We start from the raw sequence: 57,671 nt of genomic DNA, 5'->3' as shown, positions 1-57,671 counted from the left end.
AAAATGGTAACCGACTCTGTCTTGTTTGACAAAGGATTACTTCAAATTAAAAAGAATCAAGAAACCGAGGAAATTGCTCGGCTTGATGACCAGAGAGATTTGAGTCTTACCGTATTCAACAGACAGTTGAAGGTATATGAATTGTCTATAAATCCGTTATTTGTAGCGGCATACAAAGCCGTGACAATTGTTGTAAAAAAATACAAAAACTTAGCTACATTAAATTATGAAGCCGAAAGTAACGGAATAGACAATTTGGTTGCCGATTTGACCAGTACTGATTATGCACCGCATATTGCAACTCTCAATATGGGTGCTTTTGTAGACAGTATTAAGGCTACCAATGATGATTTTAAAGTACTTTTCTCCAAACGCAGCACCGATATTTCCTTTACAGAAGTCTTTAATATGAAACTGATTCGTAAGGCTGCCTTCGCAAATTATACTAATTATACCCAATATGTGTTGTCGTTAGCAAGAGTCAATACGGGAGATGCTTATTACAATAACATACTCAACATCGTCAACCAAAGCCGTAAGTATTATTCCGATTTGTTGGCGAAACGGGAAGGCGGAACCACGCCACCACTCGCTGGCGGAGGAACACCAAGTTAAAGCAAAAAAGAAGCCGTCTCAAAACATACTTTGAGGCGGCTTTTTAATTTATGGTGATTGGGTTTGATTTTATAATTCTAAAGTTTGGATTTGCGCACGAGCGTAGTCGAGACTCTATTCTATCGTTCAATCAAATACTATTTATCCCATCCATAACTTCTTTAAGCAGGCGTACATTTTTTAATTTAGCCTGATGCTCATCGATAGGAGAGCTAATCATCAATTCATCCACTGAGAAAGACTGATGATTTTTTTAATTCGGCAGTCATCGCTTTTGTGCATCCCCTAAATAACAAAAAGTGAAGTTAAAGAACTTTAATTTCAAAAAATAATTTTAGTATATTTGTTAAATGAGAAAACCACGATTATACTTCGACACTTCTGTTTTTGGTGGAATATATGACATTGAATTCCAACGAGAAACCGAACTGCTATTTGAAATGATTAAAAATGGAGAAATAATCTGTGTTTACTCTGACCTATGCGAATATGAACTTGAAAATGCACCTGACAAAGTGAAAAACCATTTTTTAAGTCTTGACAAAAACCAAACAGAATTTTTAGAAATTACAGAAGAAATAAACCAACTTGCCGAAGAATATATCCATGAAAAAGTGGTTGGTGAAACGAGTATTGACGATTGCAGGCATATTGCTTGTGCAACAATTAATAAATTTGACTATTTAATTAGTTGGAATTTTAAACATATAGTGAACGTTTTCAGAATAAGAGAATACAATGCAATTAACATTAAAAACGGACACATTCAATTAGACATTCGTTCACCTAAAGACATTATAACAAATGAATAAACCAAACACCACAGAAAAAGAATTTGACACAGTTCAATTTTTCAGAGAAGTGAAAGAAAAAATTGCAAAAGAAACTAAAGGAATGACTTTTGCCGAATTTAAAGAGCATTTAAATCGCCGAAAATTAAAATTGGAGAGATAAATGTCCCTAATGTACAACCTCTTGAGTTTCGATGCACCAAAAATAAAACTCCACCACGCTAAGCAAAGTCTCCGTCTTTGCGCATGCATTTGTCAGTATGCAACTCACACCGCTCATTTGAACGCAATGGTTTTCGGAATATTCTAGACATTGCTAATTATCACACCAAATGTGAATTGAAGAATCATTACTATCTTATAAAAAATATATAATCAATATTTAAGATAAATAACAACTCCTCATGAAAAAAAGAATTGTCCTTATATTGTTTCTGCTCTTCTTTGCAAGCAAACTCACAGCGCAAATTCCAACAAATATCCTCAAGTTATTTCCTCAAGGAACCGTAATTAATGCCAACATTCCTTATGCAGCTGATACGCTCGTAAAGCATACGCTCGACATTTACGCCCCTTCGAACAACGGAAAAAAAGTACCACTTGTTATCTGGATTCACGGTGGCGGTTGGAGGCAAGGCGACAAATATGGCGATATGGAAAATATGAAAAAAACCATTAATGCTATTGTAGCCAATGGTTTTGCAGTAGCGTCCATCAATTATCGGTTTAGCACTACCAAAATTTTCCCTGCCCAAATTCAAGATTGCAACCAAGCCATCGATTTTCTATACAAAAACGCTGATAAATATCTTTTAGACAAAGACAATATAGCGGTTATTGGTTTTTCGGCAGGTGGTTATTTAGCTTCGTTGATTGGAACATCCAATAACAATAAAATTAATGCTTTTTATTTCAATAATAAACAACCAGGTTTCAAAATAAAAGGGGTAATTGATTGCTACGGTCCAACTGATTTTATTGCAAGAATAGGCAGCATGGCTTTAGATGAAGGGGAACAAAAATCAACATCGACCGCACTTCTTGGAGCGCAACCACTACTGCGCCCAGATTTGGCAAAAATAGCCAGCTCAACTACTTATGTCGATAAAAATGACCCTCCGTTTCTGATTTTTCACGGCGATAAAGACCAAACGGTTCCTATCACTTTATCCAAATTATTAGACTCGTACTTAAAACTAGCCAATGTTCCCAGTGAGTTTGTAATCGTTCGTGATGCACCACATGGCGGCCCATTATTCAATTCTGAGGATGTAAAAAACAAAATTATTCTGTTTTTAAAAACAAATCTAAAATAATTGTAATCGAACCGCTAGTCGATTAAAAATAAGAACCAACCTAGTAAAAATATTGTTGAAATCAGCTACCCAAGTATTGCTGGAAAACCTGCGATAGCTTTACGTAGTGTCATATTTTTGTAAACATTCCGATATTCAAGCAATAGCTAGTTTAAACCTTCCATTTATTGTTTATCAAAAAAACATTTATCTTTTATTAACTTATTTTTATTGTTATTCAATAAATATTTATTATATTTGCCAAGTAATTTTAAAAGCAAATATAGTTATGAAAGCAAAAAACAACTTCGTATTTATCGTCCTACACATTGTAGCGTGGATTATTTTTGTAGGCTTGTGCATTGAAGCCGGCGCTTTAATCGTCAATTTTGTATTCAGTATTATAAGACCTGAAATGGTCCATAATTTATATCAAAAAATGGATTTAAGCGAATTGTACAATCGAAGTCAATGGGTTTTTTATGGTATGTATAGTTTTGTTTTATTCCTTTCGATCTTGAAAGCCTACCTATTTTATATTTTAATCAACCTTTTGTTAAAACTCGATTTGGAAAAACCTTTCAGCGCTTTTGTTTCAAAACAAATTTCACAAATTAGTTATTTCACTTTTACTATTGGACTTTTGAGTTATATCGCGAGAGAAATTGCTAAAAATATGCAACATCATGGCTACGAAACGGAGCAATTAGATAAATTTTGGGTCGATAGTCAGGCGTTTATTTTGATGGCGGCTATTGTATATGTCATTGCGGTTATTTTCAAAAAAGGGATTGAAATTCAATCGGAAAACGAATTAACAATTTAATTATGGCGATAATTGTAAACCTAGATGTTATGATGGCGAAACGGAAAATTTCGCTCAACGATCTTTCGGCAAAGGTAGATTTAACACTCTCTAATCTTTCTATTTTAAAAACAGGAAAAGCAAAAGCAATTCGGTTCAGCACTTTAGAAGCGATTTGCAAGGCGCTAAATTGCCAACCTGGAGATATTTTAGAATACACTAACGAAGAAGAAGAATAAAAACCACTTCTGCATCTTGATTACCAAAACTCCAATGAGTAAATGACGTGAATAATGCAACTATTTTCATAAATTATATAAGGTTTTAATCTCGAAATGGCACAACCTTTATACAATTCTAAAGTAACAACATAAAGCAATAAAAATGAAAATACTAATTGTACTAACTTCCCACAGTGAATTGGGAAACACGGGTAAAAAAACGGGTTTTTGGGTAGAAGAATTTGCAACACCTTATTATGTTTTGGCCGATGCAGGTGCCGAAATTACCATTGCCTCTCCAAAAGGCGGTCAACCACCAGTGGATCCTCAAAGTGAATTGGCCGATGCACAAACGCCTTCGACCGAACGATTTTACAAAGACAATGTCCTTATTGATAAAGTAGCACATTCTTTGGAATTGAGTGCTGTACAACAAGAGGATTTCGATGCGGTTTTTTATCCCGGAGGTCACGGACCATTATGGGATTTAGCAATAGATGAAAACTCTATTCAGCTAATTGAAGCATTTTACAACAATCAAAAACCAATTGCATTTGTGTGTCATTCACCTGCGGCTTTGGTCAATGTGAAAGCAAAAAATGGAGAACCACTCATTAAAGGAAAAGAACTAACCGGTTTTTCAAACACCGAAGAAGAAGCCGTGCAACTAACAAAAGTAGTTCCGTTTTTATTGGAAGACGAACTCAAAAAAAATGGCGCTGTTTATTCGAGAGGAGAAGATTGGGCATCGTATGTAAAACAAGATGGGTTACTAATCACCGGACAAAATCCAGGCTCTTCAGAGGCTGTGGCCAAATTACTTTTAAAAACATTAAAGGCTAAACACTAAGGTATTTCTAAATAATAAAGTGATTTTTCAGACTTGAAAAGATGTAAACAGACTTGTAACCCGCAAGTCTGTTTGAGTTTTACTATAAATGATTAAATTTACTGAAACCAAACTATTCACGATTAAAACCGACTTCATGAAAATATTTATTGTTATAATTAGTATAGTAGTTGGACTATTCCTTCTATTTCAAATTTACACTGTTATGTCCATCAATAAAACGGAAACCCAAGCGTACAAACTGATTCAGAAAGAGAAAAATTTTGAAATTCGCTATTATCCCGCGGCGACGATGGCAATGATAACATCTTCCTCAAAATCGTATCGTGATTTGGGGTCTTCTGGTTTTGGGAAATTGGCAAAATATATTTTTGGTGGAAACAACGAAAAGAAACAAATAGCAATGACATCGCCAGTTCATATGGATATTGGGGAAACCAATTCTACAATGGCATTTGTGCTTCCAGCCGTTTACAATCAAAATACCTTACCAAAACCCAACGATTCAAGTATAGACATTATAACGTCAGAACCTGAATATGTTGCCGTCATACAATTCGGAGGATTTGCTAACAATGAACGAATTGATGAACATAAAACGAGGCTTGAAAATAATTTAATCGATAAAGGAATTTCATTTTATGGCAATTTTCGCTACTTGGGTTACAATCCACCCTATCAACTTTTAGGAAGAAGAAATGAAGTGATTGTAGCATTGCACGAAAATAACTTTAGTGAAAAATAAGTATATCAAAATTATTTAAAGTGAGCCAAATGACTTTTATGATTTGTTACTGCTGCAGTTGATGCTAATTGAATACATTTAAAATTTTGAATTCTGGATTGCCACTACTCAAATTCTAGAATATGCTTTGCATATGCATTGCATATTTTTCCGATGAACAACTTATATGAAGGCTTTATAAAACTATAAGTAGAAGGAATCAATTAATGTCGCATTGAAACAATTATACATTAAATCTTACTACATAAGCCATATAAGTTCACATAAGTGATACAATCAAAAACTTAAATGTTCTTATATGTCTTATATGATAAAAAAAACGACACTATTTTGTTCTCACTACTTATACCTAAAATACCAGCTTGAAACCAACATAAAAAAGCATAATTGCGATGGCATTTCTAAGCCATAAATCGGGTAATTTCCCGCTCAACATACTGCCAAAATAAATACCCGGTAACGAACCCAACAATAAATACCCTAATATACTTAAATCTAAATTTCCCATTGTAGCGTGACCCAATCCTGCAACCAATGTCAAAGGAACCGCATGAGCAATTTCAGTTCCCACTAATTTTGGCGTAGGCAAAAGAGGATAAAGAAAAAACAAAGTAACCGTTCCTAACGCACCTGCACCGATCGAAGTAAGCGTTACAGTTGCTCCCAACATAACTCCAATCACAACTGTTAATAAATTTTGTGTTTTACTTTCATTATGAAATTTATCGCCCGCATGTCTATGAGAAATAACCAATAGTTTCTTTTTGAAAATAATAGCAACTGACGTAAACAATAAAGCCCAACCCAAACTGTATTTGATGGTTTTATTCAATACTTCTAAATCTGTTTTCAAATTATGAAGTATCCACAAAGTCAATAGCGCAGCGGGAACACTACCCAGTGTGAGCCAACCTGTAATAGTCCAATTAATGTTTTTCTTCTTGTTATGAACGTAAACACCTCCAGATTTAGTAATGGCTGCATACAACAAATCAGTACCCACTGCAGTAGATGGTGGAATACCAAACCATAGCAATATCGGTGTCATTAAAGAACCTCCTCCTACTCCAGTCATACCAACAATAAAACCCACAACTAAGCCCGCAATGATTAATCCTACTAAATCCATAGATATTATATTATTTTTTGCAAATCTAATCAAAAAGCACTATAATCCAATACTATTTTAGATTTGAATTTAACTTTTAACAGAAAACCGAGCTGAACTACTCCCAATAATTCATAACTTTTAAAAAAGTGGTACATTTGATATGGTCTAAGCACAAAAAATTGTACTCAAAATTCTATATTTGTTTACTAAATTAATGCTCATGGAAGAATGTATTTCGGTATTTGATATGCTAAAAATTGGTGTCGGCCCATCAAGTTCGCATACTCTTGGACCTTGGCGCGCTGCCGAACGTTTTTTGGGAGAACTTCGAGCCGATACAAAATTTACAAGCGTGCGTTCCATCAAAGTAGATTTATACGGTTCACTGTCCTTAACAGGCAAAGGACATGCCACTGATTTTGCGATAATGTTGGGGTTAAGTGGTCAAAATCCTGAATATATTCCAATTCATAATATCGCCATAATTATTGCTGAAATAAAGGCAAAAAAAATACTTCATTTGGGTAATGAAATTGAAATTCCCTTTTGCTTTGAAGAAGATATCATTTTCAACAAAAACTTCCTTCCTTTTCACGCCAATGGATTAACTTTTACAGCGACTTTACTTGATACCACTGAATATTCATCGACTTACTACTCCATTGGTGGTGGATTTGTTGTGGTGGAAGAACGTGTCAATGCCAAAAAGAAATTGCAAATAAAATGTGCTTTTCCGTTTCAAATTCAAAACGCGGATGAATTGTTGAATTATACTATTCAAGAAAACAAAAGCATTTCGGAGATTGTATATGAAAACGAAAAATCGATGCGTTCTGAAACTGAAATTCATCACGAATTAATGCGAATTTGGAATACGATGCTCGAATGTATGTACATCGGTTGCCATTCCAAAGGGATTCTTCCAGGTGGTTTGAACGTTCGCCGTCGAGCATTTGATATGCACCAGAATCTTATTGGCTTAGCCAATTATGACTCACCTCAAACTTGGTTGGAACAAATCCGGTTGACGGAAGTAAAATTTCGCCAAATCCTGAAATGGGTTTCCTGTTTTGCCTTAGCTGTCAATGAAGTCAACGCAGCTTTGGGTCGGGTCGTTACAGCTCCAACGAATGGAAGTGCGGGCGTAATCCCAGCCGTTTTGATGTATTATTTGGTTATCGAGAATCACAATGCTGGCGATGCGGCAATCAAACAATTCTTAATGGTAGCAGGAGAAATTGGGAGTATTTTCAAAAAAGGTTCCACTATTTCCGCAGCAATGGGCGGTTGTCAGGCTGAAATTGGGGTTTCTTCAGCTATGGCAGCAGCCGCTTTATGCGAATTGATGGGCGGAACTCCAGCTCAGGTTTTAATGGCGGCCGAAATCGCAATGGAACATCATCTGGGATTAACTTGTGATCCTGTGGGAGGTTTGGTTCAAATTCCATGCATCGAAAGAAATACAATGGGAGCAATTAAAGCCATAAATGCAGCCGAATTAGCCTTAGAAACCGACCCGAAAAACGCCAAAGTGCCTTTGGATAAAGTGATAGACACGATGTGGCAAACCGCCAAAGATATGAACAACAAATACAAAGAAACTTCCGAAGGTGGATTGGCAGTAGCCGTAAATATGGCGGATTGCTGAGGAAGGAATCATTTCATTTTAAACTCATAAGGTTTAACTCATTGAAGCTTTGCTTCGGTTTTTTTGCCACAGATTCACAGATTAAAAAAAGATTTAAAAGAAATCTGTGAATCTGTGGCTATTATTTGCTAATATCTATCGAGGTAGTTTATTTTTTAAGATACAATTTCTTTTCTACCATTTTAATGCAGTCATTTGCAATCTTAAAATAAACCAAAATGAAAACGACGGCTCCGGATGAAAATCCTCCCAAAAAAAGCATCTTAGATAAAACCATCACCACTCGAGAGGTAATCTTTATGTTTTTCGTAGTTTTATGCTTGTCTCCCTTAATTTCTCCTCCCATCGCTTTACTAATGGGATTGATAATTGCGCAATTTATTGGTCATCCGTATTTGAATTTAAACCACAAAGCAACGCATATTTTATTGCAAGTTTCGGTCGTTGGACTGGGTTTTGGAATGAATGTAAACAATGCTATAAAAGCCGGGGCAGCAGGTTTTATACTTACTATCTATTCTATTATTGGAACAATTGTAATTGGTCTTTTCTTAGGCAAAATATTGAAAATTGAAGAAAAAATATCCTTCTTAATTGCCACAGGAACCGCAATTTGTGGCGGAAGTGCGATTGCTGCTATTTCGCCTGTTATCAAAGCCAATGAAAAACAAATTTCAGTGGCCTTAGGAACTATTTTCATTTTGAATTCAGTTGCTTTGGTTATTTTTCCGTTTATTGGACATTACCTCAATTTATCCGAAACGCAATTTGGTTTGTGGTGCGCTATCGCAATTCACGACACGAGTTCTGTTGTTGGAGCAGCCGGAAAATATGGCGTTCACGCTCTAGAAGTAGCCACAACCGTAAAATTAGCCAGAGCTTTATGGATCATTCCTATTGCCATTTTATCGACCTTTATTTTCAAAAACAAAGAAACCAAAATCAAAATCCCCTATTTCATCGGACTGTTTATTTTGGCCATGATTGCCAATACTTATTTCCCATTAGTTCAAAATTACAGTCAGTATATAACGAGTTTTGCGAAGGCCACTTTAACCTTGACGCTCTTCCTAATTGGATGTGGTTTATCTCGAAAAGTATTGGTTTCAGTGGGTTACAAACCTTTAGTACAAGGCATTGTAATTTGGATTATCATTTCCGTTTCGACATTATGGGCAATTATTTCAATGATTTAATTTGAAATTTATTATGCTAAAAAACAGCCGAATACAATACTTTATTTTAGTACTAATTGTAATTGCTCTTGGCATCGCTTCAAGAAAAATTGATGGTATTCCAACGTTTTTTGGCGACACACTTTATGCTGTGATGATTTATTTTGGTCTGAGAATGCTATTGGTCAATTTTAATATCAAAAAAACAGCAATTTTGGCTTTGCATATTTGCTTTGCCATCGAATTTCTTCAACTTTATGACGCCGAATGGATGTTGGAAATCCGAAGAACCACATTCGGACATTATGCTTTAGGACAAGGTTTTCTTTGGAGTGATTTGGGGTTTTATACGCTTGGAATTGTAATAGCGTTTTGGATGGATTCTAATTGGATTAGAAAAAAATAATGATAGTAAACATCTGCTAAATTGGTAACAATTTAAAACTCTATTTTTCAGGATTTAGCATTTAAAAACCGGAATTTCCATAAATTTTAGATTATTTGACTAATTTTACACTCTAATTTAATTCATAAAGCAAAATGTCCGTAGCTAAAAAAGATTACAAAAGAATCACCACAAAGTCATTAATAGAAATGAAAGCCGATGGTCAGAAAATTTCTATGCTTACAGCTTATGATTATACCATGGCAAAAATTGTTGATGCGGCTGGTGTTGATGTAATTTTAGTGGGAGATTCTGCTTCGAATGTGATGGCGGGTCACGAAACTACTTTGCCTATCACTTTAGACCAAATGATTTATCATGCTTCCGGCGTAGTTCGCGCTATTCATAGAGCGTTAGTTGTAGTTGATTTGCCTTTTGGAAGCTATCAATCCGATCCAAAAGAGGCTTTACGTTCTTCAATCCGAATCATGAAAGAAAGCGGTGGACACGCAGTAAAACTAGAAGGTGGAAGTGAAATCAAAGAATCAATTAAAAGAATTTTAAATGCTGGAATTCCAGTCATGGGACATTTGGGTTTGACGCCACAATCCATTTATAAATTTGGTACTTACACTGTTCGTGCCAAAGAAGAACAGGAAGCTGCGAAATTAATTGAAGACGCTAAACTTCTAGAGAATTTAGGATGTTTTGCTTTAGTAATAGAAAAAGTTCCAGCCCATTTAGCAGAACAAGTTGCCAAAAGTATTTCGATTCCCGTTATCGGAATTGGTGCTGGTGGAGGTGTTGACGGACAAGTTTTAGTAATTCACGATATGTTGGGAATGAATAATGAATTTAGCCCAAGATTTTTGCGCCGTTATATGAATTTATACGAAGAAATGACAACTGCGATTGGTCAATATGTGACGGATGTAAAGTCTAGCGATTTTCCGAATGAAAAAGAACAATATTAAGTCCACTTTATATGTCAAAAATTTTCAATACCAGTATTGTTATTCCATGTTATAATGAGGAAAAAGGAATTTCGAATAGTGAATATTCCAACTTTTTGAATAACAATCCACAAGTATTGATTTGTTTTGTAAACGATGGTTCTACAGACAATACTCTAAGTGTTTTGCATGTTTTGAAAGCAAAACACGAAACTCAAATTCACATTCTTTCTCTCGAAAAAAATTCAGGCAAAGCCGAGGCCGTTCGAGCGGGAATTACCTATTGCAATGCGCATTTCCAACATCAATACATTGGGTATCTCGATGCTGATTTGGCCACCACATTAGAAGAATTTATAGATCTTAGAAATTATTTGCAAGGCGACATCGTCTTTAGTTTTGGTTCTCGAATTCGGAAAATTGGTTCTACCATTGAGCGTGAAAACAGCCGGTTTTTGATCGGAAGAGTTATAGCAACCTTCATTTCTAATATTTTAGACATCAAGGTTTATGACACCCAATGCGGATCAAAACTTTTTATAAAAGAAATTTCGGAACAATTGTTCGAAAAGGAATTTATCTCCAGATGGTTATTCGATGTGGAACTATTTTACAGAATGATTTTATTATTTGGAAGAGAAAAAGCCATCCAAAAAATGCTTGAAATCCCATTGAAATTATGGGTCGAAAAAGGCGATTCTAAAGTAAAACTGAGTTACGGATTTAAACTTTGGTTTGATTTGTACAAAATCAGATGTGAATACAAAAAAATGGAACAGCAATCCTCTAATCCAAATCTACACTAAATGATTTCAGAAAAGCTAAAAAACAACTCCAAAATCCTATCAATATCGGTATTTATATTATTGATTTTTAGGCTATTATTGACCGTTACAATTCCTTTATTAGACAAAACGGAATCGCGTTATGCCGAAATTGCCCGAATTATGCAGGAAACAAAACAATGGGTTGTTTTACAAATTGATTATGGTGTTCCCTTTTGGGCAAAACCGCCTTTATCTACTTGGCTGTCGGCGGGAAGTTTTGAATTGTTTGGTGTGAACGAATTTGCCTCCAGATTTCCTTCTTTTTTATTGAGTGTCATCCTAATTATCATCGCGGGAAAAATGGTCAAAAAAGATGGACATTCCTTTTATTTACCAAGTTTTATTTTACTTACAATGCCTGAATTCTTGATACATACTGGCGTTGTCTCAACCGATACTTCACTTGAATTTTGTATTGCTATAATGATGATTTCTTTTTGGAAAACCATGCAAAGCGAAACAAAAACCTATTGGAATTACTTGTTTTTTATCGCTCTAGGTTTTGGATTTCTTGCCAAAGGCCCATTGATTACGGTTCTTACATTTCCTCCATTGTTTATATATTGCTGTCTCGATTTGCAACGATTCAAAGCCGTTTTTTCTAAATTTTCTATTATTCCTGGCCTACTTATTACTGCTGTAATTGCTATTCCGTGGTATTATTTTTGCGAACAACAATCGCCCGGTTTTCTGGATTATTTTATTGTTGGAGAACACTACAAACGTTTTCTTGAACCGGGTTGGAAAGGCGATTTGTATGGCAGCGGTCACTCACAACCAAAAGGGATGATTTGGCTACTGATGATTGCTTTTATGTTTCCGTGGATACTTATCGTTTTGTATAAATTATGGAAAAACAAATCCACCATTTTCAAAAACAGTTGGGTTTCCTTTTTGATCGTTTGGGCTTTTTGGACGCCGCTTTTTTTTACCATTTCTAGCAATATTTTACATACCTATTTACTTCCTTCCGCAATGCCAATTATGTTTTTAGTGGTGTATTATTGGGAAGAATTGAAACGAAAAAAACTGCTGATAAACGTGGCTTTATTTTTTCCAGCGGTAGTCTTCATTGCGTATTTTGGTCTTTTTGCTACAGGCAAATTAGACTATAAATTGAATTCTGATAAATATCTTTTGGAAAATTTGAAAGTGACGACCGAGAATAAAGAAACACCTATTTACTATTGGAAATCCAAAAATTATTCGGGGCAATTTTACAGCAATGGTAAGGCTCAGGTCGTAAAAACAGAAAAGCAATTAGATTCTGTTCTAACTCTGAACAAAAAGTTATTTTTTGTAATTCAAACAAAAGAACAAAAAGAAATTTCAAAAAAACAGCTAAATAAAATGACCTTGACCCAAAGCAATTACAAAACTTCTATTTTTGTAACTAAATAAAGAAGTCTGTAATTAATGAAAATACTCTCTGATAAAAATAACCTGCAAATCCTGCACGAAGACAATCATTTAATTATTGTCAACAAACGTGTGGGTGATATTGTGCAAGGGGACAAAACAGGCGACAAACCATTATCGGATGTAGTCAAAGAATACATCAAAGACAAATACAACAAACCTGGAGAAGTATTTCTGGGAGTCATTCATAGATTGGACAGACCCACAACTGGAATCGTCGTTTTTGCCAGAACCAGCAAGGCTTTGACTCGAATGAATGAATTATTTAGCAATCGTGAAACCCAGAAAACCTATTGGGCTATCGTCAAAAATAAACCTCAAAATAATGAAGATAAGCTCGTTCATTTTTTAAAGCGAAACGAAAAAAACAACACTTCAAAGGCACATATAAAAGAAGTTCCCGAGAGCAAATTAGCTAGTTTGGATTACAAAATCATTAAAGAACTGAACAATTATTTTGCGCTAGAAATTAATCTTCATACGGGAAGACACCATCAAATTCGGGCACAACTATCGGCTATTGGTTCACCTATAAAAGGCGATTTGAAATACGGATTCGACCGTTCTAATCCTGATGGAGGAATCCATCTTCACGCTCGAAAACTGGTTTTTGTTCATCCCGTTTCTAAAGAAAATGTTATCATTGTGGCACCAGTTCCAAATGATGTAATTTGGAATGCCATTTAATTTTAAAAAAATGTATCTTTAGAAATTCATTTAAGTTTTAAATAATGGAATACAAAACCAACATTACTTTCAGAAAAGAAGTCTTGACTAAGTTACTGAATGAAGTCATTCTGAACGAAAGTGAAATTATCGATGCCTTATATTTCGATTTCAAAAAGCCAGCATTTGAAGCGGTTATCACAGAAACTAGCTATGTTATTTCCGAATTAAAAGCTACCATCAAGAATTTAAAAAGTTGGTCGAAACCCAAAAGAGTATTTCCTTCCCTACTAAATTTTCCTTCCACAGATTATATTTATAAAGAGCCGTACGGCAAAGTTTTGATTATTTCGCCTTGGAATTATCCTTTTCAATTAGCACTTTGCCCTTTAATATCGGCTTTTGCCGCAGGAAATCAAGTGGTTTTAAAACCATCTGAACTCACTCCCAAAACTTCCGAAGTTATTGCAAAAATAATAGCGAAAGTATTTCATAAAACTGAAGTTTCGGTTATCGAAGGCGGTGTTGAAGTCTCGCAAAAATTACTATCAGAACGTTGGGATTACATCTTTTTTACAGGAAGTGTAGCAGTTGGTAAAATTGTAGCAAAAGCCGCTGCCATAAACTTGACTCCAACAACATTAGAACTAGGGGGAAAAAGTCCTTGCATTATTGACGAAACTGCCAATTTGAAACTCGCCGCCAAAAGAATCGTTTGGGGGAAATTTATCAATGCAGGACAAACTTGCATTGCACCCGATTATATATTGATTCAAAAAAACATGAAAAGTCATTTTGTTGACTATCTAAAGGAAGAAATTACCAAAGCTTACGGCGAAAACCCTGCTGATTCTCCAGATTTTGCCAGAATCGTAAATAGTAAAAATTGCGAACGATTAATAAGTTTGATTGATCCTAAAAAAGTGATTTTTGGAGGGCAAACCGATCTCGAAAATTGTTACATCGCTCCTACTCTCATTGAAGAAACTTCTTTAGAAACCGAGCTAATGAAAGATGAAATTTTTGGCCCAATCTTACCTGTCCTTACCTATGAAAAAGAAACCGATATTGAGGCCGTGATATCTAGATACGAAAAACCTTTAGCATTTTATATTTTTACTGAAAATAAAGTTTTTTCAAAAAATATGATTCAAAAATATTCGTTTGGTGGTGGCTGCGTCAATGATACGATAATTCATATTTTGAATAATAGATTGCCTTTTGGTGGTGTGGGTCATAGTGGAATTGGAGCTTATCACGGAATTTTAAGTTTTGACACTTTTTCGCATAAGAAAAGCATTGTAAAAAAGTCAAATTTATTAGATTTGCCTATTCGCTATGCTCCTTATAAAAACAAATTAGCGACAATCAAAAAATTATTAAATTGGCTGTAAACCCAAAATTAATTAACCTTTAAACCAAAAAAATGGAACATAAAAAAACAATGAAAGTCCAAATTGAAGAAATTAGCGCTACTGGATACCAGCTCGATTTTGGAACTGTTTTCGAAAGTGCTTTCGAAAATTATAAAAAAATAGCTTTGTATGCCGGTTTAATGCTTCTGGTTTTTTCAATTTTGATTTCAATTATAATGCTTGCAGGCCTAATTTCCTATCTTGGAATAGAAAATATAGAAGAATTTGGCAACAAAATGAAACAAATGTCAACCTTAAAGGTAATGCCGTTAGAAATTGCTGTACCCCTTAATGCTGGATTAATATTAATTTCAGCGATAATAAGTCCGTTTACGGCAGGATTTCTAAAAATGGCCGATTGTGGTGAACAAGGAGAAGAATTTCATGTATCAACTATGTTTTCCTATTATAAATTTCCTTATTTTTCAACTATTTTTATATCCGTATTTTTAATTGGAATAATCAGTAGTGGACTTACCATGCTTTTGGAAAATGTAGGATTAAGTTTTGTTGGCACTTTAACCACTTTATTAATTTCATTTATAACCTTTTTGACAATACCACTAATTGTTTTTGGAAATTTGAATGCTACCGATGCTATAAAAAACAGTATTATTCTAGTTTCAAAACAACCTTTAATCCTTATAGGATTGTCAATTGTGGCAGGAATTGGAGCTGCACTTGGGATTTTCGGACTTTGTGTTGGAGTATTTTTCACTTGGCCATTTATGTATTCTATGAATTATATAATCTATAAAAGCATCATTGGGTTTGAAGATACTAGTGAAATTGATGAAATATCAGGAATTGAAGATTGATAGTCGTACCTAAAGAACACCCTAATAAAATCTACAAATATGAAATGGATAGGAAGACGCCAAAGTGACAATGTGGACGACCGAAGAGGAATGTCAGGTGGTGGAAAAACCTTAATTGGTGGTGGAGTGTTAGGAATTATCATCTTATTATTAAATGCTTTTGGTGGTGAAAACGGTCAAATGATTGGCAATATTCTTCAGCAAACCCGAGGGGAAACAGAACCAACTGAGGAAAGAGCATTAACTCCTGAAGAAATAACAGAAGGCGAATTTATAAAAACCCTTTTGGCTGACAATGAAGACATTTGGACCAAAATATTCGAAGAAAATAACCTTGCGTTTGAAGCTCCAAAATTGGTTTTATTCAGTGGCCAAGTGCAAACGGCTTGTGGTGGAGCGAGTTCTGCTTCTGGTCCTTTTTATTGTCCTGAAGACAAAATTATCTACATGGATATGAGTTTCTTTGAAGAACTGAGAACAAAATTTGGTGCTGAAGGCGGCGATTTTTCGGTGGCCTATGTTTTGGCACACGAATTTGGACATCATATTCAGACTATTTTGGGAACTTCTGCCAAAATGCGCCAAGATCAAGAAGGAAAGAGCGACGTCGAAGCCAATAAATTATCAGTAGCCCTAGAATTACAAGCCGATTTTTATGCTGGACTTTGGACGCATTACAACGAAAATAAAAATGCAATGCTCGAACCTGGAGATATCGAAGAAGCCTTGAGTGCAGCAAATGCTGTTGGTGACGATACCATTCAGAAAAAAATGCAAGGGCAAGTGGTTCCAGATTCTTTTACCCACGGAACATCTGAGCAAAGAATGTATTGGTTCAATCGTGGTTTTAAATCAGGTGATATTCGAAAAGGAGATACTTTTGCAAAGGTGAAATAAAGACCCTAATAAAGTATCCAATTAAAATTGCTCCTTTCAAATAAAAAGACCAGCTCAATTATCAAAGTATTTTGCATTGTTGAGATGGTTTTTTTATTTTATCATTCATTAATCAGCAATGGTGTTTTTCCGTCGGTAATAATGACTTTACTATTGGCTGATTGCGAAAGCTTGCTAAAGGCTTCAATTGTTCTAAGTTTTATAATCTCGGGAGTCAATCCTTCAGCAAGGATTTTTTGAGAGTCTCGTTCGCCCTTTGCATCAATAATTTTTCTTTCAGCTTCTAATGTTGCCTGTTTAATAATAAATTCCATTCGCATTGCATCTTGTTCCGCTTGCAATTTTTGTTCAATAGAATTGGCTAAACCACCTGGCAATTGTATACTTTTCATAAGAACCGCAATGAGGTCAATACCATCGGCCTGTTTTTCTAAGTTTACCATCATTTTAGATTTTATTTCTTCTTCTATTTTTGCTCGCATTCCAGAGTGCATATCCTTAGCGTAAAATTGTGCACAAACATCAGAGGAAGCAGATCTAAATATACTAGTTATCACAGACTCATAATCTTGTCCTAAGTTTTCTAAAATTACTGGAATTTTTTGTTGTTCTAATCGATATAAAATTGAAATTTCAGAATTAACACTTAGTCCTTCTTTAGTAGGTAAACTTAAAACGAGTTTGATATTGTTTGTTTGAGTTGATTCTTTAATAACTTTGCTAATGAATGGATTATAAAATATAACTCCTTGTGTAGAAATGTTGTCAGAAAACTTTCCTAGAGTTTGTTTGACACCAGCTTCACCGGGCCTTACTACGGCACAACTAGATACGATTAGCAATATACCGATTAAATAAATTAAATTTGTTTTCATTATTGTGATTTTAGGAGTTAAATTGTTTTGTGTTCAAAAATTATCAATTTAAAAACGAACTTACTGAAATTAACTTATTACTTTTCATTAATATTTATAATGAAATACATAAATATATTTTATGAACTGTAGTTGTCGCTTATGTATTGGCACACGAATTTGGACATCATATTTAAACTATACGGGGAACATCGTCAAAAGTGCGACAACTACAAGAAAATCGAAGCGAAACCGAAGCCAATAAATTATCCGTAGCCTTAGAATTACAAGCCGATTTCTACGCTGGACTTTGGACACATTACAACGAAAAACAAAATGCCATACTCGAATCTGGCGACATCGAAGAAGAGTTAAGTTTTGCAAATGCTGTTGGTGACGATGCCATTCAGAAAAAAATGCAAGGGCAAGTAGTTCCAGATTCTTTTACCCACGGAAGTTCAGATCAAAGAATATATTGGTTCAATCGCGGTTTTAAATCGGGTGATATTCGAAAAGGAGATACTTTTGCCGAAATGAGGTAAACTGATAATTCAATTAAAAAAAAATCATCTTTTTATAAATTCTTTTACTATTCTAAAGTTTTTCCTAAGTTTGCATTGATTAGTAAAATTAAAATATGAAAATATGAAAAACTACCTGTTATTACTTTTATTCATAATACCATTATCCATTCTGGCTCAAGTAGATAGTTTACAAATAAAAAAAGAAAAAAGATTTCACGTAGCAGGATCCGTCATAAAAAATAGTATCCTAAGTGTTCCTGGCGACTTTTCCGAAATGGGTCACACCATTTCAAGTGATTGGAAAAGAACAGCAATTTACGCAGGAAGTATCGTTGGATTAATTGCCACGGATAAAATTACTACTGGACATTTACACGATAAGATTGAGCCCGCAATAGATTATAAATTACCCAAAATTGATATAATTAAAACAAATGTAAATTGGATCGATGGAGATAATGCCTATATTCTATACCCAATAGCGGGTTTATACGCAGGCTCTTTATTAGCAAACTATGAAAAAGGACAAGTTGTAGCTGTAAATGCTGTAAAATCAATAACTTATTCTTATGTAATTTCACATTTATTTTTAAAAACACTAACGTCAAGAAATAGACCACAAAGACCAATTAACGATGACAGACCCGTTGTAGAACCTTGGACAAAAAACCCTTGGGATTTTGGGAACTATCAAAAAGTTGAATTTCGGGCAGGCCCAAGAGGAGGGACATCATTTCCTTCATTTCATACCACATTTTATTTTTCGGTAGCAAAAGTGTTCCAGATGGAATACAATAACTATTGGATTCCGTATACTATAGTTACTGGTGTCTGGCTTTCCAATATAAAAGGACATGATCATTGGGTATCAGATATTCTAGTAGGAGGATTAGTAGGTACAATTATTGGAAAATCGATAGTAAATAGCAGTCGAAAACAAATAGCCAAAAACAATAGTTCTGCTTATAGTTACAATCCTAAAAAATTCAAAATGACAAAGCAATTAGTTCCACAAATTTCATCTTCTATGGTTGGATTTCATTTTTCAGGCACCTTTTAAACTCTAAATAAAAAGTATAAATTTTTAGTATTTGAGACTTGATTACTAAAAATACAAAATTTCAGAATTGATTTACTAGGTGTAAAAAAATTAAATAGTATTAATTCTTACAACGTATCGTTTAACAAATTCTCTAATGAATTATCAGTTACGAAAAGCTGAAATGGCTGAAACTTTAGAAATTTGGGCTATTTTACAACAAGCCATTATCCGAAGAAAAAAGGATGGAAGTACACAATGGCAGGACGGTTATCCCAATCCTGAAGTGGTGAAAAATGATATCGAAAAAGAGATTGCATTCGTTCTAACTTATGGAAAAATTATCATTGGCTATTGTGCTGTTATTGTCAATTATGAACCTGAATATCTTAAAATTGAAGGAAAGTGGTTGACCAATTCAGATTTTGTGGTGATTCACCGACTGGCCATAGCTGAAAATTATTTAGGTAAAAATTTATCGAAATCAATTATTGAATTTGTTGAGGATTTTGCAAAAAGCAATCAAATATATAGTTTAAAAGCAGATACCAATCACGACAATATTGCCATGATGAAAATCTTTGAAAAAACAGATTTTATATTCTGCGGTATAGTGCATTTTCGAGGAAGTCCAAGAAGGGCTTATGAAAAAGTACTTTAATAAATTGCTGTTTTTGCGACCGAGCATTCAATACTTATGAAATTCTCAACCGAAAGCGGCAAAAATCTTTCTAAAAAAACGAAAAGTGACTGCTTTTATCGCTTTAATGTAAAATGACCTTTAGTTGTGCTACCGTCTTTATAGGCAATTAGATACCAATAATCATCTGTCAGCATTGGGCTTCCAAGATAATTACCATCCCATCCACCTGAATTTCCCTCTAATTGTTTTAATAACTTGGCGTAACGGTTGAAAATACTAATGGTTAGTATTGTATTTAATGGGTTTGGAACTTGCCAAAAATCATTAATACCATCATTATTTGGAGTAAAAAACGTTGGAGGCAAATCTTCATTTACTGCTGTTGTAACCGTTAAGAAATGTTCCGGTGAACAAGTAATTGCATCTCCATTTAAATTGTAAGGCGTTATTTGAACGTAGATCGTTGTCCCTCTAGGCAAATTTGAAGGCAAGTTATGAATTAAATTATTTCCCACATCAAAGGCATTGAGAATATCCGTGGCAGATGAACTAGTGCCAACAGTAAGTTTATAACCACTAGCATTTGGAACTGCATTCCATATTAAACTTGTTCCAACTGCCACATTTAGTGCGCCAGAAGCTGGTGAAGACAAAGTGGTACAAGAAGGCAATAACGTAATTGTTAATTTAAAATCTTGTTGAGAATTACAGCCCATACTAGTACCTCCATAGATATAGAGTGTAATTGGATAACTTGAAAAATCAGAATAATTGATTATTTGACCCGCATAAAATTTTGTGCCTGTACCCGATGTACCTGTATAATAAGCTTCATTTCCTAAAAGATTCACGCCACTAATAGTTGGTAAAGTAAAACTGCCATAGTCAATTGTATCAAGAAGATCATTTATTGTTGGTCCGGCTGAACCTCCGTCAGTGATTAACCAACCATCTTTAGCAATCATATTGGCTCTGGCCGCAGCACCCGCACAATACTTGCTTTTTCCCCCATCAAATGTCGCATTTAACTTCAAATTTTGTGCATCCCACCCAATAAGCAACGCATCATAATTAGCTACAGACAAGGTAACATCATAAAACAGATTTCCAAAAAAACTTATTTTCCGAACATCCCAATTACCCAAATTTTGATCAAATGAAATGGCACTGTCAAACATTCCACCGATGTTATTAACGCTGCTCACATTCCATTTGCCAATATCCTGATTAAATGAAATTGCAGCATTAAACATTCCATTCATCTCCTTGACATTACTTACATTCCAATCGCCTATGTCCTGATTAAATGCTGCTGCGGATTGAAACATTCCAGTCATAGAGGTTACTTTTCCAACATTCCAATTGCCTATATCTTGATTGAATGACCTTGCAAAACCAAACATATCTTGCATATTATCAACCCTACTAACGTTCCAATTGCCTATGTCTTGATTAAATAAACTGGCACCATAAAACATTCCTCTCATAGTAATAACGTTACTCAAATCCCAATTACCAATGTTGTAATTAAAGGAAGTTGCAAAATTAAACATAAAATCTGTAGAGGTAGCGTTTGACAAATCTGGAACATCTGTAAAACTGCCTTGTAAATTACTACAACCGCTAAATGCCTCAAACATTGATCTCCACGGATTGTCTCCCCATTGATTTATGCTAATTATCTTCTTTTTATCATCTTTATCATTAAAATAAATTTGAGGAAAAGTTCCTGAAATACTCACGGTGTAAGTACCAGGAGTTGCGTAAGTATGCAGGGCATCACCTGTATGAATTGAAGTGTTTCCATCGCCCCAATCTACGGTGTAATTATAGCCAATTCCCGTTGTAGGAATAATTATTTGATTGTTATTTGAAGTTCCTGGATTATCCGTTTTCCAAGTAGTAATAAACGGAATAGTACCCAAAAACGAAGCTCCATAGCAATTGGTTTCTAAAAAGAATATTAAAATAATAAAACTAAAAAATCGTTTGGTCATATTAAATAGGACAGAATTACTTCAAGTAAAAAATTATCAGGTTTTTAAAAAGACTAATATACTCCTTTCTTTAAAAAGTAATTATTTTTTTGACAAGCTTTTACAAATTACCCTAGCCAACCATCATAATCCGAAAACTTGTTTCTACCCAGAAATTACTTTTCCCCTGCAGGGGAAAACTTGTTTCTACCTAGAAATGACTTTTCCTTTGCAGGGGAAAGCTTGCTTCTACTTAGAAAAGCCCTTTCCGCTACAGAGGAAAGCTTGTTTCTACCTAGCAATGCCTTTTCGGACAAAAAATACAATTTACGACCAGATAGCGGATTTGCGCACGAGCAAAGCGAACTGACAAAGTAATCAACACTTATTCCAACAACACTCTAAACTACCCCAACCACCCATCTCTATCCAAACTTCTATACTGAATCGCTTCGGCAATATGAGATGAAATAACTTTTGGCGAAGCTTCTAAATCGGCTATTGTTCTCGCGACTTTTAGGATTCTGTCGTAAGCACGAGCTGAAAGATTCAATCGTTCCATGGCGGTTTTTAATAATTGTTTTGAAACATCATCAAGCGCGCAATATTCCCGAATGTGTTTGGTATTCATCTGGGCATTGTAATGAATGTTTTCCATTTGCACAAAACGTTCCGTTTGAATTTCTCTCGCAGCCGTAACTCTTTTCCGAATTTCGACGCTACTTTCTGCTTTTTGTTCTTCAGATAATTTTTCGAAAGGAACGGGTGTTACTTCAATATGAATGTCTATTCTATCTAACAATGGGCCCGAAATCTTGCTCAGATAGCGTTGCATTTCGTGTGGAGAAGAAGTTTGTGGAGAATCAGGATCGTTAAAAAAACCACTCGGACTTGGATTCATACTCGCCACTAACATAAAAGACGAAGGATAAGTCACCGTAAACTTGGCTCTCGAAATGGTCACTTCCCTATCTTCCAAAGGTTGCCGCATCACTTCAAGAACTTCACGTTTGAATTCTGGCAATTCGTCCAAAAACAAAACACCATTGTGCGCCATCGAAATTTCGCCTGGCTGAGGATAACTTCCACCTCCCACTAGAGCAACGTTTGAAATAGTATGATGTGGACTTCGGAAAGGTCTTTGATTCATTAAACCAACTTCTTTCAACTTTCCAGCAACGCTATGAATTTTAGTAGTTTCCAAAGCTTCACGCAAAGTCATTGGCGGCAAAATACTAGGCAAACGTTTAGCTAGCATCGTTTTTCCTGCTCCTGGAGGACCAATCAAAATAATATTATGTCCACCCGCTGCGGCAATTTCCATACATCTTTTTATAGACTCCTGCCCTTTCACATCGCTAAAATCAAACTCCGGAAAATCTAATGTTTTATAAAATTCGGCTCTGGTATCTATAGTTGTTGGTTCAAGAGTACCTTTCCCTTCCAGAAAATCGATAACTTCCTGAATGTTTTCAACACCATAAACATCTAATCCAGTAACAATGGCTGCTTCTTTTACGTTTTGCTTTGGAAGAAAAAAACCTTTAAAACCTTCTTCTTTTGCTTTTATGGCAATAGGCAAAGCGCCCCGAATGGGTTGCAAACTTCCATCCAGCGAAAGTTCGCCCATAATTATATATTGATCTAATTCATCAGCATTAATCTGCGAAGAAGCTACGAGTATTCCAATGGCAAGAGTCAAATCATAGGCCGAGCCTTCTTTTCTCAAATCGGCTGGCGCCATATTGATAGTGATTTTTTTGCCTGGCATTGCATACTCATTATTCTTGAGAGCAGCAGCAATGCGATAACTGCTTTCCTTTATGGCATTGTCAGGCAAACCCACTAAATGATACCCAATTCCTTTGTCTATATTGACTTCTACAGTAATGGTGGTGGCTTCAACGCCAAAAACGGCACTTCCAAAAACTTTTACTAACATAGTTGAAAATTAAAAATCTAAATTTAATCTAAATTTCCTTTCAAAATAAAAATTATTTTTAGAAAGTTATACTTTAGCTTTCAATTGAATTTAGGAAGGATATTCTAATCCGATTTGATTTCTGACTTGATCAACTATTTTAATAAGATCTAAACTATTTTGGTGCGACCAAATTGAGCTTTCAATTCTGTTCTCATAAAGACATTGATGACACTCCTCGATCTCATACGTAAAACCTTTGCCTTTGGTTGGCAATAAAATTTCCTCTTCCTGATTATCTACCGTCAAAGTGCAAGATTGTGCTTGATGCCAAGGCGTGTTTAAATTAATTTTTCCTTTAGTTCCGCTAATTGTGGCTTTAACATTGTAAGTGGAAACAAAGCTAGAATGCAAAATAGCTTGCGCATTTTCGTATTGCAAAATCATTGACGTTTGCAAATCGGCACCAGTTTTATGGAAATTAGATTTTGCCAAAATTTCAGTAGGAATTCCTAATACAACATAACACAAAAATAAGGGATAAACACCAATGTCTAAAAGCGAACCGCCACCAAGATTCATGTCGGTTTTTCGGTTGCCTTCACCTTCAAGATTTTCTGTATAAAAAGCAAAATCGGCATTGATGTATGTCACGTGGCCTATTTCACCATTTTTAATTTTAGAATAAGCTTCCCTAAAAGAAGGATTAAATCGTGTCCAAAAAGCTTCCATAAAAAATTTATTATTGGCTTTCGACGCCTCAATCATTTGCAATGCATCATTGTAATTCAATGCAATGGGCTTTTCACAAAGTACATGTTTGTTGTTCTGCAAGGCATTTATCGTTAAAGTGGCATGGGAAGAATGGGGTGTCGCAATATATAAAATATCAATTTCTGGATCATTTATAATCGCTTCATAAGATGAATAGGATTTTTGGCAATTATGCTGTGTGGCAAATTCTTGCGATTTTTCAGCATTTCTTGAAGCCACAGCTGCCAATTCGGCATCTTCGACTAGGGATAAATCTTTAGCAAATTGATGAGCAATATTACCCAAACCTATAATTCCCCATCTTATCTTTCCCTTTCCATTCATTTTGATATTGAGATAAATTAAAATCTAAATTTAATATAAATTCGCTTTCAAGGTGAAATTTACTTGCCGTTTTCATTTGCAAAATGATATTCTTTTCTGAAAATTGATACTTGCATAATCATCGATAATATAATGGTCAGCATTGCACCAATGAAGTTGAGCCATAAATAACCCAACTTTTCATCGCCACTTGGATAAATAAAAATAGCAAAATAATAGATCACAAATATGGTCAATTGGCTAATTACAGCACTGTAAAAAATAGCTTTGGCGTGAACGAATTTAATGTAAAATCCAACCAAGAAAATCCCCAAAACAGTTCCATAAAAAATCGAACCTACAATATTGACCAACTGGATTAAATTTTCGAAAAGAGTACCAATACTCGCAAACAGAATGGCAATAATTCCCCAAAACAAAGTAAAAAATTTGGTAACATTGACATAATGCTTTTCAGTTTTTTCTTCTTTAACATTCCGCTTATAAATATCAATTGCTGTGGTGGAAGCCAATGCGTTTAATCCGGAAGCTGTTGAAGACATTGCTGCAGAAATAATCACTGCAAGTAGTAAACCTATTAAACCTTTGGGCAAATAATTCAGGATGAAATGAAAAAAAACATAATCTTTATCATTGGTTTCGCTTCGTTCATCTGCTTTTTGAATGAGTTCCTTGGCGTGGTCTCTTAAATCTTTTTCTTTACTCGATAAAGCGACCAATTCTTTTCGCAATATAGGATTATCATAATCTTGATTGAGCTGGTCGATGTACAATAGGTTGATCACTTTTTTATCTTCCGAAAGCGCCTCCAATTTTTTTTCTAATAGGTGATAATCATTTTTGTACTTGGATTTCTCAATAATAATTTTATTATTTGGATTAAAATTTAATGGCACTGGATTGAATTGGAAAAACACAAAAACCATTACTCCAGTAAGCAAAATGAAGAATTGCATAGGTACTTTTAGCAATCCATTCATAATTAGCCCCATTTGGCTTTCACGAACAGACTTTCCCGATAAATAGCGTCCTACCTGAGATTGATCGGTGCCAAAATAGGCCAACGCCAAGAAAAAACCTCCCGTTATTCCGCTCCAAAACGTATATTTTTCCTCTGGATTAAAGGAGAAATCAACAATGTTCATTTTGTCATTTGCCCCTGCAATATGCAAAGCACTACTAAACGTCATATCGTTGGGCAAATAATTTAAAATCAGAAAAAACGTTATCAACATTCCTGACATAATAACAAACATTTGCTGTTTTTGAGTAACGTTTACGGCTTTTGTCCCACCCGAAAATGTATAAATTATTACAAGAACTCCTATGGCAATATTCATTGCTGTTAAATTCCACCCCAACAATGCTGATAAAATAATAGCTGGTGCATAAATGGTTAATCCCGTTCCTAAACCTCTTTGCACCAAAAAAAGAATAGCAGCAAGCGAACGCGTTTTTAAATCGAAGCGTTTTTCGAGGTATTCGTAGGCTGTAAAAACCTTGTATTTGTGGTATATTGGAATAAAAGTCACACAAATAACCACCATCGCAATGGGAAGTCCAAAATAAAATTGCAAAAAACCCATTCCGTCGTGATACGCCTGACCTGGTGTCGAAAGAAAGGTAATTGCACTGGCTTGAGTTGCCATAACCGAAAGCCCTACAGTGTACCACGGCGTTTCGTTGTTACCCAAAATGTACTCTTCGACATTCTTACTTCCCTTGGTTTTCCAAACGCCGTAAATCACTATAAAAAGTAAGGTTACTACCAATACAATCCAATCAAATAGTTGCATATTTTAAGAATATAATTTCATTAATAAACAAAAAATCAAAATATACACAACATTTGCTACGAGTACCCAAGTGTAGCTTTTTTTCCAAGTTTTAACTTTTTTTGTTTCCATAGTTTTGAGTTGTCATGGTTTAACTTTTTCAGCAGGAATAGTCACTGGATTTTGCAATGAAATCATATTGGCTAACAATTTATAGGCTCCAGAAACGCCTTCGGGCAATTCCCTAAAAAAACTTAAACCTGTGTAAATATAAACTCCTTTTCCGTAAGGAGCAATTAATAAAGCCCCATCTTTAGGCGTTTCTCCTTTATCGTTAGACGATAAAATGGGTGTAAAAGCTTTATCAAATTCATCAGGATAATACAATCCTTGCTCTTGTTTCCACCCTTTAAAATCATTTGCTGTAATTTTATTAGGCGCATTCAAAACGGGATGATTGGCAGCCAAAAAACGAACTTCAGCATTTTCCTCGGTAACTCTATCTCTAGAAATTTTCAAAGGAAACGGCGCTAAATTTTCGGTAACCAAATCATTCGGTGTATTGTATTGTACGAGCATCGTTTTCCCAGCTTTGACAAAATCAAAAAGAATATTCTGTTTGTTTGCCAATGCTTGAACAGTATTATAAGCGCGAATTCCTGTTATGACTATATCAAAATTAGCCATTTTTTCGGGAGAAATTTCTTCAGCATTAACCAAGGTCACTTTGTAACCCATTTGTATCAAACTATTTGGAACTTCATCGCCAGCTCCCATAATATAAGCGATTCTTTCATTATTGGTTTTCAAATCCATTCGGATGAACTTGGATTCAGCAGCTTTCAAGACTTGCTGTTTGGTTATATGATCACAATCGATTGTGATTTGCTCCTTGTCATAACGCTTTCCGTCAACAATAGCAACACTTTTGGCTACAGCTTCCTCCTGAGAATTGGGTGGTGTAACCTCAAAATATAGCGTTTGTTCCTGCCCTTTTTTATCCAAATTGAAAAGAATAGATTTAGGTTGAACATTCCAACTTTTGGGAAGTTCGAGTTGCAAATTGCCTTGTACTCCATCTTTTCCAGCCTTGATTTTCAAGGCTATGTATTTCATCTTGTTGTCTTTGAAAAGTGAAACTTTATCAAGAATACTTGTTGTCACTTCGGGAACAATATCCAAATAATTGTACATTTCGCCCTTCACATCGTCATTGTATTTGTAAACTACGATTCTTTCGAAAGGGATTTCTATTTCGTTTACTTTAATATTGAAAACCACTTTAACTTCTCGAATGACATCAGGAATTCCTATGTTTTTCTGGTCGGAAACCGTGTACATTCCCACTGTTCCTTTGTCTTTCAGCCAATACGGCTGCGTATATTCAACGGTTGAAGGTAGTTGTAAATCAAGAGCACTATTTTGCAAAACATTATTTTTAAGTACTACATTTTGAATGGTATTTTTTTGATCGGGCAAAGTGGTTACACTTAGCATTTGCATTTCAATTGGGCTTCTATTGATTGCTTCCAATTTCAATTTCACAAGACTTCCAGGAGTTGCTTCCTGATTTTGCGCAACAGCTTCAAGGTACAATCCTGCGCAAGCAGCAATACTATTTTTTACTTCTTCCGATTTAATTAGTTTCCAATGGTTTTCATCCAAAGTTTGAATCATCGAATAGGCTTTTACCAAGTTTGGAATACTAGATGAAGGATTTTTGAAATCAAACTCAGCAACAATTTTTGAAATTAAATCACCAATTGGTTTTCCTCCCTTCACCCTATTCCAAGAAGTATCAATTCCATCAAATAAGTTTGCTTTATCTTGTGGAAATTCTCCATTTATCAACTCCAAATATTCAGTTTCTTCTCCTCGATTTCCCGTACTACCAAAACCTTGCGATTCGTGACAACTGCGACTTAAAGCAGCGATTTCCTGATTCGATTTCCCTATTGCAGCATAATAAACACCCGTTTGCATAGCTATAAATTTAGATTTATCGGTTGCATCGAACTTTTCTTGGCTTCCGTAAAACCACCAAGAAGGATTAAAAAATTGGCGTTTGGTTTGCCAAGGTTTTACCAAATTCAACTGCTCAGAAAAAACCTTTGGATCATTAGCTTTACTAAAACTTTCGAAACTTAACATAGCCGAAGCGGAATGATGACCGTGCGTGTTTCCAGAAGTTCGATGGTCAAAACGATTGATAATGACATCAGGTTGAAATTTTCGAATGGCAAAAATTATGTCAGCGAGTACTGTCTCTTTGTCCCAAATTTCTAATGTTTCTGCAGGATTTTTAGAAAACCCAAAATCATTGGCACGTGTAAATAATTGTTCGCCTCCATCAATTTTTCGTGCTTCAATTAATTCTTGAGTTCTAATAACACCCAATAATTCGCGGAGTTGTGGACCAATTAAATTTTGTCCGCCATCGCCACGAGTTAAGGATAGATAAGCAGTTCTTGCTTTGGTTTCATTCGAGAAATAGGATATTAATCGCGTATTTTCGTCATCGGGATGCGCTGCAATATAAAGTACTGAACCTAGAAAGTTCAATTTCTGAATTTGATTATAAATGGCTACTGAATTTGGTTTTTGTGGCTGTTGCCCATAGGCTGCTTGAAGGAAAAGAAGGATAATAAAAAGAGATGAAGTTACAACTTTCTGCATTTTTCTAGAATTAAATAGACTATGAGTTCAAATGTAGTAATTAAATGTATTGTTCTTTAAAATTTATTATTATCTTAGTATTTTGATATCATTTATTTGAAAATTATTTTGCAAAATACTGAAAATTAGGTATCAAAGCGAACCCTAGAAACATTTGTCAAACGTGCCAAAGCTTCTGGATACGAACTAATTTTAAGAATAAAGCAAAAAGAATTGTAGGGAGTATAACGGCAATCGTCTAAATAAAAAAACCGCTAAATAGTTTATATTTAGCGGTATACATTTTAATTTAGTGACCGCGGCTGGATTCAAACCAGCAACCTCTTGAGCCGTAATCAAGTGCGCTATTCAGTTGCGCCACGTGGCCATTTTTTTGAGTGCAAATATAGGCAATTTTTGCAATCTTGCAAACGGTAGATTAAATTTAAATCAATTTTTTACAAAATCTGAAATCTGAAATCTATAATCTACGATTAAGAATCTAAGGCTCTTGTTGTTACATAGTATCTATACCCAATGATTGCCATTTGCCATTTTTTGGCTTTGGCCAAATCCAGTCTTTTTCTGGAAAAACTAGGAAGAATAAGCTTGTTGACTTTGGCCAGAATTTTAAACATAGGTAATTTTTTTTCAAAGATATAAAAAAAGACGGTCTTGATTAAAACCGTCTTTCTTGAGTTTAAAGAAATATTATTTCCTATTTTTTACGTTCATCTTGGAGTGATATTCTTCCATTTGTTGCTCGTAGATTTTCATCTTTTTATCAAAATCCTCCATTGCAGCATTAAAGGGTTCCATTTGTTTGTCAAATTCTTCCATTTGTTTGTCAAAGGCTTTCATTTGCGGTTCCATAGCTTCCATTTTTTTATTGAAATCTTCCATTTTGCTTTCATATTCTTTCCAAGCTTTTTTGTCGCCATTAATTGGGTCGCCTTTTGGAGTTTTTGGAGCCTTTGGAAAAACGGGTGGTTTTGGATTCTTAAATTTAAATGCCGGAGGTGTTGGAGGCGCCGGTGGAGTAGGAATATCAATATTATCCGCTGATTGATTAATTCTTTTGGTTGTTATTCTAATTGTTTTTTCATTTTTATTGACATCCATTTTATCAATAGTATTTTGATCTAAAAGCAAAAGTTCATTTTTATCTGCTTTTTCATCATTAATGTAAATCTCATTATCATTTAGTGTTTTCGAGAATTCTTTGGTAACGATCCGAATGGTTCCTTTATCGGATTTTTTAAGAACATCCATACTTTCGATTTCATTAGAATCTAATTTGTCTAAATCGCCTTGACTTACTTTTGAACCATTGACAAAAATTTCTTTTTCAATTGATAGCGGTGCATTAGGTGAAATGAGAACGCTTCTTTTGTTGATTACAGCGTCGTCTGTGCCAAAATCAACATTGAGCATCCCTTTTTCATCTTTAGAAACAATAATTCCAAATGTTTTGATAGCCTCAGTTCCTTTGAGTTCAATTTTTTCGGTGATTTCTTTCCCTTTTTTCAAATCTACTTTGATGGCAATCAATTCATTTTTCGAGTTTCTTTTCATACCCGAAAAAGAGGCAGCTATAGCATAATTCTCTTTTAAATTTTTCGCTTTTTCCTTTAATTCTTCATCGGTGGTATTCTTGTTTATTTTGTAAATATCTACCGAATTTGTGTCGGTTTTAACTACGTTAATTTCAGTTTGTCCTGACTCTCTTTCCCGTGCAATTACTTTTACTTGAAATAAGAATACAAATGCACCTAATAATGGAAGTACAAATAGATACTTCCAGGAATTCCTTTTGTTTGATTGATTTTTGTTTAACATAACGATTCGTTTTTTGATTAATGATTGATAAAAATGATTGGTAATGGCAACACAATTTTCCTGTGTTGTTATTTTTAAAAGTGTCAATTGATACGCTTTTTTGTCGGATATATTTTTTGAAGCTTCACTATCGGCGATGAATTCCAGATTTTGAGCGATGGCATTTTTATACAGCCAAACAAATGGATTGTACCAAAAAACAATACAAAATAACCTCGAAATTAATACATCAACCGTATGATTTTGTGCACTGTGTACTTTTTCGTGTTCTAAAATGTTTTCTAATTCCGTGTCACTGTATAAAGATGAATTATAAACGATAGAATTGAAGTAGGAAAACGGAGAAACATTTTCGGCTACATCAATAAACTTGAAATCGGCCTGTTTTCGAATAGTTTTTCCTTTCAAAATCTTGGATAAACTGTAAAAATCAGAAGCAAATTTCATTAATAAACCTGCAATTCCAATCAGATAAACAATGACAAAAACGAAATACCAATTGATTTTAAAAGATTCGTCCCTTATTGGACCAGCCACTGGAATTTTCGACCATTCAAAAGTTGTTGGACTTGGGTCAACCAAAACTATTTTTGTAACAAACAGCAAAGGCAAAACAACCGAGGTGATTAATCCCGCCAATAGAAACCAACGATTGCTATTGAAAAAAGTTTCTTTTCGCAACAAAAAATAGTATGCTACATAAAACATTGCAATCAATCCACTCGATTTCACAAGGTATATTACTACTGTTTCCATACTATTGCTTTTTTTCGATCATTGCTAAAATCTCGCGCAATTCTTGGGCCGAAATCTTTTCTTCTTTGGCAAAAAAGGACACCATATTTTTATAAGAACTATCAAAATAAGTATCGATTGCCGTGTTCATAAACCGCTTTCTATAGTCTTCCATCTTCACAATAGGGAAATATTGATGCGTGTTTCCAAAAGCATTGTGCGATACAAATCCTTTTTCTTCGAGGTTTCTGATAATGGTGGAAAGCGTATTATAATGAGGCTGGTCTTCGGTGATTTCGGCCATTACTTCTTTTACAAAAGCTTTTTTAAGCTTCCATAAAATTTGCATAATTTCCTCTTCTTTGTTGGTTAGTTTTTGCATAGCTGTATATTTTTTATCTTCCTGAGAGCAAACATACAACTATTTTTATAGTTGATAAACTATTTTTATAGTTATTTAACTAAATTTTAAGTTTATAACTGAATTTAGTGGGATAATCTGTTTTCTGCCAGCAAGATACGATTCAGCAAAACACAACAAACACCTGCCAACATTCCTAAAGTCCCCATAAAAATCCAATTGATTTGATACCCAAAATGGGCAATTATATCCAATCCAGTTTTGGAACACGCAATATGAGCTAGGCTAAAACTCATTGTGAATAAACCCATATATTGTCCTTCTTGTCCTTTTGGAGCTCGGTTAAGTGCTACGGCATTAGAAAAAGGAAATGCCAAGATTTCTCCAAAACTGAGAAAGACAATACTTAAAATTAAAATCGGAACCCAAAAATCTAATAGTAAAACAAAATATCCTAATGCAACGCATAAAGCACCGTACGCAATAATTCTAATTTTGTTTGTTTTTTTTCGTTCCACAATGCTCACAATTGGCATTTCAAAAAAGAAAACCAAAAGTCCGTTTAATGAAAGGAGCATTCCCGTTTGAACTTCAGTTAAACCAAATTTTTCGTGGTGATACAAAGGAAGCGTAGTAAACATTTGGAAAAATACCATCACAATAATAAAAATTGTGAATAAGAGCAACCAAAACGGTTTGTCTTTGTATATTGATTTTCGGATTATTGTTTTAGGGCTTTCACCCACGGCGAGCGAAATTCTTTTTTTCTCTTTAACTGTCAAAGCAAAAATCAAAATAGCAATAATACACGAACTTCCATCTACCCAAAACAGACCTTGATATCCCATTCCCAAAATAATCAAACCGCCTAAAGTTGGACCAGCAGCAAAACCAAGATTGACCGATAAACGTACTAATGACAAAGCACGAACCCTATTTTCGGGTTTTGCATATACACTCAAAGACACAAACATTGCCGGGCGAAACATATCGGCAATGGACATAATAGTAAACATTCCTAAACATAAACCCCAAAAACTCGTTATGTATTGCAAGACAAAAAATAGAATTCCACTCGTAAAAAGACTAAAAATCATAATCTTATAAAACCCGATTTTATCAGTCAATTTGCCACCAAGCCACGAGCCCAGCATTGATCCCAAACCAAAAGCCACCATAATCCATCCCACTTCACCATAGGTGAAATGCAGATTTTCCTTCAAATATTTGGATAAAAAAGGCAAAACCATCGTTCCAGCGCGATTGACAAAAGTGATAAGCGCCAGAATCCAAACTTCACGTCTGAAGCCTTTAAAATTGTCGAAGTATCTTTTGAGACCGGTTTTGAGCATAATGAAATTTCTTGCTTGCAAAGCTACAAAGTTTTTTAGGAGCATTTTCCAGCTATCCGTTGCAAATATATTCACTGAACTCCAATTAAAATAAAAGCTAGGTGAGGTAATCTTTTATTTTTTAAAGAAAAAAATAAAAGGATTTCCACTTTTATCTGGGCTAAGATTCGCACAATTGAAAAACATTTTCTTCAAAATATAAACGTTGTGCCTTTCTAACTTTTAAACTATTTTTGCTAAAATTTATATGATGAGAACAATTCTAACTTTAGTATTTTTAGCACTATTCCATTTTGGTTTTGGTCAAGAAAATTTTAATGTTGCAGCTGTTGAAAAATTCCAAAAAGAGTTGAATACCGAATATGCCGATGCTAAAACAAGTCCGTTGACAACTGAGGATTTAGCAACATTCAAAAGCTTGGATTTTTATCCCATAAACGAAAAATTCTTTGTCCTTGCAAGATTTGTTAGAACCGAGAACGAGAAACAGTTTGAAATGAAAACTTCTACTGATAGAAAACCGATGTATGTAAAATATGGTGAAACTCATTTTGAAATTGATGGAAAATCATTCCTATTGAATATTTATAGAAACATTGAATTGTCCAAAAAAGAGGAGTACAAAGACTATTTGTTCTTACCGTTTTCAGATTTAACTTGTGGTAAAGAAAGCTATATTGGAGGTAAATATATTGATATAAAAACGCCAACAGGTGATACCATTGCTATTGATTTCAATACCGCTTACAATCCCTATTGTGCTTACAATCACAAATATTCTTGTCCAAAAGTGCCGCTAGAAAACGATTTGAACATTGAAATCAAAGCAGGAGTTAAGAAATTTCACGATTAATGCAATACTTCAATCTACATACGCATCAATTTACCAATCAACCCGATGTTTTGGAATTGGTCAATCAATATCCTCAGGAATTTGATGTCTCGATTCCGTATTATTCCATCGGGATTCATCCATTATATGTTGACGAAAACCGATTGGAAAGTGATTTTAAAATTGTAGAAGAAAAATTGGCGTTGCCCGAATGTTTGGCTCTTGGCGAATGTGGATTGGATAAAAGAGGTGAAACTCCGTTTGAGTTACAGCAATCTATTTTTGAAAAACAATTGGCTTTAGCACAGAAATACCAGAAACCCGTTGTGATTCATTGCGTTGCTGCCTTTCAGGAACTTATCGAAATCAAGAAAAGATTGAAAATTACAGTTCCTATGATTGTTCACGGATTTTCAAAAAAGACAATACTTGCCCAGCAATTAATAGACAATGGATTTTATGTTTCCTTTGGAAAAAATTTATTGCGATCCCGAAGCCTCGGGACCGAATTGGCATCAGTTTTTAAAAGTATTCCAAATGACAAATTTTTCTTGGAAACCGATATGGTCGAAGAAGGAATTCAAGCAGTATATGCTTTGGCTGCAAAATATAAAGAATTAGAATTAAACGAATTACAAGAGATTGTACATAATAATTATACAACTGTTTTCAAAAATCAGCGATAATTCATGTTTTTGCTTTAGCAAATCCGTTTTATGTGTGTTCAAAAAAAATAATTAAACTTAAAAAAGAGGATGAGATTGCTTCGTACCTCGCAATGACAAAATGGCTGAATGGACAGAAAGAGCAGAGCTCTTATTTAAAGAAGAAGGATTGAATATATTGAGAAACTCCAATGTCTTGGTAGTAGGATTGGGTGGTGTGGGTTCTTTTGCTGCCGAATTTTTGGCAAGAGCTGGAGTGGGAAAAATGACTATTGTGGATGGCGATGTTGTAGATATTACCAACATCAACAGGCAATTACCCGCTTTGCATTCGACAGTGGGACAAGCCAAAATAACTATCGTTGGCGACCGATTAATGGACATTAATCCGGAATTGAAATTGACTAGCATCAAGGAATTTCTATCACCAGAAAGAGCTTTCGAAATTGTTTCCGAAGAATTTGATTATGTTTTGGATTGCATTGACAGCATCACTCCAAAATTAAATTTAATCATTGCCGCCAAGCGCAAAAGAGTCAAAATTATTTCCTCAATGGGTGCAGGCGGAAAGATGGAAGCCTCGAAAGTAAAAGTTGCTGACATTAATAACACAATGAATTGCTTCTTGGCAAAAACCGTTCGTCGTCGATTGAAAGAATTTAAAATTGACAAATTGAAAGTCGTTTTTTCGTCTGAAATTCAAGATGATTCTAGTTTAAAAATGACCGACGGATCTAATTATAAGAAGTCTTTTTATGGAACCAATAGCTATATGCCGGGATTATTTGGCTTGTATGCCGCCGAAACTGTGATTCGCTATTTGCTTGAGAAGTAGTGATCAGATTTTGAGTGTTTAGTGTTCAGTTTTTTAGTAGTCAGTCTGACCACTAAAAAACTGACCACTGACCACTATTTAGCTACACTAATCACTAATCACTGACCACTAATAAACTGACCACTGACAACTAAACTATGAAGTATCTAAAACTCATTCGCTACCAAAACCTAATAATGCTTGCCTTGATGCAGTTAATTTTTAGATATGGTTTTCTGGAATTGCAGCATATTCCGCTGGCTTTGGCCGATTGGCAATATATTTTGTTGGTTTTGGCAACAGCCTGTATTGCAGCGGGTGGCTATGTAATTAATAATATTTTTGATGTGGAAACTGACTCCGAAAACAAACCCGAAAATGTAATTGTAGGTAAATTTATTTCCGAAACTAAGGCTTATAATCTTTATATTGGTTTTACCTTTATTGGTGTTGCGATGGGTTTTTATTTATCGAATGTAATCAACAAACCTAGTTTTGCATCCATTTTTATAGTCATTGCGGCGACACTTTATTTTTATGCTACGAGCTTGAAGCAAAGCTTACTTATTGGCAATGTTGTGGTGGCTTTGTTGCTTTCGTTTAGTTTAATTATCATCGGCATTTTTGATTTATTTCCCATTACAAATGACGAAAACAGACATGTTATGGGATTGCTTTTCGGAATTCTTTTGGACTATGCCATCTTTGCTTTCATCATTAATTTTATACGGGAAATGGTGAAAGATTTACAAGATATAGAAGGCGATTTGAATCAGGGAATGAATACGTTACCGATTGTTTTAGGTGCTGAAAAAACTACAAAATTGGTTTTTGGACTTAGTTTTATCCCAATAATTTTAATACTAAATTATATAAGCACTAACTTGTTTGCTTACCAATTGATTTACGGAACGCTGTACGGATTGGTTTTTATTTTGGCACCCCTACTCTATTTCACAATAAAAATTTGGTCAGCCAAAGCATCACAAGATTTTCATCATTTGAGTATCATCTTGAAATGGGTTCTGTTTTTCGGAATACTTTCGATTGTAATCATCAGCCTAAACATAAAATACAATGCTTAAAAGTAAATTGCAAAAATACAAGTTGATTTTGGCTTCGGGTTCACCAAGGCGCCAACAGTTTTTCAAAGATTTAGACCTCGATTTCGAAATTCGTTTGAAAGAAATTGAAGAAATTTACCCGCCTGAGCTAAAAGCCGAAGAGATTACTAATTATTTGGCAGAATTGAAAGCACGTGCTTTTGAAGGAGAATTGAATGATAACGAAATCCTGATTACTAGCGATACCATTGTTTGGCACAACAATAAGGCTTTGGGAAAACCAAAAGACGAACAAGATGCCTTTGCTATTTTGAAATCATTGTCGAATGCCACACACGAAGTAATCACCTCGGTTTGTTTTAAAACCAATATAGATTCAACTGTAATTTTTGAAGTAACGAAAGTAACTTTCAATGAATTGAGTGATGAAGTCATTCTGTATTATATCGAAAATTACAAACCTTTCGATAAAGCTGGAGCATACGGAATCCAAGAATGGATTGGTTTTATTGGTGTTTCAAAAATAGAGGGTTCTTATGCTAATGTGATGGGAATGCCTACGGATAAAGTCTATGCATATTTGAGTAATTTAAAATAACTATTTGTTACAATTTGGAACTTTAAATGTGGTAATTATATAAAATAAATATAAAACTGTATAACAATTAATATCTTGAAAAATTTGATTTTTGACAATTGATCTTTATGTGATTACATAAGATTTTATTGTTAATTGAAATCAAAAAATATGGATAACAGCATTAAATTTCCTTTTTATATTAGACTTTCATTTATGATGATCAGTTTGATTGGCGTTACCTATATTTTTTGTAAAGGCAGTACTATACTAATTCCTATTTTAATGGCTTTTTTGAATGCCGTTTTGCTATTGCCTATTGTTCATTTTTTAAACTCTAAATTACGATTTCCAAATGTTTTATCCTCGTCAATAGCGGTATTGCTATTTGTATCTTTAATTATAGGTATTCTTATATTCCTGTCTTATGAAATTAGTGATATAGCCGATGATTTTGCAGCGATTAAAAAAAATATTAATCTTTTCATTGTTGACATTCAACACTATATCAAAGAAAATTTCCATGTAAGTATGTGGGAACAAAGAAAATATATTGACGATGTCACGCAGGATTCTTTTCAAAAAGGAAAACAAACGATAGGGACAACTTTAATGTCGGTCACAGACACTATTTTAGATTTGACTTTAATACCTATCTATACTTTTCTCATCCTTATCTATAGAACCCATTTTATATTGTTTTTTGCAAAATTATTCAAAAAAGAATATCACGCCAATTTACAAGATATTTTGACGCAAATAAAAAGTTCTGTTCATAGTTATATTGCAGGTTTGATTTTCGAAATGATTGCTGTTTCAGCATTAACAAGCCTGGGTTTGTATATTATAGGTGTCAAATACGCTATTTTATTAGGTCTAATCACTGGAATATTAAATCTTGTACCCTATGTTGGGATTCTGTTTGCAGGCGTTTTGACAATATTAGCATCTTTAACCGGAACACCCGAATTATCATTGATTTTAGGAATAATTATCGTTAATATCATCGTGCAAATCATTGATAATAATATTCTTGTTCCTATAATTATAAATTCAAAAGTGCAGATAAATGCCTTTGTTTCAATAGTAGGAATCTTAATTGGTAGTCAAATTGGAGGAGTTGCTGGAATGTTTTTAGCTATACCATTACTTGCAATTGTAAAAATAGTTTTCGACAGAATAGAATCTGCAGCACCTTGGGGTTATTTGATGGGTGATAACATGCCAAAAGCCTTTGTATGGAGATTCAAAAAAAACACTGCTAAGAATGAACTAGATACCAACGAAATTGTGAACTAATTAGTTAGATACAAGTAAATTTGTCAATGCCAGAAATAGCTTGGTTTTATAGGCTTTTCAAAAACGGAACATTCTTTTGCAAATTATTATGGAAATTTCAACCCATAATGTTTGAAAATATTTGAGTAATTTAGCCTAAAAATTGAGGCTATGGACTACTTAAATAATTTTACAAAAGAATTAATTGCAACAGGATTTTTATTACTATTGGTGGTTTTGTCACGAATTATCGTTTCAAAAGTGGTGCGAAGTTTTGCCAAAAAAAGCCAAACCATAGAAAAACGAACCCGATTAGTTCTCAAATACCTTCATTTGTTGATGAATATAATTGCTATAATAGCTTTGATAATAATTTGGGGCGTTCAAACTAAAGATATTTTTATCGTATTTTCGTCCATCGCAACAGTTGTGGGTGTAGCAATGTTTGCTCAGTGGTCCATTTTAAGCAATATCACATCAGGAATCATCTTGTTTTTTTCCTTCCCCTATAAAATTGGGGATTATATTTTTATCCATGACAAAGATTTTCCTATTGAAGCCGAAATTGAAGATATTGGAGCTTTTCATGTGTATTTGAAAACCCAAAAAGGCGAAATTATCGTCTATCCAAATAACTTAATGTTGCAGGTAGGAATTACAATTCTAAACCATCCAAATGAACAAAAGGAGTTTGTAGATTAATTTAACTGCGAATTTTGTAAGTCTTTCATAAAATTTTATAACACATTAGAAGTACATAAGTTTGACCTTTGCTTGTTAAAACAATCTGCCACTGCAATTGATTAACAATAAATAGGACTCTTTATAGATGCTTCAAAAACCAAAAATAGGTTATATTATTTTTACTCTACTATATTTTCAACTATCATTTGCCCAAGTAAACGGTCCAAAAAAAGATAGTTCTGAAGTGTATAAGGACATTCAGACCTATTCCAAAAAACATAGATTTACTAAATTTATACACAAGTTGGTTTTTAAACCCGTCAATCCCAAACAAAAACTCAAAAGGAAGCTAGTTAAACAAAACTTCCAAACCTTCGAAGGCAAGATCATTAGGAATATTGCTATTATTACCCTTGATCCTTTTGGCTATTCTGAGATTGATGCTGCAAAAAAACCTATAAATTGGGTTGAAAAAAATGGGGATTTATTACATAGTAAAACTAAAAAATTAGCCATTCAAAATGTTTTGCTTATCAGGGAAAAGCAACCCTTAGATTCCTTGTTGGTAAAAGAATCGTTGCGTTTGTTAAGAGCCCAAAACTATATCAACAGAGTGGCGATTACAATCCAACCAATTGAAAAAAATGGAGATTCAATTGATATTTCCATTCGGGTTTTAGATACTTGGAGTTTGCTGCCAAGATTTTCACTAACCAATAGCAAGGCTAATTTTCAACTTAATGAGCGTAATTTTTTTGGCTCAGGACATACTCTTAATAGTGCTTATCAAAAAAGATATAGTGATGGAAAAAATGCTTATAATTTAGAATACGTTGTTCCAAATATCAAAAATACTTTCATTAAAACCGCGGTTCTTTATTACAAGGATTTAGATGATAATTATGGAAAAACCATAGCTATTGATCGTCCTTTTTATTCTCCTTTTGCAAAATGGGCTGGTGGTGTTAGTGTAGACCAGCAATTTAGGACCGATACACTTTCTGATGCCAATTTAGTATTTGCAAAACAAAATTTTAAATACAACTCACAGGATTTTTGGGCTGGATATGCTTTCAGAATTTCTAATGAAACTAATGAAAACCACAGGGTGACAAATTTGATTGTTTCAGGCAGGTTTTTGAATGTAGATTATATAGAAAACCCGAGCATCAATTACGACCCGATTGATTTCTATTCCTCAGAACATTTTTTTCTTTCTGGAATTGGCATTTCAACGCGTAAATACGTGCAAGACAAATACATTTTCAAGAACGGAATAATTGAGGATGTCCCTATTGGGAAAATATTCGGAATTACAGTGGGTAATCAATTTAAAAACGATGTGAATCGTATCTATTTGGGTGGACAAGTTTCTTTTGGGAATTATTTCAAATGGGGATTTCTCAGCCTCAACTTTGAACTGGGAACATTTTTCAATAAAACAATTACAGAACAAACTGCGTTTACTTTTCAAGCCAATTATTTTACTAATTTGATCGATATTGGAAAATGGAAAGTAAGACAGTTCATCAAACCACAATTGACTATTGGAATCAATAGACAGCGTTCTACTGGCGATCAACTCACTATTAACGAAAATTATGGAATAGAAGGCTTTAAAAGTGCGATTTATGGTAATCAAAAAATGATGCTGACCTTTCAAACCCAAACCTATTCTCCTTGGAATGTTTTGGGTTTTCGCTTAAATCCCTATTTCAATTATACTGTTGCGATGCTTGTCGATGAAAAAAACGGATGGAATGAAAGCAAAGCGTACTCGAAATTCGGGATCGGATTTATTATTACTAATGACTATTTGGTATTTAATACTTTCCAGATTTCCCTTTCTTATTATCCAAAAATCCGGAATAGTGGTAATAACATTTTCAAAACAAATTCATTAGCAACTTCAGATTTTGGTTTTCAAGATTTTGGTTTGGACAAGCCAAGAACCATTATTTATAAATAGAAATTTCGACTTTGAATTAAAGATCCTGTTTAAAAAATCAAATTAAAAAACATTAGGATAGAAGTGCAAAGAAGCATAAAATCAATATTACCATAAAAAATATTGATTTTGATTCATCTAAAAAAAACTTAAAAATAAAAGTATGACAAAACAAACTTTCAAAAACCACATTCGATATTACACTCCACATCATTTTGTGTATTATCCCATTGTATTGACGTTTCTAGCCTTCAGCATTTCTTTTGCTTTCACCACTGAAGATAAATTGATTTGGGCTTTTATCAGTGCCATTTTCGTTGTGCTGTTTTGTTTGGCCTTTATGCTGCGCCAACATTATGCAATGACTTTGCAAAACCGCATCGTTCATTTAGAACTTCGGTACCGCTATTTCGCCCTAACTTGGAAAAGATTCGAAACTATCGAAAACCAATTAAAGGATGACCAAATATTTGCCTTGCGCTTTGCTCCCGATAATGAGCTTTTGGGACTAATTGAGAAAACACTGGCTGAAAATCTTTCCGGAACAGAAATTAAAAAAGCAATCATCCATTGGCAAGGCGATTACGAGAGGGTTTAAAATGTCTTGTATTTTCACATTTAAGATACTAATATGCAATATGCGAATTACTTTAAATCAATAATAAAGAGAATTTCATTGGAGCTATTAGTAGCTCGCAGTAACTAATATAAAAAATAATAATGGTTTTGTTTTTAAAAAATTGTACTAGAAAACGAATTAAAATAAGTTTTCCCTTTTTAATTTTAATCCTGGTATTGCAATCTTGCGCTACCCATCACGCACAATATGGTAAAAACATAGAAAGCCATCTCGTCCAAAATGAAACCGATTCTTCAAAAATCGCCCATAGGTTTTTCCTAATTGGCGATGCTGGAAATGCTGCCGAAGAAAAAGCACATCAAACGCTTGGATTACTTCAAAATAGATTAGAAAACGCCAATAAAAACAGTACACTTTTGTTTCTAGGAGTTAATATTTATCACAACGGTTTTCCAAAAAATAATAGTGCTGACGAACGCGTTCTATCAGAAACTAAACTCAAAAACCAGTTGCAATTATCCAAAAATTTCAAAGGAAAAACTATTTTTATTCCGGGCAATCACGATTGGTACAACGGAATTACTGGCTTAGAACGCCAAGGAAAATTCATTACCAATTATCTCAATGATAAAAAATCGTTTTTACCCCAAAATAGCTGTGGCTTGGAAGAATTAGTAATTGACAAAAACATTACTCTAATCACTATTGATAGCCAATGGTTTCTGGAAAATTGGGACAAATACCCAACAATAAACGAAAATTGCAGCATTAAAACTCGTGAAGACTTTTTTGATGAACTAGCCAATCTTTTGAATAAAAACCAAGAAAAATCAGTACTAATTGCGATGCACCATCCGTTAATCAGCAACGGTTCACACGGTGGACAATATAGTTTAGAAAAAGAACTTTTTCCATTGGAACAAAAAATCCCACTTCCAGTTATTGGCTCTGCCATCAATTTAATTCGCAAAACATCGGGCATCAATCCACAAGATCTTCAAAACAAGGTGTACACTAATTTTGCCAAACGAGTAAAAACATTAGTGCAAAATCAAAGAAATGTGATTGTAGTATCGGGTCATGAACATAATTTACAATACCTGAACAAGAACAATATTCGACAAATCATTAGTGGAGCTGGTTCAAAACCTGAAGCTGCCAAAGCGGCCAACCCAACTGATTTTTCTTATGGTGGCAATGGTTATGCAGAATTAACGCTTTATAAAAACGGAGAAACTAAAGTAGCCTTTTATGGCAATGAAAATCAACGCGAGAAATTACTTTTTGAACAAACCATTATAAAAGTTCGAGACACTGTTGTACCAGCCAATCTACCGAAAAAATTTGCTGTAACAACTACGACCAAAATTTATTCTGATAAAATGACCCGTAAAAGTATTTTTTATAAATTCTTTTTTGGGCAACACTACCGCAACTATTACAGCTTGCCTATCAAAGCAAAAACAGCGACTTTGGACACTCTTTTTGGCGGAGTCAAACCCACAAGAGAAGGTGATGGATATCAATCGAGATCATTGGGACTTGTTAGTGCAAGTGGAAAAGAATATGTAATGCGTGCCATGAAAAAAAATCCCTCCCGTTTTCTTCAAACTGTACTATTTAAGGATCAAAATGTTTTAAATCAATTTGGCAACACCTATGCCGAAGATGTTTTATTTGATTTTTACACTACCTCCCACCCTTACACCCAACTCGCCATCGCAAATATGTCCGACAAAATTGGTGTGGCACATACAAATCCACTTTTATATTACATACCAAAACAGCCTATTTTAAAAGGGTTTAATTATAATTTTGGCAATGAATTGTACTTGGTCGAAGAAAATTTAACACCCAGTCAAAAGAATGTAGAAAGTCTGGGAAAGCCACTTACTATCATTAGTACGGATGATGTTTTTAAAAACCTCCATAAAGACGAGCAATATGCAATCGATGAACCAGAATATATTAAAGCCCGATTATTCGACATGCTCATTGGCGATTGGGACAGAGACAGTGATCAATATAGCTGGGGCGAATACCACGAAAACGGAAAAATAGTGTATAAGCCCATTCCGAGAAACAGGGATCAAGCCTTTACAAAATATGATGGTGCCCTACTTTTTATATTAATGAAAAAAACAGCATTGCGCAATCAACAAACTTTTAAAGACGATATTAAAAACATAAAATGGTTGAACAGCAAACCCTATCCACAGGATATCGCCTTCCTAAAAACTGCCGATGAAAAAGATTGGATAAAACAAGCCAAATACATTCAAGAAAATCTTTCGGATGCTGAAATTGACGTTGCTTTTAGTAATTTGCCCAAAGAAGTTCAAGACGAAACGATTGAAGAAATCAAACAAAAATTAAAAATAAGAAAAACCAAACTTCAAGACTATGCCAAAACGTATTTCCGTGTTTTACAAAAAACGGTCTTGATTGTTGGAACCGATAAAAGAGACAAATTTATAATTACCAAATCTTCTAAAAACAACATTGAAGTAGCAGTTTATAGAATCAAAGCCGAAGCTGATGAATTGATTTACACCAAAAATTTCACTGCAGATAAAACCAAAAATATTTGGATTTATGGTTTGGACGGCGACGATGTATTTGAGGTGAAAGGAGTCTCTCAATCAGGAACAATGATTCGTTTGATTGGTGGCCAAAGCAAAGATTACTATACTGTGGAAAATGGAAAAAATATAAAAATTTATGATTTTAAATCAAAACCGAACAATTTTTCTTTAGATGCAAAAACCAAAATCGTGTTGACTGATGATTATGAACCCAATTTGTACAACTACAAAAAGGTACAATATAGTGACCTTTCAACAATTCCCTTTGGTGGTTACAATCCTGATGACGGAGTAAAATTAGGTTTTATTTCAAACTATGTCTCAAACAAATTCCATCAATATCCCTTCACGCAGAAACACGTATTCGAAGCCTATTACTTATTTGCAACCAGCGGTTATGAATTTACTTATAAGGGCTTTTTTCCAAAAGTTTTAGGCAAATGGGATTTTATCTTAGAGTCTCATTTTACAAGTCCCAATTTCACTATTAACTATTTTGGCTTTGGAAATGAAACCATAAATGAAGATAAACTTAACGGAATGAACTACAATAGAGTTCGTTTGCGAACGTTGACAGCATCACCATCCATCAAAAAAGTAGGACGCTATGGTAGCGAAATTAATTTTGCCACACTTTACGAGAAATTAATAGTCGAAGAAACTACTGACCGCTTCATCAATATTCCGGGAGTCGTAAACCCAAATATTTTTGACAGCCAGCACTATGTTGGAGCTGCAATTAAATACAGCTTCGAGAATTATGATGTTCCATCGCTTCCTACTATGGGATTTGGCTTTTCATTGGCGGGCAGTTGGAAAATGAATGTTGGAGAAACGAAAAACAATTTCCCAGCCGTGGATGCCAAAATTAATTTCAACCATAAAATTGATGCAAAAGGAGAGTTTGTTTTAGCCACCATTCTAAAAACAAAAGTGCTGTTCAACAATAATTTCGAATTTTATCAAGGTGCCACTTTGGGTGGTGATTATGATTTGAGAGGTTTCAGGAACGAACGCTTCTTAGGGAAAGCCTCATTTTACCAAAGTACAGATTTACGCTGGAATATCGGAAAAATAAAAAGAAGCATCGTACCCATGTCTTATGGAATCTTGGGTGGGTTTGATTACGGAAGGGTTTGGCTCGACGGAGAAAATTCTCAAAAATGGCATCAATCCTTTGGTGGCGGAATATGGATTAATGGACTAAACATCGTTACTGGAAGAATTACCTACTTCAAAAGTGTCGATGACCGAGCTAGAATTACCTTTGGTTTAGGCTACGGATTTTAGAGCTGAAAGGCTCACTTAGTAAAGGTTTGCTAGCACTTGATATCCTTTTCGATAACAAAAATAAAGGTTTAATTGTTCTTAAAAGAACTGCATCTTTTTTTGAAAAAATGATGTAACTCCAATTAGATTGGTGTTCTAATTAGAAATTTTTCGGCTTTAAAATTCTCAAACAATAAAATTTCACAAATGAGTCATAACAAAAGAAAGAAATAACGCGCTGTTTTTAAAACTTTTTTGTTTTTGGCATTTATATATCTTTAATTATTAAAATGCTGAACAGTTGCGATTACGCCATCCATTTGTGCTAAAGCAAACATTCTGCCATGAAAAGAATAACCCGGATTGTATCCCTTTTCTTCATCACCCAGCATCATTCGGCCGTGATCGACACGCATCGGTATTTTAGGGTTTTCAGCCTCAAATATGGTGACTAGTTCTATTAAATGTCCACGACCTTCAAGATGAGAAGCTTCGATAAAATTGCCTCCTTCTAAAGTTTCGGTACTTCTTAAATGCACAAAATGAGTGCGAGAAGCAAATTTTCTTGCCAGCGCTGGAACATTATTTTTGATGCCTGTACTCAAAGAGCCTGCACAAAAAGTCAATCCGTTATGCGGATTATCGACAGCATTCAAAATCCATTGAATGTCTTCCTCGTTTGTAACAATTCTTGGCAAACCTAGCATTTGAAATGGAGGATCGTCAGGATGAATGCACATATTAATACCATATTGTTCGCAAACTGGCATAATTCGGTTCAGGAAATAGCGCAAATTTTCACGTAATTCATCTCTATCGATAGTGTCGTAAACCGCAAGCAACTTATTAAATATCGCTACAGGATTTTGGTCGCCTTCTTTTATGTTTCCATTGATAAAGCCTTGTGTTTTTACAATAATAGTGTCTATCAATTGCGCTTTTTCCGCTTCGGTAATGGTCTTTTCGAGTGCGTAAACTTTGGCTAATTCTTCGCTGGTATATTCTTTATCAGCCGCTTTTCTATTCAAAATTAAAATATCAAAATAGGCAAATTTGATTTTATCGAAAAATAAAGTCGAAGTACCGTCTTCCAATTTATAATCTAAATCCGTTCGAATCCAATCGATTACGGGCATAAAATTATAACAAATTGTTTTCAAGCCACATTTTCCAAGATTTTCTAGGCTCACAATATAGTTGTCTATTAATTCATCTCTATTGGAAGCGTTGTTCTTTATGCCTTCGCTCACCGGAAGGCTTTCGACAACCGACCAATGCAAGCACGCAGTTTCAATATAATGTTTTAAATCAAGAATGGCTTCTTCCTTCCAGATTTCGCCATTTGGAATATCATGCAATGCCGAAACAATTCCCTCGACACCAATCGCCCGTAACATAGATAACCTTATTTTATCCTTTTTGCCAAACCATCTCCACGTTTTTTCCATAATTATACGCCGCTAAATGCACTAAAACCGCCATCTACTGGCAATACAACTCCCGTAATAAAACTGGCTGCTTCACTGCACAAAAACTGAACAGTTCCATTCAATTCTGCTATATCGCCAAAGCGTCCCATTGGAGTTTTTGCTAATACTTTTTTACTCCTATCTGTAAGTGAACCATCAGGATTGATAAGCACTGCACGATTTTGGTCACCAATAAAAAATCCTGGAGCCAATGCATTAACACGAATTCCATCTCCATATTTCAAAGCCATTTCTGTAGCCAACCATTGGGTGAAATTACTAATTCCAGTTTTGGCAACTGAATAACCGGGAACACGAGTAATCGCCGAATAAGCCGCCATAGAAGACATATTGATGATGCTTCCACTTCTCTGTTTAGACATTACCCTTCCAAAAACCATACTAGGAAAAACGGTTCCATTCAGGTTCAAGTTGGTCACTTTGTCCCAATCACTTATTTTCATATCAAAAAATTCTTGATCAGGCATTAAAGTTGCTCCTGGAAGATTTCCTCCTGCAATATTCAATAAAATGTCTATTCGTCCCCATTTGGCCAATACTTCTTTGGATACATTTTCTAAACTTTCCATATCAAGCACATTACCAACAACCCCAATAACATCACTTCCGAAAGCAGAAAGTTCAGCAACTCTTTTACTAAGATTTTCTTCATGAATATCAATAGCCACAACTTTTGCCCCAGCTTGTAAAAAACTTTTGGCTATACTTCCACCTAAAACTCCGCCGGCTCCAGTAATTATAGCTACTTTTCCCTTGATACTAAATAGATCATTCATTTTATTAATTTTTAGATTACTACAGACAAATTTAGTTAGAAGTAAAACTAAATATATATACTAAATTTGCATATACTTATTCTATTTTTGCAATATAATACTAGTTGATATGAAAACAATAATGAACGAACGACTTCTGTTCTCTGAAATAGCACCTCTCAGTGTCCGTTTTTATGATTACAATCATTTTTCATATCCTTTGCATTTTCACTCTGAATATGAGATTATTTACATTCAAGAAAGTACAGGAACTCGATTTGTGGGAAACAATATCGCTACATATGAAGCGGGCGATATTTTGCTTATTGGCAGTAATTTACCCCATTATTTAAAAAGCGATGAAATGTATTATTTAGGAAATACAGATTTGAGAGCAAAAGGCACCATAATTCAATTTGAAAAAGAATTTATGTATTATGCCATAAATCATTATCCACAATTTATCAAAATAAAAAATCTGTTTCAAGAATCGCTAAGAGGGATTTATTTTGCTAAAGGGCATTTTCTAAAATTGCAGGATCTATTAGAAAAAATACCTTTAGAAAATGGTTTAAATCAATTCATGCTTTTTTTGGAAATTCTCAAAGAAATGTCAGAAACAATAAATAGAAAAACCATTTCTACAACTGACTTTGTCAATGAAACAATCTATGATACCGCAAGAATAGATAAGGTAATTTCCTTCTTAAATAAAAATTATACGCGCAGCATTAGCCTTGAAGAAATTGCCTCTTTTGCGGCGATGAATACTTCTGCTTTTTGTCGTTATTTTAAAAGTAAAACTGGAAAATCTTTTAAAAATTACCTATTAGATATGCGGATTGGATTTGCGTGCAAATTATTATTAATGGAAGACATCAGTATTTCGCAGATAAGCAGCAGATGCGGTTTTGAAACGATTTCGCATTTCAATAAAACGTTTAAAAAAAACACGGGTTATGTTCCTTCACAATACAAAAAAATAATGCTGAGTCGATAAATAATTAATTATAATGTAATTCATTTAAAACTCAATAAATAGCAGAAAACCCCAAAAGTATAAACTTTCAGGGTTGCTGTGAATTACAAATCTAATTTAAAAAACCAGATAATTTTAAATTATTTCTTGACTAAACAAACTCAAAGGCCTCCAGTATTTTTAGTATTATACCAAGAATTTAAACGGTGTTTTTGTTATATGATTCTCGCTAAGTTTCGGAAATTTATTCAAAAAATCTTTCTGATTAGTTGAATCCGGATAATGTAGCGCTTCAAAATATTGACTTCTCATCATCTCCAACCTCCACCTAAGTCTCTATATACGTGGACTGTGGCATTGAGTTGGGCTTTTTTTGTTTCTATTAATTCGAGTTTATTTTCTAAAGCATCGCGTTGGGTCATTAAGACTTCAAAATAATCTACACGTGCCGATTTGAATAAATCTCCGGCTACATCAACTGAACGATTCAATGCAGCCACTTGTTGCGATTTAAGGTCGTAGCTTTTTTCCAAATTATTAATTTTAGATAATTGGCTCGAAACTTCAAGATAAGCATTCAAAATAGTGCGTTCGTAGTTATACAAAGCCTGTAATTGTCTTGCATTGGCGGAACTGTACTCTGCTTTGATGGCATTTCTATTGACTACTGGTGCAACCAAATCTCCCGCAACGGAGTATAACAAAGATTCTGGCAACGTAAACAAATAAGTCGGCTTGAACGCATTGAATCCTATCGCTGCAGAAATATCAAGTGACGGATAAAACTCGGCACGTGCCACTTTTACGTCTAGTTTTGCCGCTTCGAGTTCCAATTCGGCTTGTTTGATGTCGGGACGATTCGCTAGCATTTGAGAAGGAATCCCAGAATGAATTATCGAAGGCATTAAACTTACAAAATTAGTTTTATCTCTCTTAATTTCTTGTGGATATTGCCCCAATAAAAAGTTGATTTTATTCTCCGTTTCTTTGATGTTTTGCAGAATATTAAACTCCATACTTTTGGAAGCCAAAACCTCGGCCTGAAACTTTTGAACAGCCAATTCTGTGGCTCTTGCAGCTTCTTTCTGGATTTTTACGATTTCTAAAGCGTTACTTTGTAAAGCAATATTTTGTCTTACTATATCCAATTGACTATCCAAAGCCAGCAATTCGTAATAGGAATCGGCCACCTCGGCAATAAGATTCGTAATCACAAAATTCTTTCCTTCAACGGTCGATAAATACCGGCTCACAGCTGCTTTTTTAGAGTTGCGAAGTTTTTTCCAGATATCCACTTCCCAATTGGCATAAGCAGCCAACTTGAAATCGCCCAACGGATCAGGCATTTCTTTGCCAGGCATTATCTCCGTAGAAGCATCTCCAGCGCCTTGACTAGTGTAGCGTCCTACTTTTTCGATTCCTGCTCCTACTCCAACACCAACGCTTGGTAAAAGTGCTCCTTTTCGAACGCGAATATCATTTTTGGCGATTTCGATTTCCTGCAAAGTAATCTGCAATTCTTGATTGTTTTTCAAAGCCGTATCAATCAAACTCACCAAATTTGAATCCTTGAAATAGCTGCGCCAAGGTGTGCTTGACGTATTGGTCGTATCGGTACTCTTTTCAAATGATTCTGGAACAGATTTTGTTGCTGCCAAAGGGGCCAGAGCTGGAGTACAACTTGCTACCGCCAAGCAAATGCTTAGCGTAACACTATATTTAAATAACTTTTTATTTAGCATGATGATCATCAAATTCTTCGGTTAATGGATTTTCTTTTTGATTTTTAACATAGGTAAATCTTTCGGCTATTTTACCAAAAATGTAATACAATCCTGGAATCACAAACACACCGCAAATAGTCCCTATCAACATACCTCCAGCCGCAGCAGTACCAATAGTTCGGTTACCTATTTTACCTGGTCCCGTTGCCATAGCAAGTGGTAATAAGCCCGCAATAAAAGCAAAGGATGTCATCAAAATTGCACGAAATCTTGCTTTGGCACCTTCAATTGCAGCTTCAAAAACTGATTTTCCTGCCGCATGCTTTTGTATGGCAAATTCGACAATTAATACGGCATTTTTTCCGAGTAAACCAATGAGCATTACCATAGCAACTTGAGCATAAATATTATTTTCTAATCCTGTTAGTTTCAACATAAGGAAAGCTCCAAAAATACCTGCAGGCAAAGAAAGGATTACTGAAAAGGGTAAAATAAAACTTTCGTATTGAGCGGCCAAAACCAAGTACACAAATGCTAAACAAATCAAGAATACCCATATTGCCTGATTGCCTTGCGCTACCTCATCGGCAGAGATACCTGCCCAATCAATATCATATCCTCTTGGTAATTTTTCGGCAGCCACTTCTTGAATTACTTTAATGGCAGATCCACTACTATAACCCGGAGCAGCAGAACCACTAATCTCTGTAGAAGTGTACATATTATGCCTTGTTATTTCAGATAGACCATAAACCTTTTCTAATTTCATAAAAGCTGAAAAAGGCACCATTTCATCCCGATTGTTTTTTACATAGAGTTTTAAAATATCATTGGGTTGTGAACGATATTCTGGTGCTGCTTGAACGATTACTTTATAATTAATTCCGAATTTAATGAAACTAATCTCGTAGTTACTTCCAACAAGAGTTGATAAAGTATTCATCGCATTTTCGATAGACACTCCTTTTTGTTGTGCCAAATCATTATCGACTTTCATCATATACTGCGGAAAACTCGCACTATAAAAACTAAACACGTTGGACAATTCAGGACGCTTGTTCAATTCTTTTACGAAATCAGTATTGATTGATTCCATTTTTTTGTAATCGCCCGAACCCGTTTTATCCAATAAGCGAAGTTCAAATCCTCCCGCAGCCCCATATCCGGGTACCGCTGGTGGTTGAAAAAATTCAATATTGGCTCCAGGAATGTCTTTCGACTTTTCTTCTAATGCTGTCATTATCTCCTGAACTGATTGTTTTCTGTCGCTCCAATCTTTAAGGTTTATTAAACAAGTTCCTGCATTAGATCCTGTACCTTCAGTCAAAATTTCATAACCTGCTAATGCAGAAACGGATTTTACTCCTTCTACACCTTCAGCAATTTTTTGCAATTTATCAGCAATATCATTAGTTCGTTCTAAGGATGAACCAGGGGGAGTTTGAATAATTGCGTAAAACATTCCTTGATCCTCATTTGGAATAAATCCTGATGGAACAGTACTACTGATAAGCCAAGTTCCTGCACAAAAGACCAAAAGAACTATAAAAGTAACCGACCGTCTGTTAACTATTTTTCCTAGTAGATTTTCATATTTAGTTTGTGTCAGGTTAAACCAATTGTTAAAACCATCTACGAATTTATTTATTGGAGTTTTCTTTTTGGGTTTTCCGTGATTGTTTTTCAACATCATCGCACAAAGTGCTGGTGTTAATGTTAATGCCACAACGCCTGAAAGCACAATTGAAGTTACCATTGTAATCGAAAATTGTCTATAAAACATTCCGACTGGACCAGACATAAATGTAACAGGAATAAATACTGCTACCATCAAAAAGGTAATGGCAATAATAGCTCCCGAAATTTCGTGCATTACTTTTTTAGTTGCTTTAAGAGCCGAAATAGGTTCTTCTTCCATTTTAGCATGAACCGCTTCAATAACTACAATTGCATTATCGACGACTATCCCAATAGCCAAAACCAAAGCAAATAAAGTAATTAAATTAAGTGAGATATCGAAAAATTGCATGAAAACAAAAGTCCCTATCAATGATACTGGTACTGCTACGGCAGTAATGATTGTAGAACGCCAATCACCTAAGAAGAGAAATACCACCAATCCTACCAAAAGAAAGGCTTCAATTAATGTATGGATTACTTTATCGATAGAGGCATCTAAAAATTTTGAAACATCATAAGAAATTTCATAATCCATTCCTTTTGGGAATTTCTTTTTAATGGTTTCCAGTTTGGTCTTGATATCAGCAATAACTTGGTTAGCATTACTGCCAAAAGACTGTTTTAGTACAATAGCTGCGGATGGTTTTCCATTCAAATTAGAATAAATATCATACATTGAGCTACCAAATTCCACTTTGGCAATATCTTTCAAACGTAAAAGTTCTCCGTTACTGTTAGATCTTACAATAATATTCTCATATTGTTCTTTGGTAGTATAACGACCAGAATACTTCAAAACATATTCAAACGCTTGTGAACGTTTACCTGAGGCTTCTCCAGTTTTTCCTGGCGAGGCTTCTAAACTTTGACTTGATAAAGCTTCCATTACCTCATCGGCAGAAATTTTATAAGCCAACATTCGATCGGGTTTCAACCAAATACGCATGGCATATTCTCGTGTTCCTAAAATGTCTCCAGATCCAATACCATTTACCCTTTTTAATTCTGAAAGCACATTGATGTCGGCATAATTGTATAAAAACTTCATGTCCGTATTTTTATCCGTACTGAAAAGATTCACATACATCAACATACTCGGTACTTCGCGGGTGATTTTTACCCCTTCTCTTACTACCAATGGTGGTAATTTATTGGTAACCGAAGCCACACGATTTTGAACATTAATGGCAGCTTGATTGGGATCTGTTCCTAAATTAAAAACAACTTGGATACTCGCTTCACCATCATTTCCAGCATCAGAGGTCATATATTTCATCCCCGGAACTCCATTTAAAGCTCTCTCTAATGGAATAACAACCGATTTGATCATCAATTCACCATTAGAACCAGGATAATCTGCAGTAATATTGACCATTGGTGGTGATATGGTCGGAAATTGGGTGATTGGTAAACTCATTACCGCTAACACACCTAAAAAGACTATAATAAGCGATATCACTATCGACATTACAGGTCTTTGTATAAATTTATCAAACATTTATTTATTTTTTTAATGATTAAACAAAATTGTAAGTGTTCAGTTTTCAGTTTGTAGTATTCAGAGTTACTCGGGACCGAATACTGATTACTAAATACTGTAAGCTGATTACTTAAAATTACTCCGCTTTTAATCGTAAATTATTAATTACTTTATGAGGCGCTACGAAATCATAATTAATTTTGTCGTTATCTTTTACCTTCTGAACGCCTTCAAATAGAATTTTATCAGTTGCAGCGATTCCACTTTTTACGACATACAAATCTGGAATTTCGCCTGAAACTGTAATCTCTCTAGAACTTACTTTATTGTTTTTATCCACAACAAAAACATACTTTTTATCTTGAATTTCATAGGTTGCTTTTTGAGGAATCACGATGGCGTTTCGCAAGGGAACAACCATTTGAACTTGGCCAGTTTCACCGTTTCGAAGCAATTTATCTGAATTGGAAAATCTTGCTCTGAAAGCGATATTTCCGGTTTCGTTATCAAATTCACTTTCAATAACTTCCACTTTTCCTTTGTATTTAAATAATTCACCATTGGCTAAAACCAGATTCACATTGTTGTCTGCACGATCTTTTAAATCCGTTTGATATTGAATGTATTCTGGTTCAGAGACGTTGAAATAAGCAAACATTTGACTGTTGTCTGAAAGGCTCGTCAATAATTCCCCTTCGTCAATAAGGCTTCCTAATTTTTTAGGAATTCGGTCGATGGTTCCATCAAAAGGCGCTCGGATTTCTGTAAATGATAAATGAAGCTTTGCCAGCGAAACTTCGGCTTTGGCTTGCTCTAATTTAGCTTGTGCAATAGCTTGCTCGCTTTTTGAAATAATATTTTTATCCGCAAGAGATTTGGCATTCTGCAATTCTATCTCAGCGGCCTTGCTTTCGGCTAGTGCTTTCAACAATTCAGCTTGATACAATCCTGGCATGATTCGAAATAACACTTGACCAGCCTTTACAAACTGACCTTCATCTACATAAATATTTTGCAAATAGCCTTTTTCCTGAGCCCGAATTTCAACGTTTCTCACTGATTTGATTTGGGAAACGTATTGCTTGGTAAACGAAGTATCAATGGATACAGGATTCGTAACCGTAAATTTTTCAACTTCTTCTTTTTCTTGTTTTTTGGATGTACAACTTGTAATACACGCCAAGGCAATCAAGCCCGCGAACACGATTATTTTCTTCATGATATAAAAATGGTTTTAATAGATAATGCTTGGAATGAGGAATTCCTTTGAACAAAAAATACAATCAGTTTCCAGAGTTAATTCTGAACCTTAAATAAAGATAAAACGAAATAAATAGCCTCGATTAAGGATAGAAAACCACATCTTTGGGAACTAATGTGCGGTAATTATCAAATTCTGAAATCTCCTATTATAAGATAAATAGGATTGGAATCAACACAAAAAGGTGCTAAGACTTTAAAATTATTGGAGTAATTCTTAAAAAGAAATGGGTTAGAGAAAGTCAAATACCAATTGTTTAAGAATCCTGCGGTGTTTGCTAATAAATTATTAGAATCTCTTTCTTTGTGATTTTCATTTGTATGTAATTCCTCTTCAAAATCAACATAAATCACTACACTTATAGTACTATGATGATTTGAATTTTTGTGTTTAAATTGTTGATGTTTTATAGCATTTTTAGAAAAAGAAGAGCTTGTCGCGCTTCGATGCACATTTGCAAATAAATATTTTCCTCCAAGTGGAAGAAGAATAAGTAAGAATATGTAATAAATATTTGCTTTCATATTTTTTGCGAAGTTAATGACAAAGTAGCATCAACGAAGTAATTTTAACTTTTTTTTAAAAAGATAGATTTATTTCCGTAGGTCAAAAGTCTAACTGCCTTACAGTCGAAAGACTTGAATAAAACATATTAGTTATTTAACATTCAGTCATATCATTTTGTAAGATTTTAAAATGCGACATACTAACGTGCTTATTACTTATTTCAATAATCGAAATTTATTTTACGTTCTAGGTTTTTTCAGTTATCGAAATTTGTTTCTTTGTGCGCATTGGTTTTCTAACCTAAACATGTATTTTTTCAATGCCAGACTATTTCCTTGACATCGAATACAACGATTGCACGTATGATGAAAAAGATATCAATTTAAAGGAATTTGAATGCTGTACTTTTACTACTTGTGATTTCTCGCAATGCAATTTTATCGGTGTTGTTTTTATTGATTGCACCTTCAACGATTGCATTTTTAGCGGAGCCAAAATCAATCACGTAGCATTAAGAAGCGTATTTTTTAACCGTTGCAAAATCGTAGATGTCAATTTTGCAATGTGCGATAAACTCATTTTTGAGGTTCATTTTAAGGAATGTGTTTTGGACTTTTCGAAATTTTACACCTTAAAAATAAAAGGAACCACATTTGTTGACTGTAGCAGTATCGCTGTGGATTTTATGAGTACCGATTTAACCGGAGTGGTCTTTGATAATTGTGATTTATATCGTTCAGAATTTGGCAAAGCCAATGCCAATAAAGCCAACTTCAAGACGAGTTACAATTACACTATTGACCCGACTACAACCAAGATTAAGAAAGCTGTATTTTCGCTTGATGGCTTAAAAGGGTTGCTATACAAACACGACGTTATTGTAAGCTAAAATTATACTTGATTAGAAGAAACGATTCGTTAGCGAATTTTAGAAGAAGAACTGGATTAAATTACAACCACTTAAATTTTACTAAATACGATATATTATTGTACTTTTACAAATAAATCATAACAAAACATCTACTAATTAAAATGAAATAAAATGACAAATCTCACTCTCGCAGCACAAATTATTGTCTCAGCATCCGTTTATTATGTTTGGATATTCCGCTATTTTAATGTTGTTAAAGAATTTAATCAATTTGGATTAAGTGACTTAACTAGAAATTTTGTTGGGGCTACAAAAATTACACTATCTGCATTAATAATTGTAAGTATTTGGCATCCTGAACTTTTAGCAATATCTTCTGCACTTATGGGATTGCTTATGATAGGGGCGCAATATTTTCATTTTAAAATCAAAAATCCATTCGTTAAGCACTTGCCTTCATTGCTATTATTGATTTTGTGTATTTTTTTGACAACAGTAACTTCAGATCTAATTTAATTATGAATGTACTACTTGTCTGTGTATTAGTGTCTAGTATTTCTTTTATATTTTATGGAATTTCTTATTTCATTTCACCTCATATGAAAAATGAATTCGAACGGTTTAAATTAGAAAAACTAGCGCTTTTAGTTATACTATTAGAAATTTTGGGCGCGCTTGGTTTATTGCTAGGTTTATGGTACGAACCTCTTTTGTTAGTATCATCTGGCGGACTGGGATTGTTAATGTTCCTTGGTTTAATCGTCAGAATGAAATTGAAAGATAGTCTTTGGATTTCATTGCCAGCGCTGTTTTATATGGGTTTAAATGCTTATATTTTTTACTTGGCTTTGCGCTTCAAATAAATACAAAAAGGGTTTAATTATTTTTCTATAAACATACACGCACTGCCATAAAAATCCTTTTGTGCCCAGCGCTATACTAGCTTTACACAAAATTGTATATCTTTCCTTGTGTACCTGTTTTTTGCTTACAAAAGAAGAAAACTTTATTAAAAAATAAGTTCATATATACAGCCTGGTAATTATAGAAAAACCTTTTTAAATAGTCTAATTTTTTTCATTATTTAGTCAACCCTTAAAAAGAGCTATTTTTAATTTCCACAAAAATAGGAATATTATTTTCAGGATAGAAGTTGAACAAATAATTAAGCCAAAAAACAATTTGTTCCTTGATTTGGTTGAATCGGAGCTTAAAATTGT

The 57,671-nt window shown here is 34.4% G+C and carries 51 protein-coding genes, 1 tRNA gene and 1 pseudogene (1 of these 53 running past the window's edge); 35 read left to right on the top strand and 18 right to left on the bottom strand.

The window, feature by feature from the left end:
* From RMO83_RS10640 to RMO83_RS10605, 8 genes are all read left to right on the top strand, one after another.
* On the top strand, window positions 1–615 hold the 3' portion of the coding sequence (locus RMO83_RS10640; protein ID WP_310559658.1) for a DUF6261 family protein. 135 nt of this gene lie to the left of the window's left edge; 615 of the gene's 750 nt are visible here — the last part of the coding sequence; its start codon lies off the left edge, out of view; it ends in the stop codon at window positions 613–615.
* Window positions 616–965: 350 nt separating this feature from the next.
* Window positions 966–1,427, top strand: coding sequence for a PIN domain protein (locus RMO83_RS10635; RefSeq protein ID WP_310559657.1), 462 nt, complete (start codon window positions 966–968; stop codon window positions 1,425–1,427).
* Window positions 1,420–1,569: a hypothetical protein gene (locus RMO83_RS10630; protein ID WP_310559656.1), complete on the top strand. Its 150-nt coding sequence runs from the start codon at window positions 1,420–1,422 to the stop codon at window positions 1,567–1,569. The genes RMO83_RS10635 and RMO83_RS10630 overlap by 8 nt, the downstream gene beginning before the upstream one ends.
* A gap of 241 nt (window positions 1,570–1,810) precedes the next feature.
* On the top strand, window positions 1,811–2,722 hold the full coding sequence (locus tag RMO83_RS10625; protein WP_310559655.1) for an alpha/beta hydrolase: 912 nt from the start codon (window positions 1,811–1,813) through the stop codon (window positions 2,720–2,722).
* A gap of 268 nt (window positions 2,723–2,990) precedes the next feature.
* Window positions 2,991–3,527, top strand: coding sequence for a DUF2975 domain-containing protein (locus RMO83_RS10620; RefSeq protein WP_310559654.1), 537 nt, complete (start codon window positions 2,991–2,993; stop codon window positions 3,525–3,527).
* 2 nt (window positions 3,528–3,529) lie between these two features.
* Window positions 3,530–3,745 (top strand): helix-turn-helix transcriptional regulator, encoded by a 216-nt coding sequence (locus RMO83_RS10615; protein ID WP_310559653.1) that lies wholly within the window; start codon window positions 3,530–3,532, stop codon window positions 3,743–3,745.
* A 145-nt stretch (window positions 3,746–3,890) separates the two neighbouring features.
* Window positions 3,891–4,577: a type 1 glutamine amidotransferase domain-containing protein gene (locus RMO83_RS10610; RefSeq protein WP_310559652.1), complete on the top strand. Its 687-nt coding sequence runs from the start codon at window positions 3,891–3,893 to the stop codon at window positions 4,575–4,577.
* 136 nt (window positions 4,578–4,713) lie between these two features.
* Window positions 4,714–5,322, top strand: coding sequence for a heme-binding protein (locus RMO83_RS10605; RefSeq protein ID WP_310559651.1), 609 nt, complete (start codon window positions 4,714–4,716; stop codon window positions 5,320–5,322).
* Window positions 5,323–5,671: 349 nt separating this feature from the next.
* On the opposite strand, the gene RMO83_RS10600 is transcribed toward RMO83_RS10605, so the two are convergent.
* The gene (locus tag RMO83_RS10600) at window positions 5,672–6,451 is read right to left on the bottom strand and encodes a sulfite exporter TauE/SafE family protein (protein WP_310559650.1); all 780 of its coding nucleotides are present in this window, start codon (window positions 6,449–6,451) and stop codon (window positions 5,672–5,674) included.
* A gap of 202 nt (window positions 6,452–6,653) precedes the next feature.
* On the opposite strand from RMO83_RS10600, the gene RMO83_RS10595 reads away from it, so the two are divergent.
* The 10 genes from RMO83_RS10595 (at window position 6,654) to RMO83_RS10550 (ending at window position 16,636) form a co-directional block, all read left to right on the top strand.
* Window positions 6,654–8,081 (top strand): L-serine ammonia-lyase, encoded by a 1,428-nt coding sequence (locus RMO83_RS10595; protein ID WP_310559649.1) that lies wholly within the window; start codon window positions 6,654–6,656, stop codon window positions 8,079–8,081.
* A 218-nt stretch (window positions 8,082–8,299) separates the two neighbouring features.
* On the top strand, window positions 8,300–9,277 hold the full coding sequence (locus RMO83_RS10590; RefSeq protein ID WP_409025011.1) for a YeiH family protein: 978 nt from the start codon (window positions 8,300–8,302) through the stop codon (window positions 9,275–9,277).
* Window positions 9,278–9,290: 13 nt separating this feature from the next.
* A complete protein-coding gene (locus tag RMO83_RS10585; protein ID WP_310559648.1) occupies window positions 9,291–9,662 on the top strand; it encodes a DUF2809 domain-containing protein in 372 nt (123 codons plus the stop codon).
* Between the two features lie 134 nt (window positions 9,663–9,796).
* Window positions 9,797–10,615, top strand: coding sequence for a 3-methyl-2-oxobutanoate hydroxymethyltransferase (gene panB / locus RMO83_RS10580; RefSeq protein ID WP_310559647.1), 819 nt, complete (start codon window positions 9,797–9,799; stop codon window positions 10,613–10,615).
* An 11-nt stretch (window positions 10,616–10,626) separates the two neighbouring features.
* Window positions 10,627–11,400, top strand: a complete 774-nt coding sequence (locus RMO83_RS10575; protein ID WP_310559646.1) for a glycosyltransferase — start codon at window positions 10,627–10,629, stop codon at window positions 11,398–11,400.
* Window positions 11,401–12,822 (top strand): glycosyltransferase family 39 protein, encoded by a 1,422-nt coding sequence (locus tag RMO83_RS10570; RefSeq protein ID WP_310559645.1) that lies wholly within the window; start codon window positions 11,401–11,403, stop codon window positions 12,820–12,822.
* 15 nt (window positions 12,823–12,837) lie between these two features.
* Complete coding sequence (locus tag RMO83_RS10565; protein ID WP_310559644.1) at window positions 12,838–13,527, top strand: RluA family pseudouridine synthase; 690 nt, start codon at window positions 12,838–12,840, stop codon at window positions 13,525–13,527.
* A gap of 44 nt (window positions 13,528–13,571) precedes the next feature.
* Entirely contained in the window at window positions 13,572–14,900 is a 1,329-nt protein-coding gene (locus RMO83_RS10560) for an aldehyde dehydrogenase (RefSeq protein WP_310559643.1), read from the top strand.
* Window positions 14,901–14,932: 32 nt separating this feature from the next.
* Entirely contained in the window at window positions 14,933–15,739 is an 807-nt protein-coding gene (locus RMO83_RS10555) for a hypothetical protein (protein ID WP_310559642.1), read from the top strand.
* Between the two features lie 39 nt (window positions 15,740–15,778).
* Window positions 15,779–16,636 carry a neutral zinc metallopeptidase gene (locus RMO83_RS10550; protein ID WP_310559641.1) on the top strand — a complete coding sequence of 286 codons (858 nt, stop codon included), beginning with the start codon at window positions 15,779–15,781 and terminating at the stop codon, window positions 16,634–16,636.
* A 101-nt stretch (window positions 16,637–16,737) separates the two neighbouring features.
* On the opposite strand, the gene RMO83_RS10545 is transcribed toward RMO83_RS10550, so the two are convergent.
* Window positions 16,738–17,511 (bottom strand): prohibitin family protein, encoded by a 774-nt coding sequence (locus RMO83_RS10545; RefSeq protein WP_310559640.1) that lies wholly within the window; start codon window positions 17,509–17,511, stop codon window positions 16,738–16,740.
* A gap of 134 nt (window positions 17,512–17,645) precedes the next feature.
* On the opposite strand from RMO83_RS10545, the pseudogene RMO83_RS10540 reads away from it, so the two are divergent.
* The 3 genes and pseudogenes from RMO83_RS10540 to RMO83_RS10530 all read left to right on the top strand — a co-directional run.
* Window positions 17,646–18,032 (top strand): annotated as a pseudogene (locus RMO83_RS10540) (neutral zinc metallopeptidase); the annotation flags it as partial.
* A 103-nt stretch (window positions 18,033–18,135) separates the two neighbouring features.
* Window positions 18,136–19,074: a phosphatase PAP2 family protein gene (locus RMO83_RS10535; protein ID WP_310559639.1), complete on the top strand. Its 939-nt coding sequence runs from the start codon at window positions 18,136–18,138 to the stop codon at window positions 19,072–19,074.
* Window positions 19,075–19,210: 136 nt separating this feature from the next.
* Window positions 19,211–19,714 (top strand): GNAT family N-acetyltransferase, encoded by a 504-nt coding sequence (locus RMO83_RS10530; protein WP_310559638.1) that lies wholly within the window; start codon window positions 19,211–19,213, stop codon window positions 19,712–19,714.
* Between the two features lie 95 nt (window positions 19,715–19,809).
* On the opposite strand, the gene RMO83_RS10525 is transcribed toward RMO83_RS10530, so the two are convergent.
* The 10 genes from RMO83_RS10525 to RMO83_RS10480 form a co-directional block, all read right to left on the bottom strand.
* Window positions 19,810–21,693, bottom strand: a complete 1,884-nt coding sequence (locus tag RMO83_RS10525) for a BspA family leucine-rich repeat surface protein (protein WP_310559637.1) — start codon at window positions 21,691–21,693, stop codon at window positions 19,810–19,812.
* Between the two features lie 385 nt (window positions 21,694–22,078).
* Window positions 22,079–23,614: a YifB family Mg chelatase-like AAA ATPase gene (locus tag RMO83_RS10520; RefSeq protein ID WP_310559636.1), complete on the bottom strand. Its 1,536-nt coding sequence runs from the start codon at window positions 23,612–23,614 to the stop codon at window positions 22,079–22,081.
* 90 nt (window positions 23,615–23,704) lie between these two features.
* The gene (locus RMO83_RS10515; protein WP_310559635.1) at window positions 23,705–24,691 is read right to left on the bottom strand and encodes a Gfo/Idh/MocA family oxidoreductase; all 987 of its coding nucleotides are present in this window, start codon (window positions 24,689–24,691) and stop codon (window positions 23,705–23,707) included.
* Window positions 24,692–24,750: 59 nt separating this feature from the next.
* Window positions 24,751–26,487, bottom strand: coding sequence for a sodium:solute symporter (locus tag RMO83_RS10510; protein WP_310559634.1), 1,737 nt, complete (start codon window positions 26,485–26,487; stop codon window positions 24,751–24,753).
* 123 nt (window positions 26,488–26,610) lie between these two features.
* Window positions 26,611–29,142 (bottom strand): PIG-L family deacetylase, encoded by a 2,532-nt coding sequence (locus RMO83_RS10505; protein WP_310559633.1) that lies wholly within the window; start codon window positions 29,140–29,142, stop codon window positions 26,611–26,613.
* Window positions 29,143–29,435: 293 nt separating this feature from the next.
* Window positions 29,436–29,509 (bottom strand) — tRNA-Arg (locus tag RMO83_RS10500).
* Window positions 29,510–29,615: 106 nt separating this feature from the next.
* The gene (locus RMO83_RS10495) at window positions 29,616–29,759 is read right to left on the bottom strand and encodes an SsrA-binding protein (RefSeq protein WP_310559632.1); all 144 of its coding nucleotides are present in this window, start codon (window positions 29,757–29,759) and stop codon (window positions 29,616–29,618) included.
* Between the two features lie 73 nt (window positions 29,760–29,832).
* Window positions 29,833–31,716: a M56 family metallopeptidase gene (locus tag RMO83_RS10490; protein WP_310559631.1), complete on the bottom strand. Its 1,884-nt coding sequence runs from the start codon at window positions 31,714–31,716 to the stop codon at window positions 29,833–29,835.
* 1 nt (window position 31,717) lies between these two features.
* Entirely contained in the window at window positions 31,718–32,077 is a 360-nt protein-coding gene (locus RMO83_RS10485) for a BlaI/MecI/CopY family transcriptional regulator (protein WP_310559630.1), read from the bottom strand.
* Between the two features lie 104 nt (window positions 32,078–32,181).
* Window positions 32,182–33,408 (bottom strand): MFS transporter, encoded by a 1,227-nt coding sequence (locus RMO83_RS10480; protein WP_310559664.1) that lies wholly within the window; start codon window positions 33,406–33,408, stop codon window positions 32,182–32,184.
* A 250-nt stretch (window positions 33,409–33,658) separates the two neighbouring features.
* On the opposite strand from RMO83_RS10480, the gene RMO83_RS10475 reads away from it, so the two are divergent.
* From RMO83_RS10475 to RMO83_RS10430, 10 genes are all read left to right on the top strand, one after another.
* Window positions 33,659–34,261 (top strand): DUF1684 domain-containing protein, encoded by a 603-nt coding sequence (locus tag RMO83_RS10475; protein ID WP_310559629.1) that lies wholly within the window; start codon window positions 33,659–33,661, stop codon window positions 34,259–34,261.
* Window positions 34,261–34,926, top strand: coding sequence for a TatD family hydrolase (locus RMO83_RS10470; protein ID WP_310559628.1), 666 nt, complete (start codon window positions 34,261–34,263; stop codon window positions 34,924–34,926). Before RMO83_RS10475 ends, RMO83_RS10470 begins: the two co-directional genes overlap by 1 nt.
* Window positions 34,927–35,026: 100 nt before the next feature.
* Window positions 35,027–35,740: a tRNA threonylcarbamoyladenosine dehydratase gene (locus tag RMO83_RS10465; RefSeq protein WP_310559627.1), complete on the top strand. Its 714-nt coding sequence runs from the start codon at window positions 35,027–35,029 to the stop codon at window positions 35,738–35,740.
* A gap of 137 nt (window positions 35,741–35,877) precedes the next feature.
* Window positions 35,878–36,804, top strand: coding sequence for a geranylgeranylglycerol-phosphate geranylgeranyltransferase (locus tag RMO83_RS10460; protein WP_310559626.1), 927 nt, complete (start codon window positions 35,878–35,880; stop codon window positions 36,802–36,804).
* On the top strand, window positions 36,797–37,381 hold the full coding sequence (locus RMO83_RS10455; RefSeq protein WP_310559625.1) for a Maf-like protein: 585 nt from the start codon (window positions 36,797–36,799) through the stop codon (window positions 37,379–37,381). The genes RMO83_RS10460 and RMO83_RS10455 overlap by 8 nt, the downstream gene beginning before the upstream one ends.
* A 150-nt stretch (window positions 37,382–37,531) precedes the next feature.
* Entirely contained in the window at window positions 37,532–38,659 is a 1,128-nt protein-coding gene (locus RMO83_RS10450) for an AI-2E family transporter (RefSeq protein WP_310559624.1), read from the top strand.
* 150 nt (window positions 38,660–38,809) lie between these two features.
* Window positions 38,810–39,340, top strand: coding sequence for a mechanosensitive ion channel domain-containing protein (locus RMO83_RS10445; protein ID WP_310559623.1), 531 nt, complete (start codon window positions 38,810–38,812; stop codon window positions 39,338–39,340).
* 127 nt (window positions 39,341–39,467) lie between these two features.
* Window positions 39,468–41,291 (top strand): hypothetical protein, encoded by a 1,824-nt coding sequence (locus RMO83_RS10440; protein WP_310559622.1) that lies wholly within the window; start codon window positions 39,468–39,470, stop codon window positions 41,289–41,291.
* Window positions 41,292–41,433: 142 nt separating this feature from the next.
* On the top strand, window positions 41,434–41,868 hold the full coding sequence (locus tag RMO83_RS10435) for a DUF6526 family protein (RefSeq protein WP_310559621.1): 435 nt from the start codon (window positions 41,434–41,436) through the stop codon (window positions 41,866–41,868).
* 197 nt (window positions 41,869–42,065) lie between these two features.
* Window positions 42,066–45,725 (top strand): metallophosphoesterase, encoded by a 3,660-nt coding sequence (locus RMO83_RS10430; RefSeq protein ID WP_310559620.1) that lies wholly within the window; start codon window positions 42,066–42,068, stop codon window positions 45,723–45,725.
* 257 nt (window positions 45,726–45,982) lie between these two features.
* Here RMO83_RS10430 and uxuA read toward each other — a convergent pair whose 3' ends face one another.
* Window positions 45,983–47,152: a mannonate dehydratase gene (gene uxuA / locus RMO83_RS10425; protein ID WP_310559619.1), complete on the bottom strand. Its 1,170-nt coding sequence runs from the start codon at window positions 47,150–47,152 to the stop codon at window positions 45,983–45,985.
* 2 nt (window positions 47,153–47,154) lie between these two features.
* Window positions 47,155–47,970 (bottom strand): SDR family oxidoreductase, encoded by an 816-nt coding sequence (locus tag RMO83_RS10420; protein ID WP_310559618.1) that lies wholly within the window; start codon window positions 47,968–47,970, stop codon window positions 47,155–47,157.
* Between the two features lie 109 nt (window positions 47,971–48,079).
* Here RMO83_RS10420 and RMO83_RS10415 point away from each other — a divergent pair, with 109 nt between their 5' ends.
* The gene (locus RMO83_RS10415) at window positions 48,080–48,949 is read left to right on the top strand and encodes an AraC family transcriptional regulator (protein WP_310559617.1); all 870 of its coding nucleotides are present in this window, start codon (window positions 48,080–48,082) and stop codon (window positions 48,947–48,949) included.
* 290 nt (window positions 48,950–49,239) lie between these two features.
* On the opposite strand, the gene RMO83_RS10410 is transcribed toward RMO83_RS10415, so the two are convergent.
* The 4 genes from RMO83_RS10410 to RMO83_RS10395 all read right to left on the bottom strand — a co-directional run bounded on the left by RMO83_RS10410 (window position 49,240) and on the right by RMO83_RS10395 (window position 55,597).
* Entirely contained in the window at window positions 49,240–50,670 is a 1,431-nt protein-coding gene (locus RMO83_RS10410; protein ID WP_310559663.1) for a TolC family protein, read from the bottom strand.
* The gene (locus RMO83_RS10405) at window positions 50,660–53,830 is read right to left on the bottom strand and encodes an efflux RND transporter permease subunit (RefSeq protein ID WP_310559616.1); all 3,171 of its coding nucleotides are present in this window, start codon (window positions 53,828–53,830) and stop codon (window positions 50,660–50,662) included. Before RMO83_RS10405 ends, RMO83_RS10410 begins: the two co-directional genes overlap by 11 nt.
* 118 nt (window positions 53,831–53,948) lie before the next feature.
* Window positions 53,949–55,031: an efflux RND transporter periplasmic adaptor subunit gene (locus tag RMO83_RS10400; RefSeq protein WP_310559615.1), complete on the bottom strand. Its 1,083-nt coding sequence runs from the start codon at window positions 55,029–55,031 to the stop codon at window positions 53,949–53,951.
* 170 nt (window positions 55,032–55,201) lie between these two features.
* Window positions 55,202–55,597, bottom strand: coding sequence for a hypothetical protein (locus tag RMO83_RS10395; RefSeq protein ID WP_310559614.1), 396 nt, complete (start codon window positions 55,595–55,597; stop codon window positions 55,202–55,204).
* Between the two features lie 302 nt (window positions 55,598–55,899).
* Between RMO83_RS10395 and RMO83_RS10390 the strand changes: the two genes are divergently transcribed.
* The 3 genes from RMO83_RS10390 to RMO83_RS10380 all read left to right on the top strand — a co-directional run bounded on the left by RMO83_RS10390 (window position 55,900) and on the right by RMO83_RS10380 (window position 57,314).
* On the top strand, window positions 55,900–56,469 hold the full coding sequence (locus tag RMO83_RS10390; RefSeq protein WP_310559613.1) for a pentapeptide repeat-containing protein: 570 nt from the start codon (window positions 55,900–55,902) through the stop codon (window positions 56,467–56,469).
* 153 nt (window positions 56,470–56,622) lie between these two features.
* On the top strand, window positions 56,623–56,967 hold the full coding sequence (locus RMO83_RS10385) for a DoxX family protein (protein ID WP_310559612.1): 345 nt from the start codon (window positions 56,623–56,625) through the stop codon (window positions 56,965–56,967).
* A 2-nt stretch (window positions 56,968–56,969) separates the two neighbouring features.
* Complete coding sequence (locus tag RMO83_RS10380) at window positions 56,970–57,314, top strand: hypothetical protein (protein WP_310559611.1); 345 nt, start codon at window positions 56,970–56,972, stop codon at window positions 57,312–57,314.
* Window positions 57,315–57,671: the final 357 nt, after the last annotated feature.

The organism is Flavobacterium sp. (assembly GCF_031423415.1).
Taxonomy (GTDB): Bacteria; Bacteroidota; Bacteroidia; order Flavobacteriales; family Flavobacteriaceae; genus Flavobacterium.
Note: the sequence above shows the minus strand (reverse complement) of the source record. Positions and strands in the feature narration are given on the sequence as shown.

What these genes read in the sequence shown, in the direction of transcription:
- RMO83_RS10435 (WP_310559621.1), top strand. Translation starts at nt 41,434, where the DNA reads ATGACAAAACAAACTTTCAAAAACCACATTCGATATTACACTCCACAT.
- RMO83_RS10625 (WP_310559655.1), top strand. Translation starts at nt 1,811, where the DNA reads ATGAAAAAAAGAATTGTCCTTATATTGTTTCTGCTCTTCTTTGCAAGC.
- RMO83_RS10480 (WP_310559664.1), bottom strand. Translation starts at nt 33,408, where the DNA reads ATGCTCAAAACCGGTCTCAAAAGATACTTCGACAATTTTAAAGGCTTC.
- RMO83_RS10515 (WP_310559635.1), bottom strand. Translation starts at nt 24,691, where the DNA reads ATGAATGGAAAGGGAAAGATAAGATGGGGAATTATAGGTTTGGGTAAT.
- RMO83_RS10570 (WP_310559645.1), top strand. Translation starts at nt 11,401, where the DNA reads ATGATTTCAGAAAAGCTAAAAAACAACTCCAAAATCCTATCAATATCG.
- RMO83_RS10620 (WP_310559654.1), top strand. Translation starts at nt 2,991, where the DNA reads ATGAAAGCAAAAAACAACTTCGTATTTATCGTCCTACACATTGTAGCG.
- RMO83_RS10495 (WP_310559632.1), bottom strand. Translation starts at nt 29,759, where the DNA reads ATGTTTAAAATTCTGGCCAAAGTCAACAAGCTTATTCTTCCTAGTTTT.
- RMO83_RS10395 (WP_310559614.1), bottom strand. Translation starts at nt 55,597, where the DNA reads ATGAAAGCAAATATTTATTACATATTCTTACTTATTCTTCTTCCACTT.
- RMO83_RS10385 (WP_310559612.1), top strand. Translation starts at nt 56,623, where the DNA reads ATGACAAATCTCACTCTCGCAGCACAAATTATTGTCTCAGCATCCGTT.
- RMO83_RS10535 (WP_310559639.1), top strand. Translation starts at nt 18,136, where the DNA reads ATGAAAAACTACCTGTTATTACTTTTATTCATAATACCATTATCCATT.
- RMO83_RS10545 (WP_310559640.1), bottom strand. Translation starts at nt 17,511, where the DNA reads ATGAAAACAAATTTAATTTATTTAATCGGTATATTGCTAATCGTATCT.
- RMO83_RS10595 (WP_310559649.1), top strand. Translation starts at nt 6,654, where the DNA reads ATGGAAGAATGTATTTCGGTATTTGATATGCTAAAAATTGGTGTCGGC.
- RMO83_RS10485 (WP_310559630.1), bottom strand. Translation starts at nt 32,077, where the DNA reads ATGCAAAAACTAACCAACAAAGAAGAGGAAATTATGCAAATTTTATGG.
- RMO83_RS10575 (WP_310559646.1), top strand. Translation starts at nt 10,627, where the DNA reads ATGTCAAAAATTTTCAATACCAGTATTGTTATTCCATGTTATAATGAG.
- RMO83_RS10450 (WP_310559624.1), top strand. Translation starts at nt 37,532, where the DNA reads ATGGATAACAGCATTAAATTTCCTTTTTATATTAGACTTTCATTTATG.
- RMO83_RS10460 (WP_310559626.1), top strand. Translation starts at nt 35,878, where the DNA reads ATGAAGTATCTAAAACTCATTCGCTACCAAAACCTAATAATGCTTGCC.
- RMO83_RS10585 (WP_310559648.1), top strand. Translation starts at nt 9,291, where the DNA reads ATGCTAAAAAACAGCCGAATACAATACTTTATTTTAGTACTAATTGTA.
- RMO83_RS10410 (WP_310559663.1), bottom strand. Translation starts at nt 50,670, where the DNA reads ATGCTAAATAAAAAGTTATTTAAATATAGTGTTACGCTAAGCATTTGC.
- RMO83_RS10530 (WP_310559638.1), top strand. Translation starts at nt 19,211, where the DNA reads ATGAATTATCAGTTACGAAAAGCTGAAATGGCTGAAACTTTAGAAATT.
- RMO83_RS10605 (WP_310559651.1), top strand. Translation starts at nt 4,714, where the DNA reads ATGAAAATATTTATTGTTATAATTAGTATAGTAGTTGGACTATTCCTT.
- RMO83_RS10505 (WP_310559633.1), bottom strand. Translation starts at nt 29,142, where the DNA reads ATGCAGAAAGTTGTAACTTCATCTCTTTTTATTATCCTTCTTTTCCTT.
- RMO83_RS10615 (WP_310559653.1), top strand. Translation starts at nt 3,530, where the DNA reads ATGGCGATAATTGTAAACCTAGATGTTATGATGGCGAAACGGAAAATT.
- RMO83_RS10510 (WP_310559634.1), bottom strand. Translation starts at nt 26,487, where the DNA reads ATGCAACTATTTGATTGGATTGTATTGGTAGTAACCTTACTTTTTATA.
- RMO83_RS10555 (WP_310559642.1), top strand. Translation starts at nt 14,933, where the DNA reads ATGGAACATAAAAAAACAATGAAAGTCCAAATTGAAGAAATTAGCGCT.
- RMO83_RS10635 (WP_310559657.1), top strand. Translation starts at nt 966, where the DNA reads ATGAGAAAACCACGATTATACTTCGACACTTCTGTTTTTGGTGGAATA.
- RMO83_RS10600 (WP_310559650.1), bottom strand. Translation starts at nt 6,451, where the DNA reads ATGGATTTAGTAGGATTAATCATTGCGGGCTTAGTTGTGGGTTTTATT.
- RMO83_RS10400 (WP_310559615.1), bottom strand. Translation starts at nt 55,031, where the DNA reads ATGAAGAAAATAATCGTGTTCGCGGGCTTGATTGCCTTGGCGTGTATT.
- RMO83_RS10445 (WP_310559623.1), top strand. Translation starts at nt 38,810, where the DNA reads ATGGACTACTTAAATAATTTTACAAAAGAATTAATTGCAACAGGATTT.
- RMO83_RS10455 (WP_310559625.1), top strand. Translation starts at nt 36,797, where the DNA reads ATGCTTAAAAGTAAATTGCAAAAATACAAGTTGATTTTGGCTTCGGGT.
- RMO83_RS10470 (WP_310559628.1), top strand. Translation starts at nt 34,261, where the DNA reads ATGCAATACTTCAATCTACATACGCATCAATTTACCAATCAACCCGAT.
- RMO83_RS10520 (WP_310559636.1), bottom strand. Translation starts at nt 23,614, where the DNA reads ATGTTAGTAAAAGTTTTTGGAAGTGCCGTTTTTGGCGTTGAAGCCACC.
- RMO83_RS10420 (WP_310559618.1), bottom strand. Translation starts at nt 47,970, where the DNA reads ATGAATGATCTATTTAGTATCAAGGGAAAAGTAGCTATAATTACTGGA.
- RMO83_RS10390 (WP_310559613.1), top strand. Translation starts at nt 55,900, where the DNA reads ATGCCAGACTATTTCCTTGACATCGAATACAACGATTGCACGTATGAT.
- RMO83_RS10630 (WP_310559656.1), top strand. Translation starts at nt 1,420, where the DNA reads ATGAATAAACCAAACACCACAGAAAAAGAATTTGACACAGTTCAATTT.
- panB (WP_310559647.1), top strand. Translation starts at nt 9,797, where the DNA reads ATGTCCGTAGCTAAAAAAGATTACAAAAGAATCACCACAAAGTCATTA.
- uxuA (WP_310559619.1), bottom strand. Translation starts at nt 47,152, where the DNA reads ATGGAAAAAACGTGGAGATGGTTTGGCAAAAAGGATAAAATAAGGTTA.
- RMO83_RS10550 (WP_310559641.1), top strand. Translation starts at nt 15,779, where the DNA reads ATGAAATGGATAGGAAGACGCCAAAGTGACAATGTGGACGACCGAAGA.
- RMO83_RS10475 (WP_310559629.1), top strand. Translation starts at nt 33,659, where the DNA reads ATGAGAACAATTCTAACTTTAGTATTTTTAGCACTATTCCATTTTGGT.
- RMO83_RS10465 (WP_310559627.1), top strand. Translation starts at nt 35,027, where the DNA reads ATGGCTGAATGGACAGAAAGAGCAGAGCTCTTATTTAAAGAAGAAGGA.
- RMO83_RS10565 (WP_310559644.1), top strand. Translation starts at nt 12,838, where the DNA reads ATGAAAATACTCTCTGATAAAAATAACCTGCAAATCCTGCACGAAGAC.
- RMO83_RS10405 (WP_310559616.1), bottom strand. Translation starts at nt 53,830, where the DNA reads ATGTTTGATAAATTTATACAAAGACCTGTAATGTCGATAGTGATATCG.
- RMO83_RS10490 (WP_310559631.1), bottom strand. Translation starts at nt 31,716, where the DNA reads ATGGAAACAGTAGTAATATACCTTGTGAAATCGAGTGGATTGATTGCA.
- RMO83_RS10415 (WP_310559617.1), top strand. Translation starts at nt 48,080, where the DNA reads ATGAAAACAATAATGAACGAACGACTTCTGTTCTCTGAAATAGCACCT.
- RMO83_RS10440 (WP_310559622.1), top strand. Translation starts at nt 39,468, where the DNA reads ATGCTTCAAAAACCAAAAATAGGTTATATTATTTTTACTCTACTATAT.
- RMO83_RS10590 (WP_409025011.1), top strand. Translation starts at nt 8,300, where the DNA reads ATGAAAACGACGGCTCCGGATGAAAATCCTCCCAAAAAAAGCATCTTA.
- RMO83_RS10560 (WP_310559643.1), top strand. Translation starts at nt 13,572, where the DNA reads ATGGAATACAAAACCAACATTACTTTCAGAAAAGAAGTCTTGACTAAG.
- RMO83_RS10610 (WP_310559652.1), top strand. Translation starts at nt 3,891, where the DNA reads ATGAAAATACTAATTGTACTAACTTCCCACAGTGAATTGGGAAACACG.
- RMO83_RS10525 (WP_310559637.1), bottom strand. Translation starts at nt 21,693, where the DNA reads ATGACCAAACGATTTTTTAGTTTTATTATTTTAATATTCTTTTTAGAA.
- RMO83_RS10380 (WP_310559611.1), top strand. Translation starts at nt 56,970, where the DNA reads ATGAATGTACTACTTGTCTGTGTATTAGTGTCTAGTATTTCTTTTATA.